The sequence below is a fragment of the Pseudomonas sp. S2_F07 genome, assembly GCF_054668325.1.
On record NZ_CP162758.1, the window covers coordinates 3034398 to 3090263 of the forward strand.

Here is a 55866-nt window from a genome sequence, read left to right on the forward strand (position 1 = left end):
AAGAGAAGGAAGAGGCGAAAGTCTGACGCTCTCTAAACGAGCAACTCCCCCTCCACCGCCGTACGTATGGCTTTACCGCAGAGTTGCTCTACCAGCGCCAGGGCAAATGCCAATGCGGCAGCCGAGCCCTGGGCCGTGATGCAATTGCCGTCGACCACCACCGGTTGATCGACAAAGGTACAACCGGACAGTTGATGGCTGGCTGTGGGCAGGCAGGTCATGCGCCGTTGACGCAATACGCCAAAGGCCTGCAGTGCCACGGCGGGCGCTTCGGCGATGCCGGCGAACAGGCGACCGGCCGCCGCCTGATCCTTGATTAATTGCTGCAGGGGCTGGTGTGCTGCCAGGTGCTGCGAACCCACCGCACCACCGGGTAAGGCAATCAGGTCGAAGGGTTGTGCCAGCAAATCCACCAGCATCGCATCGGACGTCAGGCGAGTGCCCCGGGCGCAGGTGAGCATGCGCCGCCCTTCGATACTGGCCACCACCACTTCTATCTTGGCACGGCGCAGTACGTCGATCAGGGTCACGGTTTGCAGGTCGTCGGTGCCCTCGGCGAGGGCAATCAAGGCTCTAAAGGTCATCAGGTGCTGTCCACGGAATGATCATTTAAGCGTAGTCAGCTTTCCCGCCCCGTGTTCGAGACCTGTGGTTACTTGATGTAAAGCTGCGTCGACATCGTGTTTCCGGGCGCGTTGATCGAGGTATCGCTGAAGGTCAGCGTGCCTTCCTGCTTGCCCGCCAGATCGAGGGCATACAAATAGCCGACGGTTTTTTCCCCGGCGGTGCAACTGGTCAGGTTGCCGTTCTTGAACGCGCAAACCGCTGTCCGTGTGCCGTTCACGTCGAAACCGTCGAGGGCGACATGGGCCTCACGCCCGTAACCCACTTCCAGCACGTACACCATGATGTTCGGGCCATTGTGATCGCAGCGCGTCCGGGTTTGCCCTTCGTCGATGTTCTCGACACCACAGGACGGCGACGCGACCTTGAGCACTTTCAATTGCGTCAGCGGTGGCGCCGAGGCCGCCACGGCCATTTGGACCCCAAGAATCAATGCCATCCATGCACCGGAGGCGGCAACCAGACACTTTTTCATGCAGGACCCATCCCCCCAAAAAAACCAGCGCGCAGTATGGCGCACTTGGCCTTGTCGCAAAACATCGACGACGATCACCGCCAAAGCAGCCATATTCCCAAGCTACTGGTATGATGCGCGGCTTTTTCCGGCCCACAGTAATTTCCAGGCGCGTTCTGCTGCCTGTGCTTTGCTGTTGAGGTCGATACATTCACGGCGCCCGGCGCGCCACGGGGAGCAGACATGCTGGAAAGGCTGTTTCAACTCAAGGCACACAACACAAACGTGCGGACCGAGATTCTGGCGGGCGTCACGACCTTTTTGGCCATGGCCTACATCCTGTTCGTCAACCCGAGCATCCTCGGCGAGACCGGCATGGACAAGGGCGCGGTGTTCGTCGCCACCTGCCTGGCCGCCGCCATCGGCTCGACAACCATGGGCCTGATCGCCAACTACCCGATCGCCCTCGCACCGGGCATGGGCCTTAACGCCTTCTTCACCTACACCGTGGTCCTGCACATGGGTCACACCTGGCAAGTGGCGCTGGGTGCGGTGTTCATCTCGGCGGTGTGCTTCTTCCTGCTGTCGATCTTCCGCATCCGTGAATGGATCATCAACAGCATCCCGCTGCCGCTGCGCTCGGCGATTGCCGCCGGTATCGGTCTGTTCCTGGCGTTGATCGCCCTGCACAACGCCGGCATCGTGGTCAGCAACCCGGCGACCATGGTCGGCCTCGGTGACCTGAAACAACCGGCTCCGATCCTCGCTACCCTCGGTTTTGCCCTGATCGTCGCCCTCGAAGCCCTTGCCGTGCGCGGCGCGGTGCTGATCGGCATTCTGGTGGTGACCATCATTTCCATCGTGATGGGCTTCACCCCGTTCGGCGGCGTGATGTCGATGCCACCGTCCCTGGCCCCGACCTTCCTGCAACTGGACATCAAGGGTGCGCTGGACATAGGTCTGGTCAGCGTGATCTTCGCCTTCCTGTTCGTCGATCTGTTCGACAACTCCGGCACCCTGATCGGTGTAGCCAAGCGCGCCGGCCTGATGGGCAAGGACGGCCATATGCCGAAAATGGGCCGCGCGCTGATCGCTGACAGCACCGCGGCCATGGCCGGTTCCCTGCTGGGCACCTCGACCACCACCAGCTACATCGAATCCGCCGCGGGCGTGAGTGCCGGCGGCCGCACCGGCCTGACCGCCGTCGTGGTGGCGATCCTGTTCCTGCTGGCACTGTTCTTCTCGCCACTGGCCGCCAGCGTTCCGGCCTTCGCCACCGCACCGGCACTGCTGTTCGTCGCCGTGCTGATGACATCCGGCCTGGCCGAAATAGACTGGGACGACATTACCGTCGCCGCGCCGGTGGTGATCACCGCGCTGGCAATGCCGTTCACTTACTCCATCGCCAATGGCATCGCCTTCGGTTTCATTTCCTGGACCGCCATCAAGCTGATGTCCGGTCGCGGCCGTGAGCTGAACCCGGCGCTGGTGATCCTGTCGATTCTGTTCGTGATCAAGCTGGGTTGGTTCAACGCATGACTTTTGATTCCCAGGCCTACGCCGTTCAGCTCGAAGAAAAGGTCACGCGCTTGCGTGACCTGCTGGCCCCGTTCGATGCACCGGAGCCAGCCGTATTCGATTCGCCGCTGAAAAACTTTCGCCTGCGCGCCGAGTTCCGCCTGTGGCGTGAAGCCGGCGAGCGTCACTACGCGATGTTTTCCCAGGAAGACAAACGCACGCCGATCCTGATCGAAGAGTTCCCGATTGCCAGCCTGCGCATCAATCAGTTGATGCCGCAGCTGAAGGCAGCCTGGCAAGCCAGTGCGCCCCTGAGCCACAAGCTGTTCCAGGTGGAGTTCCTGACCACTCTGGCCGGCGACGCGATGATCACCCTGTGCTATCACCGCCCGCTGGACGAGCACTGGCATGCGGCGGCGTCGAAACTCGCGGCCGACTTGAACGTCAGCATCATCGGCCGCTCCAAGGGCAAACGCGAAGTCATCGGTCACGATTACGTGGTCGAGAAGCTGGAAGTCGGCAGCCGCACCTTCAGCTATCGCCAGCCCGAAGGCGCATTCACCCAGCCCAACGGCACGGTGAACCAGAAGATGCTCAACTGGGCATACGACGCGCTTGGCGATCGCAGCGACGATTTGCTGGAGCTGTATTGCGGCAACGGCAACTTCACCCTGCCCCTCGCCACCCGCGTGCGCAAGGTGCTGGCCACCGAAATCAGCAAGACCTCGGTCAACGCGGCGCTGAGCAATCTCAGCGAAAACGCTGTGGATAACGTCACCCTGGTGCGTTTGTCCGCTGAAGAGCTGACCGAAGCCCTGAATGAAGTGCGCCCGTTCCGGCGCCTGCATGGCATCGACCTCAAAAGCTACGAGTTCGGTAGCGTGTTCGTTGACCCGCCCCGTGCCGGCATGGACCCGGACACCTGCGAGCTGACCCGGCGCTTCGACAACATCCTGTACATCTCCTGCAACCCGGAGACCCTGGCGGCCAACATCGCCCAACTGCACGACACCCACCGCATCTCCCGATGCGCAATGTTCGACCAGTTCCCGTGGACCCATCACATGGAATCCGGGGTGATGCTGACCCGGCGTTGATGGCGCCTGCCAGGCACAAAAAAGCCGTCTTCACGACGGCTTTTTTGTGGGCGTTTACAAGACAACATCGACCTTGCGCGGGCGCCCGCCTTTCCTGCCGTTGGCCCGCGCGGCTTCAGACTTTGCTGCGCTGCTCTGACGACCATTGCGCGAAGCGACGACCGAGGCCGCCATGGCCATCAGCGACTTGCTCGCAGAAATCATCCCGGCGATGGATACATGCAGGTCCTTGCCTTCATGGCATAGGGCAGTACCCGCATAGCCGACAGTCAGACTGGCGAAGTCCCCGCCCTCAAAATCATCGAACTCCGGATAGTTGGCCACGGGCAACAATACGCCGCTGCCGTCTTCGAAGCTGACAGCCAGGCAGGGGGGCTGGTAGGTAACCGCTGTCGCCTGCAGGCTATTTTTTCTACGTAATTCGCCACGTTCAATGGCTTTGTCCAGGCTACTTTCCGTTACGGGATTATCGGCCTGAACCTTGGCTTTTATCGTTTTCATAACTCGATCTCCACACCTTCCTGTGTGCCTATCAGGGACAGCAACGTCTTGTTCGATTCGGGTTCGTAGCAAGCCGATCCAATCATGTTGGTGGTACTGACAACCCTTTTCACCACAACGACTTCGTTGCTTTGCCAGTCCCACAATTGATTATCAAGACAGGCCGTTTGTAACTTTCGCCACCAGATGCCCCGGGCGCGCCGCAAATGGGCAGGTTGCTGGAGCGATTGGCGCAATCCCTCAAGCACCGCCAACGGTGGCCGACGCGAAAGCGGAACTACATCCCAGAGCTCGACACCGTTGTGCCAAAAGCAGAACCTGAATCTCGCACTCCACGTACCGGCCTCCACATGCGCATGAGGCGGACAATGCTCGTCTCGCAACATGATCACTACCGACAGTCCTTTGTAATTGCATACCTTCATGCTAACCCATCCGTTAGGTTAATGAATCCGAGGATTCGACATTCTCTGGAAAATCCGACCGTTGGCAATGGCCGTCGAATCACTTCTTCCGTCCTCAGACTAGTGTCCTGCCGTTACCCAGCCCTGCGGAACACCGCGCGCAATGGTAAGAAATCCTTTCATTACGGCGCTGGCACCTGATAAATACTGATCAAGCCCCTTCATCTGATCCCCGGTGTAATCAATCATGCAGCGACAATTCGACGATCTTCAGTTGGGCAGCATTGAGCTGTTTTGCCTGGCCGCCGAGGCCGGCAGTTTTACTGCCGCGGCGCTGGTGGCGGGTGTCACCCCAGCGGCCGTGAGCCGTTCGGTGTCGCGCATGGAGGAACGCCTGGGCGTGCGCCTGTTCGCGCGCACCACCCGCAGCGTGAAGCTGACCGACAGTGGCCGCCGCTATTACGAGGAGTGCCGCCTGGCCCTGGCGCAACTGATCGAGGCCCAGCGCGAGGTGATGGGCCAGCAACAAGTGCCGTCCGGTACCTTGCGCATCAGTATTCCGACCACCTACGCGCATCATCGAATCCTGCCTTTGCTGCCCGAATTTCGGGCGCGTTATCCGGCGGTGAAGGTCGAATCGCACATCAGCAATCGCAACATCGATTTCGTCGGCGAAGGCTACGACATGGCAATTCGCGTGCGAGCCATCCCGGATTCCGGCCTGATTGCCCGACAGCTGGAAGATGCCGCCCTGGTGATGATCGCCAGCCCTGATTACCTGAAACGGGCCGGCACTCCACAAACCCTCGACGACCTCGAACACCACGAGTGCATTCAATACGAATTGCCCAGCAGCGGTCGGCGCATTGCCTGGTTGTTCAACGATGAGGGCGTGCCCCGGGAGATTCTGGCCGAGGGCAGCCTCAGTTGCTCTGACGATGTATTGGGTGGCGTCACCTTGGCCAAACACGGGGCGGGGTTGTTTCAGACCTATCGTTTTATCGTGGAAAAGGAACTGGCCGACGGCTCGCTGGTGGAGGTACTCAAGCCCTATGGCGGGCGTTCGCGGCCGTTTACCTTGCTGTACCCGCAAAGTCGCCATGTACCGCTGCGCTTGAGGGCGTTCATTGATTTTCTGGTGGAGCATTTGCCGCGCTGAACAGCGAAAGTGTCCGATCACCGCCCACAACCCGCCCGCGTGCCCTCACTCCAATTGACCAAATTAACTAGTTAGTACAATTTATCTCCACAGGCCGAAATTCTCGGCCGATTCCAAAAATAATAAGTGGAGAGATTGCGATGTCCCCTATCGTTCTGGTGCTCAACGGCCCGAACCTGAACCTGCTCGGCACCCGTGAACCGGCGACTTACGGCCACGAAACCCTGGCAGACGTTTCGGCCCTGTGCGCACGTAGCGCCGAAGAGTTCGGCCTGGCAGTGGAGTTTCGCCAGACCAACCATGAAGGCGAATTGCTCGACTGGATTCACGCCGCCCGCGGTCGCTGTGCCGGCATCATCATCAATCCTGCCGCGTGGACCCACACCTCGGTCGCCATCCGCGACGCCCTGGTCGCCAGCGAACTGCCGGTGATCGAAGTCCACCTGTCCAACGTGCACGCCCGCGAGCCCTTCCGCCACCACTCGTTCGTATCCGCCATTGCAACGGCGGTGATGGCCGGTTTTGGCAGTCATGGCTATCGCCTGGCGCTGGAACACTTCAGTCATCGTTTGAAGGGGTGATCGCCGTGACTCAGAACCACGTGATACTCGCCGGGCTGATTGGCGCCGGCATCCAGGCTTCTCGCACACCAGCCATGCACGAGCATGAAGGCGATGCCCAAGGGCTGCGCTACCTCTATCGCCTGATTGATCTTGATCAGTTGAAGCTCGACAGCAACGCCCTGCCCGACCTGTTGATGGCTGCCGAGCGCATGAACTACACCGGGCTGAACATCACCTTTCCATGCAAGCAGGCGATCATCCCGCTGCTCGACGAACTCTCGCCGGAGGCCCGCGGCATCGGTGCGGTCAACACAGTGGTGCTCAAGGATGGCAAACGCATCGGCCACAACACCGACTGCCTGGGCTTTGCCGAGGGTTTTCGCCGGGGTTTGAAAGGCGTTGCCGTTGAACGTGTCGTACAGATGGGCGCCGGCGGCGCAGGTGCGGCGGTGGCCCACGCGTTGTTGATCGAAGGCGTACAACAACTGAGCATTTTTGACGTGGACATCCGCCGCGCCCAGGATCTGGCTGACAATCTCAATCAGCATTTCGGCGTCGCTCGAGCGGTGGCCGGGTATGACCTGGCCAACGCCATGGCCCAGGCTGATGGCCTGGTGAACACCACGCCGATGGGCATGAAAAAGCTGCCGGGCATGCCAGTGCCGGTAGAGTTGCTGCGAGCCGAACTGTGGGTAGCGGAGATCGTCTACTTCCCGCTGGAAACCGAACTGCTGCGCAACGCCCGCGCCCTTGGTTGCCGGACGCTGGACGGCGGCAACATGGCGGTGTTTCAGGCAGTGAAGGCGTTCGAGTTGTTCAGCGGCGTGGTGCCGGATGCCCAGCGGATGCTTGAGCATTTCCAGAGCATGAATGACTGAAAATCAAAAGATCGCAGCCTTCGGCAGCTCCTACAGATCAATGCGATTGACGTAGGAGCTGCCGAAGGCTGCGATCTTTTCAAGCCTGCAAATAACGCAACACCGACTCGCAAATCATCTCCCGATGACGCTGCTTGATGTGTTCGTCCGGCAGGTCGATCTGAAAAATCTCACCAAAGGTGTGGCGGTTCGAGACGCGATAGAAGCAGAACGAACTGATCAACAGATGCACATCCAGCGGATCAAGACCGGTACGGAACACCCCCTGCTCGGCGCCGCGACGCAGAATCTCGCCCAGTGAGTCGAGGATGGTGTTGTTCATCGCCTTGATCGCATCGGAGCGCTTCACATACTCGGCGTTGTGAATGTTCTCGATGCTGACGATGCGCACGAAATCGACGTTGCAATCATGGTGATCGAAGGTGAACTCCACCAGCCGCCGAATGGCTTCGACCGGCGCCAGTTCTGCCAGGTGCAGGCGATTTTCAGTGTTGCGAATATCGCCGTAGAGTTTCTCCAGCACCTCGACGTAGAGCTGCTCCTTACTGCCGAAGTAGTAATAGATCATGCGCTTGGAGGTGTGGATGCGCTCGGCGATGGCATCGACACGAGCCCCGGAAAGCCCCTGCTGGACGAATTCGACAATCGCCTCCTGCAGGATGTTTTCGCGGGTCTTTTCCGGGTTGTTCTTGCGACTCTTGCGCGGCTCGGCACCAGGTTCTACGGAGGCTGCGGGGAGTTCTGAAGTCATTGTCATTGCGGGCTCACGGCCATCACTGCACAGGCTGGCGATTATGGGCCGCGCGGCACGGTGAAGGAAGCCGCGCGGCCCACGTTTAATCCCGCGTTTACGAATTACCTACAACTTCGCCTGGCGCAATGCGCCGCTACGGGATTTGGCCATGGCCGCCAGGCGCACCGCGACGTTGGCCGCGCCGTAGCCGGCATAACCGTTTTTACGCTGGATGATCTCGAAGAAGAAGCGCCCTTCGAACGGCTCGGTGTACACATGAAACAGCTCACCGCCCTGGGCGTCGCGGTCGTACAACACATTGTAGTAGGCCAGTTCGCTGAGGAACTCGTCGTCGAAATCGAACCGCGCCGCCAGATCATCGTAGTAGTTGAGCGGGATATCCAGCAGCGGCACGCCTGCCTCTTTTGCACGGCTGACCTGGGCAAAGATGTCATCACAATCAAACGCGATGTGATGCACGCCAGAGCCGCGATAACTCGACAGCGCGTGTGAGATTGCGGTGTTGCGGTTCTCGGAAATGTTCAGTGGCAGACGGATCGAACTGTCCCGGCTGCGTAAGGCACGGCTCTTCACCAGACCATAAGGATCCGGCAGCACGACTTCATCGTCGGCCTCGAAATCCAGCAGGCTCTTATAGAACAGCACCCAGCTGTCGAGGCTGTCGGCCGGCAGCGCCATGGCCATGTGGTCGATGCGCTTGAGGCCACCACTGACCGGCGCATCCGCCAGCAGATTGAAGTCTGTGCCGTAGACGTCGGCATCCTGGTCCACCAGATAGATCAGGCTGCCATCCGGCGCACGCACCGCCGCCAGTTCCAGTTCATTGGGGCCGACCAGCCCGCGATAGGGCTGGCCCTTGTAGGCCACGGCACGGGCCAGCGCGCTGGCACTGTCCTTGACCCGCACGGCGGTGGCGCACAACGAAGGGCCGTGGGCCTCGAAGAAACTGTGACCGAACGAGTAAGGCTCGGAGTTGAGGATCAGGTTGATATCGCCCTGACGCATCAAGCTAACGCTCTTGGAACGATGCTGTCCGGCCTTGACGAAACCCAGTCGCTCCAGCCAATGGGAGAGCTTGGCGCCGAGGCTTTCGTCCACGGCAAACTCCAGGAACTCAATGCCGTTGTACTCGCTGGCCTTGGGCGTTTCGAACAGAATCCCGGCGTTGGCCGCGGGCTTGGCTTCCCGGGCCAGGCGCTCGCGGGTTTTCTCTTCCAGGTACAGCAACGAACGCAAGCCGTCGGCGGCGTTGGCCCGTGGTGGTGCGGCGCGGAAACCGTCGTTGAAGATTTCCAGCGACAGCGGTCCGGTGTAGCCGCTCTTGATGATCGGCGCGAGGAACCCCGGCAAATCGAATTCACCCTGGCCCGGGAAGCAGCGAAAATGCCGGCTCCACTCCAGCACGTCCATGGCCAGGATCGGCGCGTCAGCCATTTGCACGAAGAAAATCTTGTCGCCGGGAATCTCGGCGATAGCACTTGGATCGCCCTTGAGCGACAGGGTGTGAAAGCTGTCCAGCAACACGCCGAGGCTTGGGTGATCAGCCTGACGCACGATGCTCCACACCTGTTGCCAGGTGTTCACATGCCGGCCCCAGGCCAGCGCTTCGTAACCGATGCGCAGGCCACGTGCCCCGGCGTGCTCAGCCAGCAGTCGCAAGTCATCGACCAGAATCTGCTCATCACCGATGGACTCGGCCGAGGCGTTGCTGCACACCAGCACCAGGTCAGTGCCCAGCTCCTGCATCAGGTCGAACTTGCGCTCGGCGCGTTCCAGGTTGCGCGACAGGCGATCGCGGCGGCAACCTTCGAAATCGCGGAACGGTTGAAACAGGGTGATGGCGATCCCGAGATCGGCGCACATCTGTTTAATTTCCCGCGGACTACCGTCGTAGTAGAGAAGGTCGTTCTCGAAAATCTCGACGCCGTCGAAACCGGCGGCGGCAATGGCTTCGAGTTTTTCCGGCAGGGTACCGCTCAAGGATACGGTGGCAATGGAACGCTGCATGTTTTCGGCTCCCGGTGGAGGCAATCTTGTTAGGGGCGTTGCACGCTTGTGTAGGAGCTGCCGAAGGCTGCGATCTTTTGATGTTGATCGAGGAAAAGATCGCAGCCTTCGGCAGCTCCTACGTGGGTAGCGTTTGTCTTGCGAGAATTATTGGGCCGACAGACTTACACAGCAATTTAAAGTGTACTACCCAGTTAGTTTTGTGTTCGATTATCGAACAAAATGGTGATTGGCGAATTGACGATTTTTTGTCCACTGCCCAACATCGTCCTCACATTAAGTCCGGACACGCAGCACCGGCCGCGATGTCCAAAACACCAAATAACAAATTCAAAAAACGGGTGGTACACATGATTCCTTCCCAAAGCTCACGCATGGCTCCGGCCATGAACACCACTGCCGGTGGCATCGGCGACAAAATCCGCGGCGCCATGGCGGTCGGCAAAACCCGTTGGGGCATGCTGGCATTGGTGTTTTTCGCCACCACCCTGAACTACATCGACCGCGCCGCCCTGGGCGTGATGCAGCCTATCCTGGCCAAGGAAATGAGCTGGACGGCGATGGACTACGCCAACATCAACTTCTGGTTCCAGGTCGGTTACGCCATCGGCTTCGTGCTGCAAGGCCGCCTGATCGACCGGGTTGGCGTCAAGCGTGTGTTCTTCTGCGCGGTACTGCTCTGGAGCCTGGCAACCGGCGCCCACGGCCTGGCCACTTCGGCGGTCGGCTTCATGGTTTGCCGATTCATCCTCGGCCTGACCGAAGCGGCCAACTACCCGGCCTGCGTGAAAACCACGCGCCTGTGGTTCCCGGCCGGCGAGCGCGCCGTGGCCACCGGCATTTTCAACGCCGGCACCAACGTCGGTGCGATGTTCACCCCGATGCTGCTGCCGCTGATCCTGCACGTCTGGGGCTGGCAGGCCGCGTTCCTGTGCATGTCGGCACTGGGCGGGATCTGGTTGCTGTTCTGGGGCCTGAAGTACTTCAACCCGGAAGATCACCCAAGCGTCAAACAGTCGGAGCTGGACTACATCCAGAACGAAGTCGAACCGGAACAAACCCGCGTACCGTTCTCGAAAATCCTGCGCATGCGTGGTACTTGGGCCTTCGCCCTCGCCTACTCGATCACCGCGCCGGTGTTCTGGTTCTACCTGTATTGGCTGCCGCCGTTCCTCAACCAGCAATACAACCTGGGCATCAACGTCACCCAGATGGGTATCCCGCTGATCATCATCTACCTCACTGCCGACTTCGGTAGCGTTGGCGGCGGCATTCTCTCTTCGTTCCTGATCGGTCGCGGCGTCAACCCGATCAAGGCGCGACTGATGTCCATGTTCCTGTTCGCCTGCTGCATCATCGGCGTGATCATGGCGGCCGGTTCCAGCAACCTGTGGGTCGCGGTGGCCGCCATCTCCCTGGCCATCGGCGCGCACCAGGCCTGGACCGCGAACATCTGGAGCCTGGTGATGGACTACACGCCCAAGCACATGATGAGTACGGTGTTCGGCTTCGGCGGCATGTGTGCGGCGATTGGCGGGATGTTCATGACCCAACTGGTCGGCCACATCCTGACCATCACCAACAACAACTACACCGTGCTGTTCACCATGATTCCAGCGATGTACTTCATTGCGCTGACCTGGATGTACTTCATGGCACCGCGCAAGATTCCGAAAGTAGAAGACTGATGTTCCCTCGGCGCAGGCCCGATCTCGGGTCTGCGCTTTTTTTTGCCTGCGTTTTGCCGCCGCTTAGCGGCGGCTTTGCTGCCAGGCCGCCGCCAACCCGCTGCAGCAGATCACGGCAATGCCGAGCACGGTGGTCAGTGTCGGTGTATGGGAAAACAGCAGCCAGCCCAAGAGGCCGGCGAAGATGATCTGGCAATAGCTGAACGGCGCCAGCAGTGCCGGTGCCGCGAGACGGAAAGCCTGGGTCAGGAACAGGTGAGCCGTCATCCCGCAGGCCCCAAGCGCCAGCATCATCGCGCCATGCACCAGGTTCGGCGTCTGCCAGAAGAACGGCACCAGCGCACTCATCACCAGCGTGTTGCACAGGCCTGCGAAAAAGTTGCTGGTGGTCGGGCTGTCGATCTCGCTGAGCTTGCGCGTCAGCAGTTGATAGAAGCAGAAAAACAGCGCCGAGCAGAACGGCAGCAACACCGCCGGGGTAAACAGATCGCCCCCGGGGTGAACGATGATCAGCACCCCGCTGAAACCGAAAATCACCGCCAGCCATTGTCCCCGCGTCACCCGCTCGCCAAGCAGCGGTACCGACAGCGCGGTGACCAATACCGGAGCCAGGAAGTTGACCGACGTGGCCTCGGCCAACGGGATGTACATCAGCCCCGTGGTGAAAAACAGACTGGTGCCCAACAGGCACAGCGCCCGGATCACCTGCAGTAATGGCCGTTTGGTACGCAGCACCCGCAGCCCGGACTGCGGCAGGAAAATCCCGGCCATCAACAAGGTGTGAACCACGTAGCGCGCCCAGACCACCATGACGATGGGATAGAAACCGGAGAGGTATTTGGAAAAGGCGTCGTGGCTGGAAAACAGGAAGGTTGCGACAACGATCAGCAGGATCCCTTTGAAGGGCTGATTGACGCCGGAAAGCGGGGTGCTGACGGTCATGGGGTTTCCTTACTTGAAATCAAAAGCATCACGGGCAAACCACGCGTCCATCCAGTCAGCATAGAACCTGTGGGAGCGTGGCTTGCCCGCGATAGGTGCGCAGCACCGATTAGAGCTGCGCCAACAATTCCCGGGTTTTATCCAGCGCCATCTGCGCCCGGTCCAATCCACTCACGCCCTGCTCCAGCAACTGCACGGTGGGAATCTCCAGACTCAACGGAATGTCAGCCGGCAAGCTCCCCAACAACCCCCGCAGATCACAATCGCCATCGCCGGGAAAACGCCGTTCGTTACGCGCCTGACGCAAGATCTCCGCCATATCGGCCGGCCGTGGTCCTGCGACGTCACACAACTGTGCATACCGTAACCGTGAGGGAGCAACTTTGACCAGATCTTCCAGCCGCGATCCCGAACGATCGAAGTGGAAGGCGTCCACCAGCACGGCGCCGTTTTCACGCCCGGCGTTTTCCACGATACGCGTGGCTTGTTGAAGATTGCGCGCATCGGTCCAAGGCATGAACTCCAGGTGCGGGTGCAGTCCATAGGCTGCCGCCAGATCACAGAGCTCGGCAAAATGCTGCGTCAGCCGCTGTTCGTCAGGATCGTTTCCGGCCACCAGCAACTCACTGGCGCCGAACTCGGCACCCACCGCGAGGATTCTTTCGAAATCGGCGACGACGGTTTCCGGCTTGAGCCGTAGGATTTCGACGTCCAGCACCCGAATACCAGTATCGCGCAGACGCGCCAGGGTCTGGCGCCGCAATTCGTGGTCGGCCACCAGGGCAAAATGGTGCTCCTCAGGGGTCGCCGGTACCAGACGCAAGCCGACATGGCTGTAACCGGCCCGCGCGGCGACCTCGACCATGTCGGGCGGTGACAACTCCAGCACGGTCAGGCTGGCCAGGGAGAAGATACGTTCGCTCATGCTCAACCCTCGATCAACGATGGCGCACAGGCACGCCCGGTTTCGGCGGCTTCGCGGATGGCTTCGATCAGCGCCAACGTACGCGCGGCATCGGCGGCACTCACCAGTGGCTCGACCTCCCGGCGCGCAACGCGCACGAAGTGCTGCAACTGCAAACGCAGGGCTTCATCGGCACTGAAGCTTTCCTGGGTTGCCAGCAACGGTTGATGCCAGCCGCCGTCGACTTCGTTGTAGTGCCAGCGTTTAAGCTGCGGAATGCTCAGCGCCCCACCCGTTCCGGCCAGCAAGTAGCACGGTTGATCAGGATGACGCGGATACACCGGGTTCTCCCCCGAATCCAGCTCCCAGCTCCAGGGCGAAGCCACCGCATCGGAGCCGGTCAGGCTGCCCAGTGCACCGCTGTCGAATTGCAGCAACACCGCCGCGCAATCCTCATTGGCAAACCCGCGAATGGCATTGCTGGTGATGGCCTGAACCTGACGCACTTCACCGCACAAATGCCGCAGCAGATCGAGGTCGTGGATCAGGTTGGTCAACAACATCCCCGCACCGGCCTCGCGGCGCCAGGGTGTTTCAAAATAGCTGTCGGGCTTGCGCAACTGCCAGAGCGCTGTGACCGTGGTCAACCGACCCAGTGCGCCGCTGTGGACAAGTTCGTGGGCGCGGACGATCAGCGGATTGTGCCGGCGGTGATGTCCGACCAGTACCGGAACACCACTGGCCTTCGAGGCAGCCACCAGTTCCCTGGCTTCATCCAGGTGCACGCCCACCGGTTTTTCCAGCAATACCGGCACGCCGGCCGCGAGGCAATCGAGGGCCGTGCTGACGTGCTGCGTGTTCGGATTGGCGACGACGGCAGCGTCTGGCTTCGCCTGCTCCAGCATCTGACGATGATCGGCGAAACAGGCTACGCCCCATTGCGCCGCAAGACTGGCCGCCTGCGGTCCGGGATCCGCCACGGCGCACAACGTCGCTTCAGTCAGGGATTGCAGATGCTGGTAGTGCTGCTGGCCCATGTTGCCAGCACCGATCAGGGCGATGCGAAGTGGCGAATTCAAGATACGGTCCTCTTGTGAGTGTTATTGGAGCGATGAATTCCAATAATTTAGAACCTGGTTCCAGATTCTTACACAGACCTGTCCTGAAAGTGTTCGAACAGCGCACAGCTTCTCAAGCTGAACACTGTTCAAAATGTGGGAGCGGGCTTGCTCGCGAATGCGGTGTGTCAGTCGCCATCCAGATCGCATGACCCACTGCATTCGCGAGCAAGTCGGATCGCCGCACCGCCGCTCCCACAGTCGATTTGCGCAGGCCTTAGCTGAACAACTCCGACGCCAGACTCGCCGCCGACAACTCCTCGGTGTAAGCCAGCAACAACGGCGCCAGCTCATGCAGCCGCGCTCCCGGCATCCGCGCGCTCGGCCCGGCGATGCTGAGCACCCCGATCACCCGCCCATCGGCGGGATGGCGCACCACTGCCGCAATCGCCGAAGTGCCCACCGCCGAACTCTCCTCGACCCAGGCATAGCCCTGCTCCCGCGCCAGACGCAGGCGTTCGAGCAATTCGATGTTCGAGCGCGGCGCGTTCGGCCCCACATGTTCCGGCACCTGCGCGCCCTGCCGCTCCACCAGCGACAAGGCTTCGGCATCGCTCATGCACGCCAGCCACGCATGCCCCGAGGCGGTGTAGAACAACGGCGCGTCACGCCCCATGTCCGGGTCGTAACGCAGACCGGAGCGCGCGCCCTGGGATTTGGCGATCCAGGTCTGACGCTCGCCGTCGATCACGCCCAGGCGCACCAGTTCGCCGGTTTCCTGCGCCAGGCGGTCAAGCACCGGCTGCACAATGTCGGCACCGCTGCTCGACAGGTAACGGAAGCCCATCGCCACCAGTTTGGTCGAAAGGTGATAACGCAAATTATCCGGATTCTGCCGCACATAACCGAGGCGGATCAGCTCGGCCAGCAGGCGATGGGTCGCGCTCTTGGGGATGTCCAGTTGCTCCGCCAGGGTCTGCATCGGCAGGCCACGGGGATCGCTGGTGAGGCTTTCGAGCACACTGAAAACACGTTCGATCTGACTGCCAGCCATGGTCGCCTCCACGCAAAATTTGCTCGATTCTAGAAGACAACCACACGAATGCGAAATCTGGAACTGAGCGTTCGATAACCGCCCGCTTTACACCCTCCAGACTTGTTCGACCTCACCCGATTCTTATATTTTCTGGAACCAGATTCCAAAACAATAAAACACCGGAGCTCAAACAATGCCTGCCGAAGCGCACTTTCTTCCCGACATCGACTGCGATGTGCTGATTGTTGGCTCCGGTGCGGCGGGACTGTCGACGGCCGTGACCGCCGCGTGGCATGGGCTGAAAGTCATAGTGGTGGAAAAAGACCCGGTGTTCGGCGGTGCCACGGCCTGGTCCGGTGGCTGGGCCTGGGTCCCTTGCAACCCGCTGGCCCGGCGCGCGGGCATTGTCGAAGACGTTGAACTGCCGCGCACTTACCTGAAACACGAACTGGGCGAGCGCTTTGATCCGGCGATGATCGACGCTTTCCTGGAAGCCGGCCCCCGGATGGTGTCGTTCTTCGAGCAGCACACCTCGCTGCAGTTCGCCGACGGCAACGCCATCGCCGACATTCATGGCGACACGCCCGGGGCCGGCACCGGAGGACGCTCGGTGATCGCCGCCCCTTACGACGCACGAAAAGTCGGCGCGCTACTCAAGCGCCTGCGCAAAACCATGCGGGAAACATCGTTCATGGGCATGCCGATCATGGCGGGGGCGGACCTCACGGCATTCCTCAACCTGACCCGTTCGCTGTCGGCGGCCTGGCACGTTACGCGGCGTTTCAGCCGGCACCTGTTCGATCTCGCCATGCATGGCCGGGCGATGCAGCTGGTCAACGGCGTGGCCTTGGTGGCACGCCTGGCGAAATCCGCCGATGACCTCGGCGTGTTGCTCTGGGAATCAGCGCCCGTGAGCCGATTGCTGCGCGAGAATGATCAGGTACGAGGTGCAGTGGTCATCACCGCCAAAGGCTCGGTGCGCATCCATGCACGCAAGGCCGTGGTGCTCGCCGCGGGTGGTTTCGCCAATGACATCCAACGCCGCAAGGCACTGTTCCCCCGCACACCGACCGGGCATGAACATCTGGCCTTGCCGCCCCTCGGCGTTTGCGGCGATGGCCTGCGCCTGGGCGAAAGTGCCGGTGCCCGGGTCAATAGCGACATGGCGTCCGCCGTCGCCTGGGCGCCGGTTTCGCAAGTGCCGCACAGCGACGGCAGCACGGGACACTTCCCGCACATCATCGAGCGTGGCAAACCCGGCATCATCGGTGTGCTGAGCAACGGCCAGCGCTTCGTCAATGAAGCCAACGGCTACTACGACTACGTCACGGCCATGGTCGCCGCCGCCCCGCCGGGTGAAGAGGTGGCGTCGTGGCTGATCTGCACCCATGGCTTTCAGCGTCGATATGGCCTGGGCATCTCTCGGCCATTTCCGGTGCCGCTGTCATCCTTCATCCGCAGCGGCTATCTGAAAACCGGCAACACCCTTGAGGAATTGGCTGCAGCCTGCGGCATCGACCCGGTTGGCTTGCGCAGCACCGTGTCGGACTACAACCGCCACGCGCGCAACGGTGAGGACCCGCAGTTCGGTCGTGGTTCCACGCCTTACAACCGCAAGCAGGGTGACGCACTGCAACGACCCAACCCATGCGTCGCGCCGATCGAACAAGGCCCCTTCTATGCCGTGAAAGTCCAGACGGGCTGCTTCGGCACCTTCGCCGGGCTCAAGGTCAACCAACATGCCCAGGTCCTGGATAGCGCGGCACAACCCATCGCCGGCCTGTACGCGGCGGGCGGCGACATGGCCAGCATCATGGGCGGTCACTACCCCGCTGGCGGCATCAATCTCGGCCCGGCGCTGACGTTCGGCTACATCGCCGCGCGCCACATCGCAGGCGTCACGGCTTATGAAAAGGAGATCGACCATGCAGCACATCGTTAACGCACAGGGTTTGAACATGCCGAAACTCGGCCTCGGCACCTGGCCAATGCTCGGCGAGGAATGCACCCGTGCCGTGGAGCAGGCTCTGGCTCTGGGTTACCGGCACATCGACACGGCAGCGGCCTACAACAACGAAGACGCTGTCGGTCAGGCGCTGACGAACAGTCCGACACCCCGCGAGCAGATCCACGTCACGACCAAAGTCTGGTGGGACCAACTGCAACCCGACGCCATGCGCCACTCCATGGACCGCAGCCTCAAAGCCCTGCGCAGCGAATACGTCGACCTGTTCATGCTCCATTGGCCATCCACCGATTGGGATTTGCCGCGCACCATAGAAACCCTGGTGTCGTTCAGGGAGCAAGGCCTGGCGCGCAACATTGGCGTGGCGAATTTTCCACTGCACTTGCTACGCAAAGTCGTCGAAGAACTGGGGGCTCCGCTGTCGGCGATCCAGGTCGAGTACCACGTGCTGCTCGGACAAAACGCCCTGCTCAACTACGCCCGTCAACAGGATCTTGCGCTGACAGCCTACACGCCACTGGCGCGCAACAAGGTATCCGACATTCCGGCCATCCAGCAGATCGCCGCGAAACACGGCGTACTGCCGACCCAGGTCGCGCTCAAATGGCTGCTCGATCAACCCAACGTGGCCGCGATCCCCAAGGCCAGCAGCGAGTCCAATCAATTGGCCAATCTCGCGGCGATGGATGTGCGACTGGATGATGAAGACCGTGCCTTGATCGCCAGCCTGTCCAAACGCGAGCGTCAGGTCAGCCCCGACTTTGCGCCGGTATGGGATGCGTTCGACGAATAATCCGCAAGACCGGCGATCGCCCTTACGATAAAAAACCATCGTCCTACGGAATTCGATGGGTTATCCGTGTTCAATACAAGCCTGAAACCTTCTCGGCAGCCCTTCACGGGTAGCCGGGAATTGACCTGTGCGCGGAAAAAAGACGGACGGCCGGACTGGCGCCCCTCCCACTTGGCAGCAACACTCATCGCACAGAGCTTTACCCGGAACAGAAGAGGATTCGCACATGCTATGGAAAAAAGGCCGACGCAGCGACAACGTGGTCGACGCCCGGGGCGATGATGTTGGTGGCGGTGGCGGCGGCATGCGTTTTGGCGGTGGCAAGGGCCTGAGCCTGACGGCGATCCTCTTGATTGTCGGCATCGGCTGGATCACCGGCCAGGATCCGTTGCAAATCCTCGGACAACTGACCGGGCAAATGGAGCAGCAATCGGCGCCCGCCACCAACCAGAGTCGCCAGGCACCGCCGGCCAATGATGAGAGCGCTGAGTTCGTGCGCTCGATCCTCGGCGACACCGAAGACACCTGGGGCGCGATATTCCAGCAGGCCGGCCGCCAATATAAGGACCCGACCCTGGTGTTGTTCAGCAACCGCGTGAATTCGGCCTGCGGTCTGGCCACCTCGGCGACCGGCCCCTTCTATTGCCCGGCCGACCAGAAGGTCTACCTGGACATGGCGTTCTTCCAGGAAATGTCCCAACGCTTTTCCGCTGCGGGCGACTTCGCCCAGGCCTACGTGATCGCTCACGAAGTCGGACACCACGTGCAGACCTTGCTCGGGGTGTCCGCGAAAATTCAGGCCGCACGCCAGCAAGGCCGGCAGATGGAGGGTGACGGTGGTTTGCTGGTTCGCCAGGAACTTCAGGCCGATTGCCTGGCCGGCGTCTGGGCCAACAATGCGCAGAAGCGCCTGAACTGGCTGGAACCAGGCGACATCGAAGAAGCACTGAACGCCGCGAACGCCATCGGTGACGATCGTTTGCAGCAGCAGGGTCAGGGCCGTGTAGTCCCGGACTCGTTCACCCACGGTACGTCAGCGCAACGGGTGCGCTGGTTCAAAACCGGTTTCGCCCAAGGCCAGGTTGGCCAGTGCGATACCTTTGCGGCGAAAAATCTGTAAATGAAGAAGTGGTTGTTGGTTGTTCTGTTTACTTGCGCAACGTCCCAGGCCGCCGAGCCTGGGGTCAAGGAACTCAGCTCAGGGCGCCTGCTGTTGAAGTCAGGTGAAATCGCGGTGGGCATCAGCCCCGCTCCGGCAAAAATCGAACGGGTGCTGATCATCCTCCATGGTCGCTTGCGCAACGCGCAAACCTACCTGCAGAGCGGTGAGCACGCCGCCGAACTGGCCGGGCAAAGCGCAACGACCCTGGTGATCGCCCCGCAATTCCTCAATGAAACTGACGTTGCGGTCCATCCGGTGGCCGACACCGTTTTGCGCTGGCAAGGCAATGAATGGATGGCCGGCGGCGAATCCACGGCACCGTTTCGGCTGAGCTCCTACGCGGCGCTCGACGAAATCATCGCCCGCTTGGGCGACCATCAGCAGTTTCCGGATGTGAAGCAAATCGTCATCGCCGGGCACTCCGGTGGCGCGCAGGTGGTTCAGCGCTATGCGTTGCTCGGCCACGCGCAATCCGAGCTCGATGCGGCCGGCGTGCAGGTGCGCTACGTGATCGCCAATCCGTCCTCCTACGCTTATTTCGATGAGCGTCGACCGGTAGCGTTCAGCCACGCCGGTTGCCCGAATTTCAATCGCTGGAAGTACGGGCTGGCGGATTTACCGGCCTACGCCGAAGGACAAACCGCCGCGCAGTTGCAGGAAAGTTACCTCAAGCGTGAAGTCGTTTACCTGCTGGGGCAGCAGGACATCGATCCGAACCATCCGGCGCTGGACAAGAGTTGTGAGGCCAAAGCGCAAGGGCCGTCTCGATTGGCCCGCGGGCGTTACTACTTCGATTATCTGAAGCGGTTGCAACCGCAAGGGTTGAAGCAGCAACTGATTGAAGTGCCCGGGGTCGGACATGATGGGGATGGGATGTTTACATCGCCGGAGGGGCAGAAGGCGTTGTTTGGGCAATGACTCTTGTAGTGCCTGGGCCTGTCTCTTCGCGAGCAAGCCCGCTCCCACATTGGATCTGCGTGAACACGACATCGTGAACAACACAGAATCATTGTGGGAGCGGGCTTGCTCGCGAAAGCGGTTGACCAGGCAACGAAGCACTCAAGCCAACAGCATCTGCCGCAACTCGACACAATCCGCCGCATGCCAATCAGTCAATTCCGGCCATGGATTATCCGGCAGATTCACCAATACAGTCCGCGCTCCCGCCGCCCGCCCACAATCGAGATCGAAGCGGTAGTCGCCAACCATCACCATCTCGCTCGCCGGTACATTCCAAGCTTCGGCCAGTTTCAGCAACCCGCCCGGATGCGGCTTGGGCGGCGCATCATCGCGGCCCAATACATCCTCCAGCGCAAAGCAGTCGGCCAGGCCAATGGCCTCCAGCGTGACATGTGCCAGCTCCCGGGCATTGCGCGTGAGAATGCCCAGGCGATAACCGCGCCCGGCCAGTTCGCGCACCAGTTCCACCGCACCCGGTGCCGGTTGCGAACCGAGGGCCAGGTCCCGCTCATGCTCCAGCAGCCACGCATGTTTGGCTGCGGCTTCATCGGCCGGCAGTGCGGCGAGGTGGGTCAGGATGTCGTGTTCGGCAGGGATCGCCAATGCCACGCGAATCGCCGCGAAGTCGTGCACGGCCACGGTCAGGGTGCCGTCCATGTCGAACACCCAGTGACGCACGTCGGCCAGGCTCATGCCCAATCCTTGCGATGACGGATCAAGCCTTCCTGGGTGACCGAGGCCACCAATTGTCCGGCACGGTTGAACACGCTGCCACGGGAGAATCCACGGGAGTTGCCGGCCCATGGACTATCCATTGCGTAAAGCAACCAGTCATCGGCACGCAGATCCTGGTGGAACCACAACGCGTGATCGAGGCTGGCCACCTGCATGTCCTTGTTCCAGACCGTTTTGCCATGGGGCTGCATCGAGGTGACCAGCAGACCGAAGTCCGAGGCATAGGCCAGCAGGTATTTATGCAGCGCCGGCGAATCGGCCAACGCCCCGTCGGCGCGGAACCAGACGTACTTGACCGGATCGGAGGGCAGCGGGTTGTAGGGATCTTTCTCGGTCACCGGGCGAAATTCGATCGGCTTCGGGCACAGCAATTTTTCGCGCATTTTCTCGGGGATCAGGTGCGCGCGCTGCTGGGTGATCTCCAGCTCCGATGGCAGGTTTTCCGGACCGACCACTTGCGGCATTTCGGACTGGTGCTGGAAGCCTTCTTCGTCGTACTGGAACGACGCACTACAGGTGAAGATCGGGTGGCCCTTCTGGATCGCCGTCACCCTGCGCGTGCTGAAACTGCCACCGTCACGCACCCGGTCAACCTGATACACCACCGGCAACCCGGCATCGCCCGGTCGCAGGAAATAGCCGTGCATCGAATGCACATGGCGCGCCTCTTCCACCGTCTGACTGGCCGCCGACAGCGACTGACCGAGTACCTGACCACCGAACAGCTGACGAAAGCCCAGATCCTGGCTACGGCCACGGAACAGGTTTTCTTCGATCGGTTCCAGGGTCAGCAGGTCGACCAGATCATCCAACACTTGGCTCATTCAGATGCTCCTCACGCAAAACATTGCCGCGCAGCCTTGGCTGCAACGCTCGATTCAGTTTCTGGACTCTACCCATGGGGCCATTGTAAACGTCCGTGCCAGGTTATCCATGCAAGGTTTGCAGCCATTGCTCCCGGCTGATGCGATACAGCACATGCCGACGCAACGGATGATCGACGTCGAGTCGCGGGTGATCGAAGTCATTTTCCGGATCATGGTGCATGCCGATGGCCTGCATGACTTTCTCTGACGGCAGGTTGGTTTGCGTAGTGAAGGCCACGACCTCTTTCAGCGGCAAGCGGTCGAACCCGCAGCGCAGAGCGGTCCACGCCGCTTCACTGGCGTAACCCAACCCCCAGTGCTCGCGGGCCAGGCGCCAGCCGATTTCCGTGGCCGGGGTAAAGGGTGCATCGAAACCGACTACGCCAAGCCCGGTAAACCCGATGAACTGGCCAGAGTCCTTGCGCTGCAAAGCCCAGAGACCATAACCGTGCTCGGCGAAATGACCACGGATTCGCCCGATCAATGATGCGCTTTCCAGTCGGCTCAAGGTTGCCGGGAAATAGCGCATCACCTGCGGATCGGCACACATCGCCGCAAAGTCAGGTAAATCTTCATCGCGCCACTGGCGCAACAGCAGCCGGGCGCTTTCAAGTTCCAGTATTGGCTCCATTGCTCCCCGCCCTCCGTTTGCATGCCGCAAGTCTACAACGCTGGTAGGATTCTTCTCTCATTCCTGAATGAAATCATCATGCCGCTCCCGCTGATTTATCACGAAGACTACAGCCCCGAGTTTCCGGCGGATCACCGCTTCCCCATGGACAAGTTCCGCCTGTTGCGCGATCACCTGGTGGACAGCGGCCTGACCCGCGATGCCGACCTGTTGCGCCCGGAGCTGTGTCCCGCAGAGATTCTCGCCCTCGCCCATGACCCTTCATACATCGAGCGCTACATGAGTGGCGAATTATCCCGCGAAGACCAGCGCCGCCTCGGCCTGCCCTGGAACGAAGCCCTGGCCCGGCGTACGGTGCGGGCGGTGGGCGGCTCGTTGCTGGCAGCCGAGCAGGCGCTGGAGCATGGTCTGGCCTGCCACCTGGCGGGCGGCACCCACCATGCGCACTACGACTACCCGGCCGGGTTCTGCATCTTCAATGACCTGGCGGTGATCAGCCATTACCTGCTGGAAAGTGGTCGGGTGAATCGGGTGCTGATCTTCGATTGCGATGTGCATCAGGGCGACGGGACCGCGCGAATACTGCACAACACTCCGGAAGCGGTGACCGTTTCCCTGCACTGCGAGAAGAACTTTCCCACACGCAAGGCCGAAAGTGACTGGGACATTCCGCTGCCCAACGGCATGGGCGATGTCGACTACCTGAAGGTGGTGGACGATGCACTCAACTACCTGTTGCCGCTCTACCAGCCGGACCTGGTGCTGTATGACGCCGGAGTCGATGTGCACAAGGACGACGCCCTGGGTTATCTGAAGCTGACAGACGAAGGCGTCGCCGCCCGCGATGAAAGCGTGATGCGCCATTGCCTGGGCCGCGACATTCCGCTGGTCGGGGTGATCGGCGGCGGCTACAGCAAGGACCGCCAGGCCCTGGCCCGCCGTCACGGCATCCTCCATCACAGCGCGCAGCGCGTCTGGCAGTCATCAGGTTGTCACTGAGTTGTGGATGCTTTACCCACAATGCCTGTGGAACTGCCTGTGGATAACCTGAGTGAAAGGGCCTGTAGCCCATGCTGCGTATAGGCTACAGAACGGTGGTTGTTTTTTAACCAGCCCTCCAATACACCGATCATCCCTGTGGGAGCGAGCTTGCTCGCTCCCACAGGGATTCGGGCTGGTAGAATGCCCGGCTTATCCCGCCAGACCGCAGCGCATCCCATGACCCAATCCTCGTCACCCCTTCCCCCTCACGTCGCCATCATCGGCGGCGGCCCCGCCGGTCTGATGGCGGCCGAAGTGTTGAGCCAGGCCGGGATCAAGGTCGACCTGTACGACGGCATGCCCTCGGTCGGACGAAAATTCCTGCTGGCCGGCGTCGGCGGCATGAACATCACGCACTCCGAAGCCTACCCGGCGTTTCTCTCGCGCTACGCCGAACGCGCCCCGCAGATTGCCCCGCTGCTGCGTGGCTTCGGCGCCGAAGCGCTGTGCCAGTGGATTCATGACCTGGGCATCGAGACCTTCGTCGGCAGTTCCGGCCGGGTATTCCCCACCGACATGAAGGCCGCGCCACTACTGCGCGCCTGGCTCAAGCGCCTGCGCGACAGCGGCGTAGTTATCCACACCCGCCACCGCTGGCTCGGCTGGGACGAGCGTGGCGGATTGCGCATCGACAGCCCGGAAGGCGAAAAAACCGTGCAAGCCGATGCCACCCTGCTCGCCCTCGGTGGCGGCAGTTGGTCGCGCCTGGGTTCGGACGGCGCATGGATGCTGGCACTGGAGCAACTGGGTGTAGGACTGGCGCCATTGCAACCGAGCAATTGCGGCTTCGAGGTGCAGGCCTGGAGCGAATTGATGGTCAGCAAATTCGCCGGTGCGCCGCTGAAAAACATCGCCATCGGCCTTAACGATGACGTGCCGCGACTTGGCGAATGTGTGATTACCGCCACCGGAATCGAAGGCAGTCTGATCTACGCCCTGTCGGCACCGATCCGCGAGGCAATCAACCGGCACGGCTCGGCAACCATTCATCTGGACCTGTTGCCCGGCCGGCCTGTGGATAAAGTTCAAGCGGCGTTGAGCAAGCCGCGGGGATCGCGTTCCATGGCCAAGCACTTGCACAGTCAGTTGGGCATCGATGGCGTAAAAGCGGCGCTATTGCGTGAACTGGCCAGCGCCGATTGCTTTGCCGACATGGCCTTGCTGGCCAAATCGATCAAGGCATTGCCACTGACGCTGGTGAAAACCCGACCACTGGATGAGGCCATCAGCAGTGCTGGCGGTGTGTTGTTCGAGTCGATGGATGAGCGATTGATGCTCAAGCAACTGCCTGGCGTGTTTTGCGCCGGGGAAATGCTCGATTGGGAAGCGCCGACCGGCGGCTATCTGCTGACCGCGTGTTTCGCCAGCGGGCGAGCGGCGGGGTTGGGGATGGTGGAATGGTTGCAGCGCAAGGGCTGAAGACCGAGGCGCGCCCTTCGCGAGCAAGCCCGCTCCCACAGGGGATTTGTGAACAACACAGATCCAGTGTGGGAGCGGGCTTGCTCGCGAAGGCGGCCTAACAGACGCAGAGGTAAATCAAGGCTTACGCTTGCGGGGCCCGGTATTGAACACCGGCACTTTGCGCACAGGCTTGATCGAAGGTTCCGCCGGCGCAACCTCTCCGCTATCAACCCACCGCCCCAGATTGCGTTTACCACCGCCACCACCGGAAGCCTTGGGCTTCTTCGGTTTTTTCGGCTTTTTGACGACCTGGCCACTGGCATCGGTGTCCGGCACGCGGTGTTCAGGTTCGAAGTCCGGCTCGTTCTGCCGCTTCAAGGTCTGGCGGGTCAGCATCTCGATGGCCGACAGCAGATTCACTTCATCGGCGCAGACCAGGGAAATCGCCTCGCCGGTCGAGCCCGCGCGGCCGGTACGACCGATACGGTGGATGTAGTCCTCAGCGACAATCGGCAAATCGAAGTTGACCACCAACGGCAGGTCTTCGATGTCCAGGCCACGGGCCGCCACGTCGGTAGCGACCAGGATCTGCACTTCACTGGCCTTGAAACGATCCAGTGCGCGCTGACGAGTCGCCTGGGGTTTGTCGCCGTGGATGCCGTCTGCGTTGATGCCCAGGCCCTGGAGTTTATCCACCAGCGCATCCACGCCGTTGCGGGTCTTGGCGAACACCAGCACCTGCTTCCACTTGCCCTTGCGCATCAGGTGCACGAACAGTTCCGGCTTGCGCTTCTTGTCCACCGTCACGATCCATTGCTTGACCGTATTGGCCGCAACGTTGCGCGGGCTGACCTCGATGGTCAGCGGATCGTTGAGCATTTGCCCGGCCAGCAGGCGGATGTCGTCGGAGAAGGTCGCGGAGAACAGCAGCGTCTGACGTTTCTTTGGAAGAGCGCGGTAAATGTTCGCCAACTCCTCGGAAAAGCCCAGGTCGAGCATGCGGTCGGCTTCGTCCAGCACCAGGGTCTGCAGCTGGTTGAACTTCAGTGCGTTCTGGCGGAACAGGTCGAGCAAGCGGCCCGGGGTCGCCACCAACAGGTCAACACCGCTGCGCAGTTTCATCATCTGTGGGTTGATGCTGACGCCGCCGTATACCGCGTAGGTGCGCAGCGGCAGGTTTTCGGCGTACTGGCGCACGGCTTCGTGAACCTGCTCGGCCAGCTCGCGGGTCGGTACCAGGATCAGCGCGCGAACCGAGTTGGCGGTGACTTTCGGCCCTTCCATGGCCAGCAGTTGCAACAGCGGCAGGGCGAAACCGGCGGTCTTGCCGGTGCCGGTCTGGGCGGCGGCCATCAGATCGCGACCGGCCAGCACTGCCGGAATGGCTTGCGCCTGAACCGGCGTCGGTGTCTGGTAGCCGAGCGTCTCGAGGGAGCGCAGCAAGGGTTCGATCAGGCCAAGGGTGGCGAAAGTCATGGGAGTACCGTAGGAAAATTCAGCGCGGGTTGTTCAAAACAAGTGTGCAAAACAAGATGCAATGCCGCGCAGTTTACCCTAATTCACACGGGATTCTGTCGGTACTGCCGTCACCACCACTGGCCGTTCTGGCGTGCGGCGCCATTGTGGCAAGCCGATCAACACCACGGCACTGATGATCACCGCCATCGCCAGGGCTTCTTCGATGCCGATGGTCTCGCCAACGAACACGATCCCCAGCAACACCGCCACCGCCGGGTTGACGTAGGCATAACTGGTGGCCGCCGCCGGACGCACATGCTTCAACAGATACATGTAGGCGTTGAAGGCGATGATCGAACCGAACACGGTCAGATACGCCAACGCGGCCCAGCCTTCGATCGGCGGCACCTTTTCCAGCTGCTCACCACTGACTGCGCTGGCAATCAGCAACACCACACCGCCCACCAGCATTTCCACAGCACTGGCCATCGCGCCCTGAGGCAATGGCAAATGTTTGCTCCACACCGAGCCAAAGGCCCAGGTCGCCGCCGCAAAAATCAGCAACGCCGCACCCAGCGGGCTCGATTGCAGGTTGGAACCGAGGTTGAGCATGCCGATGCCGATCAGCCCGAGCACAATCCCGGCCCATTCGAGACGGGTATTACGTGCGCCCCAGAAATATCCGCAGAGCAAGGTAAACAGCGGCACCGTCGCCACTGCCAGTGCCGCGACACCGGAAGCAACGCCGGTGTGTTCGGCCACGCTCACCGCGCCGTTGCCGCACGCCAGCAACAAGATCCCGATGATCCCGGCAGCTTTCCACTGCGCCCAGGTCGGTGCCGGCGCCCCGCGCCAGCGCAGGAAGGCATACATCAAGGTCCCGGCGATGACGAAACGGATGCCGGCGAGCAGCAGTGGCGGCCAATACTCCACGCCGATGCGGATCACCAGGTAAGTCGAGCCCCAAATCACATACAAGGCGAAGAAGGCAGCGATCAAGGGTAAGGGAAAGCGACGAAGGCCGGACATGGGGGCAGCTCACAGGCAAGGACAAGTGAACGGCTATTCTAGAAAGGCCAGCGTCGGAAAATAAGTTACAAAACCTGTTTAAAGCGCCAGTACACTTTTCAAAACACGGAGTTCAGCGCTATAAACCGTATTTTCGAAAGCTGGCCATTTTCAGGAGTCACCCCGATGGATAAGTACGACCGCATGCTGCTCAGCGCCCTGCTGGAAAACGGTCGCGCGTCCTACGCGGACCTGGCGCGCAAGGTCAACCTGTCTGCCCCGGCCGTGGCCGAGCGCGTGGCCAAGCTCGAAGCCAGCGGCGTGATCACCGGTTATCAGGCGAAGGTCGACATGGCCAAGCTCGGCCTGCCGATCCAGTGCGTGATCGAACTGCGCCTGAACCAGCACGGTAACCAGAAAGCCTACGACGACCTGATCAAAATCCCGCAATTGACCGAATGCCATCGGGTGACCGGCGACCCGTGCGTGATCATGCAAGCGGCGGTGGGCTCAATGCCGGAGCTGGAAGAACTGATCAACCGGATCGCCACGTTTGGCTTCAGCAAGACGTCGATCGTGTTGTCGAGTGCGATAGAGAAGCGGGTGCCATTGGGGCACATCGAAGGCAATGGCAAATAGCTTTCTTTGGGACCGTAGGAGCTGCCGAGTGAAACGAGGCTGCGATCTTTTGACTTTGATTTTAAAGATCAAGATCAAGAGATCGCAGCCTCGTTTCACTCGGCAGCTCCTACAGGGGTTATGCGGTGTTTTCGGGATCAGCGATAACGCTTTAGGTGCTCGCCCACTTTCGCCGCCGGCACTTTCTGCAACTTGCACAGCAAATCATGGGACAGCTCGCGCAAGCCATGCTTGTGCCGCAGTTCGTCCGCCAGGTGCGCCGTCAGGTTGGCCGCCATCTCGGCATCGGCCATCGCCCGGTGGGCCTTGCCGGTGTGGGGCAAGTTGGCGAACGTGGTGAGGGTGCCGAGTTTGTGGTTCGGCGCGGCGGGCATCAGGCGTCGGGCCAATAGCAGCGAGCAGGCAAAGTTCTGCAAGCGCGTGCGTTTGATTCGTCCGAGCTCGAAGTCCCAGAACTTCTGGTCGAACGCGGCGTTGTGCGCCAGCAATGGCGTGGTACCGACGAATTCATTCACTTCATTCATCACCTGCTCCGCCGACGGCGCGGTGCGCAGCATGGCGTTGCTGATGCCGGTGAGTTGTTCGATGAAGGCCGGGACGCGTACGCCGGCGTTCATCAGGCTTTGGTAACGCTCGACGATGCGCCCCTGTTCAAGGATCACCACGGCGATTTCCGTAGCCCGGCAGCTGCTGCTCGGGGAGATCCCGGTGGTTTCAAAGTCGATGACTGCTATGCGTTCCAAACCTGTTTCAACTCCGTAAAAATCAATTCTTGAGCAGCAACGCGCCTTCGATCGGCACGTAGCGGCTGGCGGCGCGGATCAGCGAGTTGGCGGTCAGGCCCGGCACGCCGTAGGCCACCGCTTGCACCCCGTGTTTGCTGATGATGCGTTCCAGCAGCATGTCGAAATCGCCATCACCGGAGGCCAGGACGATTTCGTCGACATGGTCGGCGGCATCCATGATGTCGAGGGTGATGCCCACGTCCCAGTCGCCCTTGGCCGAACCATCGCTGCGCTGGATGTACGGCTTGAGCTTCACGGTGAAACCGAGGTTGCGCAGGATCTGCTGGAACTGCTGCTGTTTGCTGTCGCCACGGTCGATGGCGTAGGCGTAGGCTTCGACGATCTCGCCCTGTTTGCTGATGTCAGCCCACAGTGCGGCGTAATTGAAGTGGCAACCATAGGCCTGACGCACGGTGTAGTAGAGGTTCTGGACATCGGCGAACACTGCGATTTTTTTCACCGGCTTTCCTCGAGGCTGAATCAGGCACCAGGCCCGAAAAGTCGCCCAGTATGCCAGCCCGAAGGATTGTTCCGCGAATAATCAGCTATGTGGCGAGGGAGCAAGCTCCCTCGCCACAGGTCAGACGAAGGAATCGTCGTCGCCGCCGAAGAACGATGAGCTGTCATCGCTGTAGTCGGCGTCGCTGAATCCGCCCTGATCGTTGCTCCTGGAATCGTTACCGGCCATGCGCTGATCATCGCCCCAGCCATTGTTGCCCTGGTCGTTGACCTGGGCCGGCTCTTCCTTGATGACTTCGACGACTTCCGGTTGCTGATTGTGATGGAACAGGCTGCTGATGCCTTGTGCCAGCATCACTCCACCCGCCACGCCGGCGGCGGTTTTCAGCGCGCCACCGAGGAAACTGCTGCCGGCCGCTGCCGGAGCCTGTTGCTGGGGTGCATAGCCCTGTTGTGGAATGTTCTGCTGTGGCGGCTGCGAACCGAACGACGAGCGTCCCGGCTCACGCCAGCCACCGTTCGACGGCGGTGCGTTCTGGGTTGATGCGGGCTGTGGCTCGCGGGAGTTGCCGCCAAAGATGCTCGACAAAAAGCCACCGCCACTCGGCGCAGGAGCCGGGGTCGCCTGGGCCTTGGCCTGTTGCAGTTCGGCCTGCAATTGCTGGACTTGCCGGGTCAGTTGTTTGTTCTGCTCATCGAGGCTCTTGATCGCCGCCTCTTGCACCAGAATCGCCTGGGTCATGAAATAACCTGCCGCGGGCTGGCGCGTCAGGTGTTCCTTGATCCGCGCCTCGGCCTGGGCGTCGCGCGGGGCTGAGTCCGTTTCGGCCTGTTGCAGCCGGGAAAACAGTCCATCGATCAGGGTTTGTTCTTCGCTGTTCATGGCGACCTCGTAGATTGCCGGGGAAATCGTTGCCTTTATCCAATGAGGATAAGGTGCTCGACCTTAATGGAGGCTGAAACAAGATGTTTCAATGTCCTTTACCGAACGTTTACGTTTGCTTCCCCCTGCGCTTGATCGGTTAAAGTGGGCCACTGCTTCCAACCTGCGATACCAACTGATGAATCCGTTAGATGTGCTGCGTGACTCCCTGTATTTCTTCAAGCGCAATCTGGGCCAGATCGTGCAACTGTGCCTGCCGCTGGTGATGCTTGAGGCACTGCTGCAACAAGTGGTCGACCATTCCACCGAGCCGGACAGTTTCCCCGGCATCAGCGTGATTGTCGGCTTGCTGGTGTATCCGCTGTACACCGCCGCGCTGATTCTGTTTCTCGACGCCCGCAGCCGAGGCGAATCGCCGAGCAACCGCGAGCTGCTGTCCAGGTCCGCCTACCTGTGGCCGCGCTTCGCCCTGCTGACGGCGCTCAATACCGTGCTGATTCTGCTGGGCCTGTCGCTGTACTTCCTGCCCGGTATCTACTTGATGGTGACCCTGGCGTTTGGCGAATACCTGCTGGTGTTGCGCGGCCTGGCGCCGCTGGCGGCCATGAAGGAAAGCCTGCGCATGACCCAAGGGCATTTCTTGCGCATCCTGCTGTGCATTCTGTGTGTGATGGGGCCGTTGTGGCTGCTCAAGGGCGTGACGCTGGCGGCGTACCCGGAACCGCAGAACCCGGTGATCTCACTATTGATCGACAGTGCCCACAGCTTCCTGCAACTGTTTACCAGCGTGGTGCTGTTCCGGTTGTTCATGCTGATCAACCCGTTGCCTGAGAGAAATGACAACTCGCTCTGACCTTGGGCGCGACCATCGCTCTCGGGTATGCTCGGGAACAACTCTGTAACGCTATTAAGCCGAGCCATGACCCGTCTACTGCGCTACACCCTGCTGGGCCTGCTGATCATGACCGTCCTGATCAGCGCGATGATCTACAGCCTGACCTGGCGCCCCGACGCCAAAGAAGTGTTGCCAGTCAGTTGCAGTACCCAGGCCCCTTCCCTGGTCCCCGGGCAGGCGTTGAAGGTGATGACCTGGAACGTCCAGTACCTGGCCGGCAAGCGCTACGTATTCTGGAATGACCTGGCCGCCGGTGCCGACGAACGTCCCACAGCGGAAGATATGGCCTTCAGCCTCGACGAAGTGGCGCGGGTGATTCGCGACGAACAACCGGACATCGTGCTGTTGCAGGAACTGGACGACGGCGCCAAGGCCAGCGATTACCAGCAGCAGTTCAAACTGCTGCAGGAACGGCTTGCCGACTTGTATCCCTGTGGCGCCAGCGCGTTCGACTGGAAGGCCGACTTCGTACCGAACCCGCACATCTTCGGCAGTGTCGGCCGGCAACTGGCGACCCTGAGCCGTTACCGGATCGAACATGCCGAACGCCTGCAACTGCCCATCGCCTCGGGCAATCCGCTCAGCCGCCAATTCAAACCCAAAGACGCCTTGCTGGTGAGCTACTTGCCGTTGATTGATGGCGGGCAAATAGCGGTGCTCAATACCCATTTGGACCGCGCCAATCGAGCCGACAACACCTTGCAAAACCAGGTGAACGCCGTGGCCGGGGCCCTCGATAAACTCGAAAGCCGTGGCACGCCGTGGCTGATCGGTGGGGATTTCAACCTGTTGCCGCTGGGCCAGTATCGACGCCTGTCCGACGCACAACGCGCGCCCTACTCCGCCGACAGCCCGCTGCACCTGCTGTGGGACAAGTACCCGATGATCCCGAGCAACAACGAAGCCAGTGGTATCGACCGCGAACGCTGGCTGACCCATTACCCGAACGATCCCGGGCTGAACGGCCCGGACCGGACCGTCGACTACCTGTTCTACAGCCCGCGGATCAAACGGGTGGAGGCGATGGTGCGGCAGGATGATACGTTGCGCATCTCCGATCACCTGCCGGTGATTGCGCGGTTTTTGTTGCCGGTTGCGCCCTGATACCGAGGCAACACAATACCTGTGGGAGCGGGCTTGCTCGCGAAGAGGCCAGTACATCCGAGATCAATGTTGTCTGATACACCGCTTTCGCGAGCAAGCCCGCTCCCACAGGGTCTGTGTATGCTCGACTTAATGCACCTCCTCCAGATCATCATGCAGCAGCCCGAAGATCTCGCGCTTCATCTCGATGAACGAGCGCTCCATGACCATATCGAGGTTGCGTGGACGTTCGATCGGCACATCCAGAGTCTGCTTGATCCGCCCTGGCCTGGCGCCCATCACATACACCCGGTCACCCAGCAGAATCGCCTCGTCGATGTCGTGGGTCACGAACAACACGGTCTTTTTGCTGTTGCCCCACACCCGCAGCAATAACTGCTGCATTTGCAGGCGCGTCTGGCTGTCGAGGGCGCCGAAGGGTTCGTCCATCAGCAGGATCTGCGGATCATTGGCCAGCGCGCGGGCAATGGCGACGCGCTGCATCATGCCGCCGGACAACTGCTTGGCGTAGTTGTCGGCAAAGCCGCTCAAGCCCACTTCATTGACGTAGTAGTCGACGATGTCCTTGCGTTGCGCCGCCGGCATGCCGCGGCGCTTGAGGCCGAACTCGACGTTCTGCCGCACCGTCAGCCACGGGAACAGCGTGTAGCTCTGGAACACCATGCCACGGTCCGCACCGGGGCCTTCCACCTGTTGGCCGCCGACGTAGATCTCGCCCGAGGTCGGTTCGGCCAGGCCGGCGGTGAGGTACAGCAGGCTCGACTTACCGCAACCCGAAGGTCCGACCAGTACCGCAAATTGCTGGTCCGGCACCTCGAACGACACTTCCTCCAAGGCGGTAAAGGTACCGCCATCGGGTTTCTTGTAACTCAGGCTGACCTTGTCCACCTTCAGCCGAGGCGCGTTCACTGGGGCAGCATGAGGCGCGGTAAAACGATGAGTGGCGGCGGTTACTGAGCCCATGCGGTGATCCTCAGGCGTAGGAAACGGAACAGTTGATCGGTGACCAGGCCCAGCAGGCCGATGATCGCGATGGCGAGGAAAATCACATCCACCTGGAAGCCACGCATGGCCTTGAGGCTCAGGTAACCCAGGCCACTGGAAGCGGCGACCAGTTCAGCCACTACCAGGTAAGTCCAGGCCCAGCCCATGGTCACGCGCAAGGTGTCGAGCACACCTGGCAGGGAAGCCGGAGCGATCACATGCAGCACTGCATCGCGGCGATTGGAACCGAGGGTGTAGGAGGCGTTGATCAGGTCCTTGGAGATGCCTTTGGACACGTCCGCGATCATCACCAGTTGCTGGAAGAACACGCCGAAGATGATCACCGACACCCGCTGCTCCAGACCGATGCCGATCCACAGGATGAACAGCGGCACGAAGGAGGTCACCGGCAGATAGCGAATGAAGTTCACCAGTGGCTCAAGAAAGGCCTGGACGATGCGGAAGCTGCCCATCAACAGTCCCAGCGGCACCGCCACCAGGGACGACACGATGAAACCGACCATCACCACTTCAACGCTGGCCCACACATGTTGGCCAAGGGTGCCGTCGCGGCCTAACCGCACGGCGGCCTCGACCACCGCGCCCGGCGTCGGCAGGAACATGCCCGGCACCACGCCACCGTAGGACAAGCCGGCCCAAAGACCGACCAGCAGCACCCAGGCCAGGCCGCTCGCGCTCCAGATCACCGAGACCGGCAAACCGGTCTTGGGCGTAATGCAACGGCTCAGCCATGAATTGCGCTTGAACATGCAGCCTCCTAGAGCGGGGTGACGAAACGGTTGTCGATCAGGTCGTCATTGCTGACGTTGTAGGGCTTGCCCTGCAGCTCGCTGGCGGTCTCGTTGGCCAGTTTGATCAGCGGTGCGCTGTCACCCGGCTTGCCCGGCGAGCCCAGCAGTTTTTCGCTCATGGCCTGATCGTAGAAACGCACGCCTTGCGCTGCGGCTTCCAGCTCCTTCGGATCGGCCAGGTAACCGCCGACACCCTTGGCCATGATTTTGTAGGCTTCCTGCGGATGATCCTTGGTGTACTGCACGGCTTTGTACAAACCGGCCACCAGGGCCTTGACGTCTTCCGGCTGTTTTTCGATCACGCTGCAATTCAGTGCGACCACATCGACGATCACCCCCGGTGTGCTGCTGCTGTCGATCAGCACCTTGCCCTGCTGCTTGTCGCGAACCATCGACAGGTGCGGCTCCCAGGTCACGGCGGCGGGTACGCGACCGGCGATGAACGCGGTGGCGGCGTCGTCGGCCGTCATGTTCTGCACGGTGATGTCGCTCATGCTCATGCCGTGTTTTTTCAGCAGATAGGACAGCCAGAACTGCGAGGTCGAACCTTCGTTGACCGCAACGGCCTTGCCCTTGAGTTCCTGCAGGCTCTTGATGTCCTTGCCTACCAGCACGCCGTCGCCACCATGGCTGTCGTCCAGCGCGGCCACGGCCTTGAAGCAGAATTGCGGACGGTACTTGAGCACCTCGTCGATGGTCGACGCCGAGCCGGACAACTCACCGGATGCTTGTGCGGCCATGTACATCGCCGCTTCCTCGACCACCGGCAATTCGACGGTCAAACCGTTTTCCTTGAAGTAGCCAAGGTCCTGGGCCAGGTACAGGGTGCCGTAGCCGACCCAGGTGGTATGACCGATGGACAGAGTGCCGGCCTGGACGCTGGTGGCAACCGTCGCGGCGATGGCGGTGACCGCCAGCGGATAAGTGAAGCGGGTGAGCAAGGACTTGGTCATGGAGCACTCCCAAAGCTGTTGATTTAGTTTTGTCATGGGCAGTACGGCGAGCCCTGAATCGGCTGCGACCTGTGGTCTCTGGATGGACCCTTCGGCGGGCAGCATTCGGCGGGCTGGCGAGATCGATGTTGGCCCATGGGAGGGCTTAGGAAAACGAGGAAATATGTGGATGCGAGTGATGAAAAAACTGGTTAGCTCGCACCGCGAAAGGGCGCTGTGGGCGGGGATGCCCGAGGTGGGTGCAAAGCTTGAGAACAGCAAAAGATCGCAGCCTTCGGCAGCTCCTACATTGGAATGCGATCCCCTGTAGGAGCTGCCAAAGGCTGCGATCTTTTATGTCTGTCGCAATCGCGAGCAGGCTCGCTCCTACAGGGGTCTATGTCGCCCTCGTTTCCGATGATCGACACAAATCCAATGTAGGAGCGAGCCTGCTCGCGATAAGGTCCGCAGGACCTTCCAGCAAGATCAGAGCCGGCCGTATTCCTGCGCCGTACGATCCACAGCTTTCAAGGTCTTGGCGATCAGCTCATCAATCTCCTCACGACTGGCAATCAACGCCGGCGCCATGATCATCCGGCCCAAGGTCGAGCGAATGATCACCCCCTCCTCGAAACCGATCGTGCGGCAACGCCAGGCAATATCGTTCTCGTTGGCAAAACGCTTGCGAGTGGATTTGTCTTCGGCCAGTTGCAACGCCGCGACCATGCCGGTGCCCTGGATGTCACCCACCAACGGGTGCTTGCCGAACACTTCCCGCAGGCACTGTTGCAGGTACGGGCCGATGTCGTCCTTGACCCGCGTCACCACGCCTTCGTCACGCAATGCCTTGAGGTTGGCAATCGCCACCGCCGCCGCCACCGGGTGCCCGGAATAGGTCAGGCCGTGGGCGAACACACCGCCCTGCTCCACCAGCACCGAAGCCATTTTCTTCGACAGGATCAAACCGCCCATGGGGATGTAGCCCGAGGTCAGGCCCTTGGCGATGGACAGGGTGTCCGGCTCGAAACCGAAGTACTCGTGGGCGAACCATTCGCCGGTGCGACCGAAGCCGCCGATCACTTCATCGGCGCACAGCAGCACGTCGTACTTGCGGCAGATGCGCTGGATTTCCGGCCAGTAGCTTTCTGGCGGGAAGATCATGCCGCCGGCGCCCTGGAACGGTTCGGCGATAAAGCCCGCGACCTTGTCCGCACCCAGTTCGAGGATCTTCGCTTCCAGTTGCTGGGCCGCGCGCAGACCGAATTCCGCCGGTGTCAGGTTGCCTTCGTGGGCGAAGAAGTACGGCTCGTCGATGTGCTCGATGTCCGGAATCATGCCGCCCATTTCGTGCATGAATTTCATGCCGCCCAGCGCCGTCGCGGCCAGGGTCGAACCGTGGTAACCGTTCCAGCGGCCGATCATGATTTTCTTCTCGGGCTTGCCGAGCACCTGCCAGTAACGACGCACCGTGCGGATCAACACCTCGTTGGCCTCGGAGCCGGAGTTGGTGTAGATCGCGTGGCTGTAGTGAGCCGGCAGCAGGCTGAACAGCAGCTCGGACAGCTCGATCACCTGCGGGTGGGTGGTGTGGAAAAACATGTTGTAGTACGGCAGTTGCTCCAGCTGCTGGCTCGCAGCAAAGGCCAGGTCCTTGCGCCCGTAACCGAGGTTGGTGCACCACAGCCCGGACATGCCGTCGAGGTAACGCCGGCCATCGTTGTCCCACAGGTGCAGGCGTTCGCCACGGACCATCACCCGTGGCCCCTCGTCGTTGAGGGCTTTTTGATCGACGAATGCATGGATGTGGTGCGCAGCGTCGGCGGCCTGGTAGTCGCGGGTGTCACGTGGTGTGGTCATCGCCAGTTCTCCGTTTTGTTATCAGCGCAATTGAAACCAGGTGGTCTTCAACTGGGTGTATTTATCGAATGAATGCAGGGACAGGTCGCGGCCGAAACCCGACTGCTTGCCGCCGCCAAAAGGCACGGTCACGTCCAGCGCATCGACGCTGTTGACCGACACCGTACCGGCCCGCAATTGTCGCGCCACACGGTGGGCGCGGTTGAGGTCGTCGGTCCACAGCGAAGCCGCCAGACCGTAGACGCTGTCGTTGGCCAGTTGCAAGGCGTGGGCCTCATCGTCGAATGCCGTAATCGCCAGCACCGGGCCGAACACTTCATCGCGAAACAGCGGCATGTCCGGGGTCACACCGGTGAAAATCGTCGGCTGGATGAAGTTGTCCGAGCCGTTGAAGATCGACTGCCGACCGCCACAAACCTTAGTCGCGCCTTGCTGTTCGGCCTGCTGGATGAACTTCATGATCCGCGCGGTCTGCCGGCTGTCGACGATGGCCCCGGCGGCGCTCGACGGGTCCAGAGGATCGCCCGGCAACCAGCGTTCAGCCTGGGCCTTGAGGCACTCGACGAACTCGTCATGAATCGAGCGCTGCACCAGCAACCGCGAGTTGGCCGAGCAGACTTCGCCCTGATTGAAGAAGATGCCGAACGCGGCTTTTTCCGCGGCCAGATCCAGGTCCTGACAATCGGCAAACACCAGGTTCGCACTCTTGCCGCCGCACTCCAGCCACACCTGCTTGAGGTTCGACTGGGCCGAGTACTGCATGAAATATTTGCCGACTTCGGTGGAGCCGGTGAACACCAGGCAATCGACGTCCGGGTGCAGGCCGAGGGCTTTGCCGGCCTGCTCGCCGAGGCCCGGCAGTACGTTGAGGACGCCTGCCGGAATCCCCGCCTCCAGCGCCAGCTCAGCCAGGCGCAGGGCGGAAAACGGCGACTGCTCGGCCGGTTTGAGGATTACCGAGTTACCGGCGGCCAGGGCCGGGGCGAGTTTCCACGCCGCCATGTCCAGAGGGAAATTCCACGGCACCACGGCAGCCACCACGCCGAGGGCTTCGCGAGTAATGGTTGCCAGCACGTTCTGCGCGCTGGGGGCGATCTGGTCGTAGAGTTTGTCGAGGCTTTCGGCGTACCAGCGGAACACGCCTGCGGCACCCGGCACGTCGATGTTGTAGGCATCGGTGACGGGCTTGCCCATGTTCAGCGAATCGAGCAGCGCCAATTCTTCACGGTTTTCCAGGATCAAGTCGGCCAGGCGCAACAGTACTTGCTTGCGTTCGGTCGGCGAGCGCGCAGCCCAGGTGCCAGCCTCGAAGACCTGCCGCGCATTGTGCACCGCCGCGTTCACATCTTCTTCACCACAGGCGGCAACGTTGGCCAGGCATTGCCCGGTGGCGGGGTTGATCGCGGCGAAGGTCTGCCCCGACTGCGCCGCGCGGCGCTGGCCGCCGATCACGGCCTGGTCGGGAAACCGCAGGGAAGCGGCCTTGCGTTGCCAATACTCAAGCTCGAACACGTTCAGATGCTCCAGAGGACATTCTTGTGTATTGGATAGTCGCTCAGGCCCGAGCGGTGGAAAACCAGTAAAAATGTGTTCGCAGGCCAAGAAAAAACTACGTAGCCAATCTCCCTTCTGGCGCAGCATGTGGTTATTGTTCAAACACAACAAATCGCTACCCGAGCGGATAGGGTGGCGCGCAAATTGCCAGGATGCCTGATCCGTTCTCCCCCGAGGTTTGCTGTGGCTGCCTACAATCTGCGTCAACTGAAATACTTCATCACCACCGTCGAGTGCGGCAGCGTCGCCGAGGCCTCGCGCAAGCTGTACATCGCCCAGCCTTCGATCTCCACGGCCATCAAAGGGCTGGAAGACAGTTTCGGCGTGCAACTGCTGATCCGCCATCATGCACAGGGCGTGTCATTGACCCCCAGCGGTGCACGCTTCTACCGCAAGGCACAGGAACTGCTGCGCATGGCCAAGGAGTTCGAGCAGAACGCCCTGGCCGACAACGACGTGGTCTCCGGACAGATTGATATCGGCTGTTTCGAAACCGTCGCGCCGCTGTACCTGCCGCAATTGATCGCAGGATTTTCGGCGTTGTACCCGGGGGTAGAAATCCGCATCCGCGATGGCGAGCAACAAGAGCTGGTGCAGGGCCTGACCTCCGGCGCTTTCGATCTGGCGATCCTTTACGAGCACGATCTGGACGGCACCATCGAAACCGAACCGCTGATGCCGGCGCAACGACCTTACGCGCTGCTGCCGGCGGATCACCGCTTTGCCCAGCAGGCGCAGGTGTCGCTACGGGATTTGTGCCTGGAGCCTATGATTCTTCTGGACGTGCAGCCGAGCCGCACCTACTTCGTCAGCCTGTTCGAGGAGCTGGGCCTGACCCCACGCATCGCCTTCAGCTCGCCATCGATCGAGATGGTGCGGGGCATGGTTGGCCAGGGATTCGGGTTCTCGATCCTGGTGACCAAGCCGCATTCGGAGTGCACCTACGACGGACAGAAAGTAGTGTGCGTGGACATCGCCGAAAACGTCACCGGATCCGGGCTGGTGGCCGCATGGCTCAAGCGTGGGCAACTGACCAAGCCGGCGCAGTTGTTCGCCGACTACTGCCGCGAACAACTGACCGCCAAATCCGAAAGCTCAAGGCCGTCCGTGTAGGAGCTGCGATTACTTGCGCGGTTTTATCCGTGCAGTCGCCTCCGCCACCAGCGGATCATCCGGCCAGTAATGCTTGGGATAACGCCCCTTCAAATCCTTCTTCACCTCGGCATAGGTGCTGCGCCAGAAGTTGGCCAGGTCCTGAGTCACCTGCACCGGTCGCCTTGCCGGGGACAACAGATGCAGCTTGACCACTTGCCGGCCGCCGGCGATGCGCGGGGTTTCGGCCAGACCGAATAACTCCTGCAATCGCACCGCCAGAATCGGCGGCTGTTCGCTGTAGTCCAGACGAATCGACGACCCCGAGGGCACGCTCAAATGATGCGGTGCCAGCTCGTCCAGCCGTTGCGGCAGCGGCCACGGCAGCAGGTTGTGGACGATGCTCGACAAGTCCAGGTTGGCGAAGTGACTGAGCCGAGAAACCTTGCCCAGATACGGCATCAGCCAGTGTTCCAGATTCTTGAGCAATGCCGCGTCGCTGACATCCGGCCACTCGCTCTCGCCCTTGGCGGCGAGGTCCAGTTGCCGCAACAAGGCGACCCGCGCCTGCCACTGACGCAGTTCCGGGGTCCACGGCAACAGCTCCAGGCCTTTGCGCCGCACCAGGTTCACCAGCGCCTGGCTACGGGCGGTTTCGTCGAGGCCGGTCAGTGGCTCGCGGCTGAGGATCAGTTCGCCAACCTTGCGCTGACGCTCGGCCCGCAGCACGCCCTCGCGCTCATCCCAATCCAGTTGATCGACGCAGCGCACCTGCTCGGCCAGCACTGAATCGAAGAGCGCCGGATCGAAGTCCGTCGCCAGGTAAATCCGCTCCTCACGCTGGCCCTGGCGACTGCCCAGATCGGCGATCACCAGCCACGCTTGCTTCATCAGGCTGTCGGCTTCGGCGAACAGTGCCGCACGACCGTTGGCCAAACGGTATTCCGCGCCACCGGCACGCCGTTGTTGGGCGACCCGGTCGGGATAGGCCAGCGCCAGCAAGGCGCCGAGCCAGCGTGGATGGTCGGGATCGCTGACCGGCTCCGAGGCTTTGCCGCGCAGGTAACCACGATATTGCCGCGCCAGTTGCCGTGCGCGCTGCACGCCCCCTGGGCACCGCGTGCAGCGCGTTCTTCGCCAGACAGCAATACCAGTCGGCTGTGCAAGTCCGCCCCGGCACCGCGCAAGATATCGCGCTCGCCGAGCAGTGCCGCGACGTCGCAGGCCATGTCCGCCAGCCCCAGCGCCTGGCCACGCAACAGTAAATGCGCGATGCGCGGATGCGCCGGCAGTTCGGCCATGGCCTGACCATGGCGGGTCAGCGCTTCTCCTTCCAGCGCCCCCAGGCGTTCGAGCAGGTCCTGAGCCTGTGCATAAGCGGCGGCCGGCGGCACGTCGAGCCACACCAGTTGCCCGGGCGTCACGCCCCAACGACCAAGCTGCAAGGCCAGCCCGGCGAGGTCCGCCGAGAGTATTTCCGCACTGCCATAGGCCGCCAGTTGCTCGTGCTGGTCCTGGGACCACAAGCGATAACACACGCCCGGTTCCAGTCGCCCGGCCCGGCCAGCGCGCTGGGTGGCGCTGGCCTTGGAAATGCGCTGGGTGTCGAGACGGGTCATGCCGCTGCCGGGGTCGAAACGCGGCACCCGCGCCAGCCCGGCATCGATCACGACCCTCACGCCATTGATGGTCAAACTGGTCTCGGCGATGTTGGTGGCCAGCACCACTTTGCGCTTGCCCGCCGGTGCCGGATCGATGGCTGCCCGTTGCGCCGCGAGGTCCAGTTCACCGTGCAACGGGCACAGTAGGACCTGAGTGTTTTCGCCCAAGGCATCGGCCAGTTGCTGATGCACGCGGCGGATTTCTGCTTGCCCCGGCAGGAACACCAGCACACTGCCGGTCTCGTCGTCCAAGGCTTCGAGGATGGTCTGCACCAGACGCGGCTCGATGAATTCACCGGCCTGGAATGGCCGCCCCCAGCGCATCGCCACCGGGTACATGCGCCCTTCGCTGCGCAGGATCGGCGCGTCGTCGAGCAACCCGGCCAAGCGTTCGCCTTCGAGCGTGGCAGACATCAAGAGGATTTTCAGCGGCTGATCGTCACGGAACAGTTCGCGGCCATTGAGGCTCAGGGCCAGCGCCAGATCAGCGTCGAGACTGCGTTCGTGAAATTCATCGAAGATCAGCAGACCCACGCCTTCGAGCGCCGGGTCATCCTGCAAACGCCGGGTGAGGATGCCTTCGGTGACCACTTCGATACGGGTGTTGGGGCCGACCTTGCTGTCGAGCCGAATGCGATAACCCACGGTTTCGCCGACCTTCTCCCCCAGCTCACTGGCCAGCCGTTCAGCCGCTGCGCGCGCGGCCAACCGGCGGGGTTCGAGCATCAGGATGGTCTGACCGGCCAGCCACGACTCGTTGAGCAAGGCCAAAGGCACGCGGGTGGTTTTACCGGCGCCGGGCGGCGCTTCGAGCACGGCTTCGTGGCGTGTAGCGAGGGCTTCACGCAGGGCGGGTAAAACTTCATCGATCGGCAAAGAAATCATGCTGGCTCCAAAACAGAGCGGCGAGTATAACGGCGAACTGTTTGGCGTAGTCTGGGCTCTAACCAGTAACGTTCTTGGCGTTCTACTCAGGAGATTTCATATGCGTGCTCCCTTTCGCCTGATTGGCGGTGTTCTGGTCGCAACCTTGCTGACTCAAGTGACCGCCTGCGGGTCGATCTTCTACCCGGATCGACGTGGCCAGATCGAAGGCAAGATCGACCCGGCCATCGCCGCGCTCGACGCCGTGGGCCTGTTGTTCTACATCATCCCCGGCCTGATTGCGTTTGCCGTGGACTTCGCCACCGGCGCGATTTACTTCGAGCCAGGCAAGACCGCCCAGGTCGACCCGCAAAAACTCAAGGACGCTATCGGTCCCGACGGCAAGGTCGATAATCGCAAGTTGCAGACTATTCTGGAAAGCGAACTGGGCCGCAGCTTCCCGCTGGACGATCCACGCCTGATCCAGAGTAAAGGCAGCTCTCAACAACTGGCGATGTTCGGCCTGCAACCCGCCGCGTAATCCCTACGCACGAAAGGACTCTTCAAGGAACGATGGCCCCTATGACCTCCAGCTCCGAACACGCCCGCCTGCTGCGGCTGGCGACCCGTGCCTCGGTGGCGGTGGCGTGCATCCTGATCGTCGCCAAAGCCATCGCCTGGTGGCTGAGCGGCTCAGTGAGCATGCTCGCCGGGCTCACCGACTCGACACTCGACGGTGTCACGTCATTGCTCAACCTGCTGGCGGTGCATTACGCCCTGCGCCCCGCCGACAACGATCATCGCTACGGACACGGCAAGGCCGAGTCATTGGCGGGCATGGCCCAGGCGCTGTTCATTGGCGGCAGTGCGGTACTGATCGCGTTGCAGGCCTATGATCGACTCAAACATCCCGAACCGGTCGGCGCGCCGTGGATCAGTATCGGCGTGATTGTCTTCTCCCTCGTCCTGACCTTAGCCTTGCTGTCGCTGCAACATCGGGTGATCAAGGCCACGGGCTCCAACGCCGTGCGGGCCGACTCGCTGCACTACCGTTCGGACCTGTTGCTCAACGGCAGCATTCTGATCGCACTGGTGTTCGCCGGGTTTGGACTGCACCAGGTCGACCCCTGGTTCGGTCTGGGCATCGCTGCCTACATTCTCTGGAGCGCAGTGCAGATCGCCCGGGAAAGCTTTGCGGTGTTGATGGATGAAGAACTGCCGCCGGAGGTCAGCCAGCACATGCTGGAACTGGCGTGCAGCGTGCCCGGCGTGTTGGGGGCCCATGACCTGCGCACACGGATCTCCGGCAACCAGTGGTTCGTGCAGTTGCATCTGGAGCTGCCGGGGGAACTGACGCTGTCAGTGGCCCACGGCATCAGCGATCAGGCTGCCGCGGCGATTCACACCGTCTACCCGCGGGCCGAAGTGCTGGTGCACGCCGACCCGCAGGAAGTGGTAAAAGCTGCCCGGGATCAGTAAGTCACCTGATAACCGCGACTGCTCAGGCAGTCACCCTGGGCCTGTCGGTAGGCTTGCACCACCGACGGGTCTGGCCGGTAGGTGGCGGTTCGTGGATCGAAACCACTCTGCTGCACCGCATATTGATAACACTCGTAACCATCCCGGCTGACCTGTTCCGGCGACTGACCGTTGGCTGGATAGGCCTCCACGTCATAACCACTGTTGCCGGCTGGAGGTTGCGATTGGCCAACCGGCGGTTCGACCACGACGTAGTCCTGAGTGCTTTGCTGATAGGCGTAATAGGAACCTGCCGCCAGGAACAGCAGCGCCCCGCCGATCCACACCTGCTGGGCGTAATCGGGCAGGTACCTGACACGAATCCCCCGCGGTGGTTCCACCACCACGTAACGCGGGCCCAGCGGACGATACCAGTAGCCACCGGAATAGTAGTAATCCATGCCACGGTAAGGCACGCGGTAGTCGCGCTCGGGGAAGCGGTCGATCACATGGCCGGGACGATACTTGGGACCAGGCCCCCAGCCGTTGCCGCGCCCACTCGGACGCCCCTCCCAATGCGTGTCATTGGACGGCGCGCCTATGTAGCCATTCCAGTGCTTGTTGTAATCGTTGCGACGCGGTTGATTCTGGTCGTAACCGTGCGGCGGCTCCCGGGTCTGGCCCACGGTGTCGGGGCGTGGCTGGATCGGCATGTCAGTGGCCGGCATCTGCGGCGGAGGCGGCGGCGAGCGCACCCGGCTGTTGTAGTCCGGTGCTGGGCGGCTCTGCCTCTGGTCATTGTCCTGACGTTGATCCTGGCCGCTGTGCTCGTACTGGCGATTGTCGTTGTTCTGCGCACGGGGCAGATTCTGCTGCTGGCCGTTTTGCGGATGTGGCTGGTTGCCGCCACCATGGCCCTGGTTATCGCCCTGATGCCCACCCTGGCCGTGCTGCCCGCCATCATGGCCACGATTTTGCTGCTCATCAGCCATCGTTTGCGCAGAGACACTGACACACAACAAACCAACACCGGCCAAACGCCAGATGCGCGATTTCATGCTGTTCCTCATTGCGGGTAAGGGCCTGTACATAAGACTGGGAAAGCAGTGGCCGGTTCTGCGACAGGTTATCAGTCACGCAACTTATTTATTGAGGCCTGCTCTTTAATTCACGGCAGCAAATTCCACGCAAGAAAAAGGGGAGACCCGTCGGCCTCCCCTTAGAGAACTTCGTCCTGGCTCGACACTTGTGGCGTCGGCTCACCTCACGCCGTCTTCTGGACAGTGTGTAGCTCGGGGGCCGGCACATCCCCGGTGGGGGTGGCGACCGCGGCGGGCCTGATTCGGCGAGCCGCACTGGACTGTTTGTCCGAGCAGTGATTCTGGTGATAAGAATAGGCCGGGAGCGCCGGCAGAGGATTGCGAAGATTGCTGAATTAAACATCACTTGCGCAATTTTTAACCCCGGATACATAATCCTCCGCAATAGTTACGACAAAGGACCGTTTGATGAGCAAGCTCGACCGTTACGACCTGAGTATTCTGGCGGAATTGCAGCGCGACGCACGCATCTCCAACCAGGAGCTGGCCGAGCGCATCGGCCTGTCGCCTTCGCCGTGCTCGCGGCGGGTCAAGCAACTGGAAGACGACGGCTACATTTCCCGCCAGGTCGCCCTGCTCGACCGCAAGATGCTCGGCCTGAGCCTGACCGCTTACGTGCTGATCGGCATGGACCGTCACACGCCGGAGCGTTTCGAGAATTTCGAAGCGGCCATCCGCACCCTGCCCCAAGTGCTCGAATGCAGCCTGGTGACCGGGATGGATGCCGACTATCAACTCAAGGTCGTGGTGCCGGACATGGATCACTACCAGAAATTGTTGCTGGGGCATCTGACACGGATTGAAGGCGTGACCAGCGTGCGATCGAGTTTTGTGCTGAATCAGGTTTTGAACAGCACCGAACTGCCTTTGACTCATCTGCGTAGCTGAGTAGCACTTCTGTAGGCGCCTGTAGGAGCTGTCGAGTGAAACGAGGCTGCGATCCTTTGATCTTTTCTTAGCAGCAAAATCAAAAGATCGCAGCCTTCGGCAGCTCCTACAAGAGCAGGTCGGTTGTCAGACCGGGCGACGAATGACTGCGACACACCGACGCAGGTCAATACAGCGCGAACCCGCGCAGGCGTATACTCCCCGCGCCCTTTTAGCCACGCCCGCGCTGGAGATATTCGATGGATCCTGCCGTATTCGAAGAATGGATGATGACCGGACTGGTCAGCATCCTGATCATTTTCATGGGTTTCATCGTCTGGGATCTGGCGAAGAAGTCCAAGGCCGGGCGCTTCGGCTCGTTCATTTTGTTCTTCGTGCTGGGCCTGGGCGTGGCGGCGTTCGTGATCAAGAGCGTGGTGATCGGCCTGATCGAATCCGGCACGTTATAAGCGCGCCGGCACTTCCTTCCACTGGCCCTGATCGAGCCCCTCGATCGTCCAGTCGCCGATCCTGACCCGCACCAGACGCAAGGTCGGCAACCCGACCGCAGCGGTCATGCGCCGCACCTGTCGGTTGCGCCCTTCGCGAATCACCAACTCCAGCCAGCTGGTCGGCACGCTTTTACGAAAACGCACCGGCGGATTGCGCGGCCACAGCTCGGGCTCGTCCAGTTGCCGCGCCTCGGCGGGCAAGGTCATGCCATCATTCAATTCGACGCCGTCACGCAAGCGCTGCAACTGCTCGGCGCTCGGCTCGCCCTCGACCTGTACCCAATAGGTCTTGGCCAGCTTGTGTTTCGGGTCGGCGATCCGCGCCTGAAGCTGGCCGTCGTTGGTCAGCAGCAACAAGCCTTCGCTGTCGCGGTCCAGCCGTCCGGCCGGATAGATTCCCGGTACATCAATGTAATCCTTGAGGGTCGCGCGCCCTTCGCCGTCGCTGAATTGCGTCAGCACATCGAAAGGTTTGTTAAACAGGATCAGCTTCGGCTCGGCCGGTGGTGCCTTGGCGACACGGCGCGGGGCTGAAGGAGAGGGTTTCGCGCCAGGGCGGCGGGAAGGTGGACGAGATGGACGCGACATGGGCAAAACAACATCTAACGGTCAGGGCTGCTAATGCTAGTAGCCCGACCGTTAAATGACCATCGACAAATCAGCGGAACGGCGGCTCGTCGAAGCTGCGCAGTTTGCGCGAATGCAGCGAGTTGAGTTCGGTGCGCAACAGATCCACCGCCTCGATACCGATCTTCAGGTGCTGGCTGACCGCGCGCTCATAGAAGGCGTTGGCCGAGCCCGGCAGCTTGATTTCGCTGTGCAGCGGCTTGTCCGAAACGCACAGCAACGTGCCGTATGGCACCCGCAAACGATAACCCTGCGCGGCAATCGTGCCGCTTTCCATGTCCACCGCCACGGCGCGGGACAGGTTGATCAGCGGCCGTTCCTGCGCCCAGCGCAGCTCCCAGTTACGGTCGTCATAGGTCAGCACGGTGCCGGTACGCAGGCGCTTCTTCAGTTCGTCGCCCTTCTCGCCGGTGACGTTGGCCGCCGCCTGCTGAAGCGCGAGTTGCACTTCGGCCAACGCCGGAATCGGAATGTTCGGCGGCACCACCCGGTCGAGAATGCCGTCGCGACGCATGTAGGCGTGGGCCAGCACGTAATCGCCAATGGTCTGCGACTGACGCAGGCCGCCGCAGTGACCGATCATCAGCCAGCAATGCGGACGCAATACAGCCAGGTGGTCGGTGATGTTCTTGGCGTTGGACGGGCCGACACCGATGTTGACCAGGGTCACGCCGTGGCCATCGCTGGCGATCAGGTGATAGGCCGGCATCTGGTAGCGGTGCCAGACCACCCCGGCGGCAATCGCCGAGGCTTCGCCGTGGTCCATGCTTTTTTCAATGATCACGTTGCCCGGCAGCACCATGCGCACGAAACGCGGATCGCTGCGTAGTTGCTCCAGGCCATGGACGATGAACTGGTCGACGTAGCGGTGATAGTTGGTCAGCAAAATCCACGGCTGCACGTGCCGCCAGTCGCTGCCGGTGTAATGCACCAGTCGGCGCAGGGAGAAATCCACCCGCGCGGCATCGAACAGCGCCAGGGGTAGCGGATCGGTGTTTTCCCAATCGTACAGACCATCGGCAATGCCATCGGTCGCCGCCGACAGGTCAGTGCTCGGGAACACCCGCGCCAGCACGGGGGCAGTGACACCGGAACCCGCCAGCTCATCGCCCTGCTCGACCACATACGGATACGGAATGTTCTGCTGGCTGACACCGACTTCCACAGTCACGGTGAAGTCGTGCATCAACGGAACGAGCTGCTCCAGCAGGTATTTACGAAAAGCCGAGGGATGGGTGACGGTGACGCTGTAGGTGCCAGGCAACTGAACCTTGGCGTAGGCACGGGTGGTCTGCGGGACTTCGCCCTGGCAGTGGTAGGTCAGGCGCAATTCGGGATAGCGGAACATCGAGCGCTGTTCGGCATCGGGCTCGACGCGATCCTTGAGGTAACGCTTGAGCGCCTGGCTCAACGCGGTGGTTGCACGATTGTGCAAGTGTGCGAGCCGGTCCACGGCTTGCTCGGCGGTTTGAACGACAATAAAAGCTTCGGTCACGATCAGCATCCTGTGTTCTGACTTGCAGACCTTCATCTTGCCTGCATCGTCGCTTCACGGGAACAGCCAAAAAAAATCGCAGCCTGCGGCAGCTCCTACAAGGGCTCGTCGTGCACCCGTAGGAGCTGCCGCAGGCTGCGATCTTCTGACCGATCAGAAGCCTTGTGGAGTCGAACGAGCGACAATCGCTTCCACCTCCAGCCCGCGTGGCAATGCGCCGTACACCCGGCCGCCACCATTCAGTCGACTGGCAATAAACGCATCACTGACCACCGCATTCCCGGCTTCCAGCAACAACTTCGCCTGCAGCCCCAGGGCAATGTCCTCAGTCAGTTGCCGGGCACGGTACTGAATGTCGCTGGTGTCCTTGAAGGCCGCCTGCAATTGATTGATGTGTGCGGCCAGGCGCTTGTCGCCATGGCCATCGCCCAACTCGCTGAACAGTGCATCGAGCACACCCGGTTCTTTCGACAGGGCACGCAGCACGTCGAGGCACTGCACGTTGCCCGAACCTTCCCAAGTCGAATTCACCGGTGCCTCACGGTAGAGGCGCGGCAGGATACTGTCTTCGACATAACCCGCACCGCCCATGCATTCGGCCGCTTCGTTGATCATCGCCGGCGCCCGCTTGCAGATCCAGTACTTGCCCACCGCCGTCACCAGCCGGGCGAATTTGGCTTCCTGCGAATCGTCCAGATGATCCAGCGCCCGGCCCATGCGCAGGCTCAAGGCCAGGGCGGCTTCGCTTTCCAGCGCCAGATCCGCCAGCACGTTCTGCATCAATGGCTGTTCGCTGAGCAGCTTGCCGCCAACCGAACGATGAGCGCAGTGATGGCTGGCCTGGGTCAGCGCCTGGCGCATCAGTGAACTGGAGCCGACCATGCAATCGAAGCGGGTCATGGCCACCATCTCGATGATCGTCGGAACGCCACGGCCCTCTTCACCGACCATCCACGCCAGTGCGCCACGGAACTCCACTTCGCTGGAGGCGTTGGAACAATTGCCGAGCTTGTTCTTCAGGCGCTGGATATAGAACTGATTGCGCGTGTCGTCCGGACGATGGCGCGGCAACAGGAAACAGGTCAGGCCCTTGTCGGTCTGCGCCAGAGTCAGGAAGGCGTCGCACATCGGCGCCGAGCAAAACCATTTGTGCCCAACCAGTTCATAGGCCTGGCCCGGACCGCTGGCACCCACCGGATACGCCTTGGTGGTATTGGCCCGCACATCGGTGCCGCCCTGCTTCTCGGTCATGGCCATGCCGATGGTGACCCCGGCCTTGTGGGCCATGGCGACATTACGCGGGTCGTATTCGGTGGCGAGGATTTTCGGCAGCCACTTTTGCGCCAGGTCCGGTTGCAGGCGCATGGCCGGAACGCTGGCGAAGGTCATGGTCAACGGGCAGCCGCTGCCGGCCTCGGCCTGGCTGTGCAGGTAAGTCATGGAAGCGCGGGCCACGTGGGCGCCGGACTGCGGATGAGCCCAGGGCAGCGAGGTCAAGCCATGTTCAACCGCCGTACGCATCAGTTCGTGATAAGCCGGGTGAAACTCCACCAGGTCAATGCGATGACCAAACCGGTCATGGCTGTTGAACACCGGCTTGTTCTGATTGGCCAGGAACCCGGCTTCCATCAACGGGCCACCGGCCAGTGCGCCATAGGCGTCGATCCGCGATTCGGCCCAACCGGCCCCGAACCGCCGCGACCACTCCTGCAACGGCAAGTCGATGCGGTACAGGTTGGCGCCGTCCAGTGACGGTGGCTGGTTGGTGACTTCGTGGGTTTCGGCGAACTGATGCAGGTTCATGACAGGGCTCCTTTGGTCGGCCAACTGACATCAGTTAATCACCGCCCCTCGGCCGATCAAAGTGTCATATCCGCCTAACTTCCGGCGCTTTCGCCCTGCTGCAAACAAAGTACACGGCGGTAGAGCGCGGCCTGCAATTCCTCGAATTTCACCGGCTTGTTCAAGTGATCAATCACCGCGCCGGTCGGGCAGCGCTCACGGTCACCGTTCAGGGCGATCAAGAACAACGGCAGTTCGGCATAACCAGGTAACGCGCGGATCCGGCAGCACACCGACTCACCGCCCAATAGCGGCAACTGACAATCGACCAGCACCGCGTCGAACACTTCGCGCTGCAGGAGATCGAGAGCAGCATCGACGCTGTCGGCCGTACGTACGCGAAAGCCCAGCTTGAGCAACATGCCGCGCATCACCAACTGGCTGATGTCGTTGTCATCCACCAACAGCACGGCACAATCCTGAGGCAAGCGCAGGCGCGGAAAGTCCCGGGTCATCAATGGCGTCACCGGACGCTCGACTACCGGCAGCCCGACTTCCACATCCAGCTGAAACCGGCTGCCGCGTCCTGGCTCGGAGCGGTGTGTCAGGCGTCCACCGAGCAACTCGACCAACTGTCGACAAATCGCCAGGCCAACACCCAGGCCGCCGTATTCACGGGTCATCGAGCCATCGAGCTGGAAGAACCGTTGATACATCGTGGCCTCCCCCAAATCGGTGAAACCAATGCCCGTGTCAATCACCGCAAAGGTCAACGCCAGCCGGTCGGGCTCAACGGTCTTGCCGGTCACCCGCAGGGCCAGGCCGCCGACCTTGGTGAACTTGATGGCGTTATCCAGCAGGCATTCCAGGCACTGCGCGATCTTGACGTTGTCGCCGCGCAAACGATCCGGCACACCTGGCGCGACATCGACCTTGAAGTCCAGCGACTTGCCCGACGCATTGCCCTCGAACTGCGTGCGCAGTGCCTCGACCATGCCACGCAAGCTGAAGGTGTCGGCCGAGACCTTGAGTTTGCCGGCCTGCAATTCGGTGAGGGTGAGGATGCCGTTGACCATGCGCATCATGTCCCGCGCCGATCCAGACGCCGTCTGCTGGTACTGCTCGAGCTCCGGGTCCATTTCGACCGTTTGCATCAGTTCCAGCGAACCGATCACACCGTTCATGGGCGTGCGCAATTCGTGGGTCAGGGTGGCAAGGAACTCGTCCTTGAGTTTGTTACTGCGGGCCAGTTGCTGGTTTAGGACTTCAAGCTTCTGGCTGGCGTCGAACAGGGTCTGAGCCTGCTGCTCGCGCATGGCGTTGATGCGGTCGGCCAGCGCCAGGGACAGCAGCGCCACTTCAATGGCCGAACCGATCTGGCTGGAGTACATGGTCAGGAACACGTTCGGCAGGTAACCCAGCACCATCAGCGTATTGACGATGCCGCCGAGCAAAAACGCCGACCAGGCAATGATGAAATACCGCGCCACCCGCAGGCCGCGCAACCAGGCAAAGATCCCGGCGGCAAAAATCACCACGGTGAACGTCAGCGCCAGGGCCGTGGCCAGGCGTAAGGCCAGGGCGTAGCTGGTCATCAATGACAGGCCGACCACCAGCGCACCGAAGCCAACCAGCGCCAGCAACAGGCGGTCGAGCCAGCGACTGTGGGTTGCCATTTGCAGGAAACTGCGGGCGAACTGACTGCCGAACAGCCCGGCACAGCCGATGAAAAACGGCGTTGCGGCGTTGGCCCACCATGGATTGTCCGGCCAGAAATACTGCACGGCCGCACCGTTTACCGACAGCTGATACAAGCCGAACGAGGCGATATAGAAGATGTAGTAGAGGTAACTGGTGTCGCGCACGCTGAGGTAGATGAACAGGTTGTAGACCAGCATCCCCAGCAACACGCCGTAGATCAGCCCCAGTACATAGAGGCGCACGGGCTGCTCCTCGAGGTAGGCGGTGCTCGACCACAAGGTGACCGGCGCCTGGATCGAGCCTTCGCTTTGCAAGCGCATGAATACGGTTTCGGCCTGATCGGGCTTGAACGTCAGGTCGAACAGATAATTGTTCTGACGAATCTCGCGGCTGTTGAAGGGCAAGGCATCGCCGGTCTGACTGACCAACTGATAGTTGCCGGCCGCATCGGGCAAATAGAGATCGAGGCGATCGAGGGGCGGATAGGCCAGTTCCAGCAGCCAGGTCCTTTGCGCCGCCGGATTGGCCGGACGGTAATGCAGGTCGATTTTCAGCCAGAACACCGAACGCGAGTACCCGGCGTTGAGCGTGTCCTTGTGGTGCGGTTTGAAGTTGCCGGCCGCCGCTTGCGCACGGATATCCGCGATGGTCGCCTGACCACTTGCGTCCTCATAGACCTGCAAGGTTCGGCCCAAGGGGAGGCTTTGAGTGAACTCATCGAACTCGACGGCGTTTGCCAGGAGGGGCAAACACAACAGCAACATCAGCAAATAGCGCATTGAAGCCCCAGCGTGGCCTGTCCGGTTCTGTCAGGAAGCCCCCCATTCCTTTTGAGCAGACGTAAAACCGGCATCACCTGTTATTGGTTTGGATCCACTCTAGCATAGCCGTTGATGGCCATTAAACACCATTGAAATTTTTCCTGAAAAGGCTCTAGGACGGGCATTTCAGCGGCATAACTGAACGATTATCAATGGCAGGAAAATCATCCAGGCAAGGGTGCTGTCCCCTTCGCCACAATGTATCGACCAAACACACCGCCACAACACCCGGAAAACAGGTTTGGTGGTAAGCTCGCGCACCATGAATATCTACAGCTCTCGCCCCGTTGTCCTCTGTCTCTCCGGCCACGACCCAAGTGGTGGCGCCGGCTTGCAGGCAGATATCGAAGCCCTGCTCGCTCAGGGTTGCCATGCGGCTCCGGCCGTCACCGCCCTGACCGTGCAAGACACCGTCAATGTCACGGACTTCCGCGTCCTTGACCGTGAGTGGGTATTGGCCCAGGCCAATGCCGTGCTCAACGACTCCGAAGTCGCGGCGGTCAAACTGGGCATGCTCGGTTCCCTGGAAATGGTCGACACCGTGGTCGAACTGCTTTCGGCGCACCCGCATTTGCCGGTGGTTTGCGATCCGGTGCTGCGCGCCGGCGGCGGCGGACGCCTGGGCAAGGACGAAGTCGGCTACGCCATGCGCGAGCGTCTGCTGCCCTTGTCGATCATTGCGACCCCCAACCTTCCCGAAGCCCGCATCCTCGCCGAACTGCCCGAAGGCACCGCGGACGAGTGCGCTGAAAAACTCTTGCCGTTCGTCAAACACCTGCTGATCACCGGCGGCCACGGCGACGAAACCGAAATCCACAACCGCCTGTATAGCCGCGATGGCCTGCGCGAAACCTATACCTGCCAGCGTTTGCCGGGCAGTTATCACGGTTCCGGTTGCACCCTGGCCAGTGCCTTGGCCGGTCGTCTGGCCCAGGGCGAAAACCTCGCCAGCGCCGTGCAGACCGCGCTTAACTACACGTGGCGCACCCTGCGTGATGCCGAGCAACTGGGCAAAGGCCAGTTCGTGCCGCGCCGTTTGCCGCTGGATTTCTGTTCGTAACTTCTATTCGTATGCGGTGAGGCTTCTCCGATGAAACTACGTGGCCTGTACGCCATTACCGATAGCCATTTGCTGGACGGTAAGTTGCTCAAGTACGTGGAGGCGGCGCTGGAAGGCGGCGTCACCTTGCTGCAATACCGCGACAAGAGCAGCGACGAAGCCCGCCGTCTGCGTGAGGCCGAAGCCTTGCGCGGGCTGTGCGAACGTTACAAGACGCAGTTGATCATCAATGACGACGCCGAGTTGGCGGCACGCCTGAACGTGGGCGTGCACTTGGGCCAGACCGACGGCCCGCTGACCCCGGCCCGTGCACTGCTCGGGCGCCAGGCGATCATCGGCTCGACCTGCCACGCGCAGCTCGAACTGGCCGAACAGGCCGCCGAGGAAGGCGCCAGCTATGTCGCCTTCGGCCGCTTCTTCAATTCGAACACCAAGCCCGGTGCACCGACCTGCAGCCTCGACCTGCTCGACCAGGCCCGCAAACAGCTGCACCTGCCGATCTGCGCGATCGGCGGTATCACCCTGGATAACGCCGCCCCACTGGTGGCCCATGGCGTCGATCTGCTGGCGGTGGTGCATGGCCTGTTCGGCGCCGAGAGCACGGCTGAAGTGACCCGCCGCGCCCGCGCCTTCAACGAATTGTTTTCTATTTAAGCTTTAAATCTGATTTGAGAGCCCGATCATGTCTCGTTCCGAAACCCTGTTTGCCAATGCCCAGAAACACATTCCCGGTGGCGTGAACTCGCCGGTTCGCGCGTTCAAGAGCGTCGGCGGCACGCCGCTGTTCTTCAAGCACGCCGAAGGCGCCTACGTCACCGACGAAGACGACAAGCGCTATGTGGATTACGTCGGTTCCTGGGGTCCGATGATTCTCGGCCACAGCCACCCGGACGTACTGGACGCGGTGCGTAAACAGCTTGAGCACGGTCTGTCCTACGGCGCCCCGACCGAGATGGAAACGCAGATGGCCGACCTGGTCTGCTCCCTCGTGCCGTCGATGGAAATGGTGCGCATGGTCAGCTCCGGCACCGAAGCGACCATGAGCGCCATTCGCCTGGCCCGCGGCTTCACCGGTCGCGACAGCATTATCAAGTTCGAAGGCTGCTACCACGGTCACTCCGACAGCCTGCTGGTCAAGGCCGGCTCCGGCGCACTGACCCAAGGCGTACCGAGCTCGGCCGGTGTACCGGCGGCATTCGCCAAACACACCCTGACCCTGCCATTCAACGACATCGACGCGGTAGAAACCATGCTCGCCGAAGTCGGCCAGGACGTGGCCTGCATCATCGTCGAGCCAGTGGCCGGCAACATGAACTGCGTGCCGCCGGCACCAGGCTTCCTCGAAGGCCTGCGGACCCTGTGCGACAAGCACGGCGTGGTGCTGATTTTCGACGAAGTCATGACCGGCTTCCGTGTCGCCCTCGGCGGTGCCCAGGCGTACTACGGCGTGACGCCAGACCTGACCACCTTCGGCAAGATCATCGGTGGCGGCATGCCGGTCGGCTGCTTTGGCGGCAAGCGCGAAATCATGCAGCGCATCGCCCCGCTGGGCCCGGTCTACCAGGCCGGCACCCTGTCTGGTAACCCGCTGGCGATGGCAGCCGGCCTGACCACCCTGCGCCTGATCAGCCGCCCGGGCTTCCACGCCGAGCTGACCGACTACACCACTCGCCTGCTCGACGGCCTGCAACAGCGCGCCGATGCGGCCGGCATTCCGTTCGTGACCACCCAGGCCGGCGGCATGTTCGGCCTGTACTTCAGCGGTGCCGACGACATCGTCACCTTCGATGACGTCATGGCCAGCGACGCAGCCCTGTTCGGTCGCTTCTTCCACCTGATGCTCGAAGGTGGCGTGTACCTGGCTCCGAGCGCATTCGAAGCCGGTTTCACTTCGATCGCCCACGGCGAAGCTGAACTGAAGCTGACCCTGGACGCCGCCGAGCGCGCCTTCGCGGCCTTGAAGTAACGCTCAAATGCTGACGCTGGCCCTTGCCAGCGTCAGCTTTCGCCGGCATTCCCACGACTTTTCCTGCTCGCCTGCCAATAATCCCCCGCAAAGTGGGCGATAAATTTCCCGCGCAGCAGAAAAACGAGTAAAGACTTTGTAAGGTTGGCCCTGCTTATTTCATAATGCGCGCTTATTGGATCCCCTCGATGGGTCCGCGCGCCCTTCAGAGGTAAGTCGATTCCCATGAACCGCACCGGCCGCACCCTTGCACTGGGCTGCCTGTTGCTTCTTCAGCCCCTGCTCACGCACGCACAAGCAGGCGGCAACTCGTTGTTAATCCCAGCGATGGGTCGCTGCACCCTCAAT

Annotated in this window: 53 protein-coding genes and 1 pseudogene (2 of these 54 running past the window's edge); 25 read left to right on the top strand and 29 right to left on the bottom strand. The window is 61.4% G+C overall.

Features of this window, described 5'->3' with window-relative positions:
- On the top strand, window positions 1-26 hold the 3' end of the coding sequence (locus AB4O40_RS13635) for an MFS transporter (protein ID WP_008050777.1). The gene continues 1225 nt to the left of window position 1, outside the view; 26 of the gene's 1251 nt are visible here — the last part of the coding sequence; its start codon lies beyond the left edge, outside the window; it ends in the stop codon at window positions 24-26.
- Between the two features lie 6 nt (window positions 27-32).
- Here AB4O40_RS13635 and AB4O40_RS13640 read toward each other — a convergent pair whose 3' ends face one another.
- The gene (locus AB4O40_RS13640; protein ID WP_056728754.1) at window positions 33-584 is read right to left on the bottom strand and encodes a DJ-1 family glyoxalase III; all 552 of its coding nucleotides are present in this window, start codon (window positions 582-584) and stop codon (window positions 33-35) included.
- 68 nt (window positions 585-652) lie between these two features.
- The gene (locus AB4O40_RS13645; protein WP_056728990.1) at window positions 653-1099 is read right to left on the bottom strand and encodes a DUF4879 domain-containing protein; all 447 of its coding nucleotides are present in this window, start codon (window positions 1097-1099) and stop codon (window positions 653-655) included.
- Between the two features lie 222 nt (window positions 1100-1321).
- Between AB4O40_RS13645 and AB4O40_RS13650 the strand changes: the two genes are divergently transcribed.
- Window positions 1322-2617, top strand: coding sequence for an NCS2 family permease (locus AB4O40_RS13650; RefSeq protein WP_056728755.1), 1296 nt, complete (start codon window positions 1322-1324; stop codon window positions 2615-2617).
- A complete protein-coding gene (trmA, locus tag AB4O40_RS13655; protein WP_460054171.1) occupies window positions 2614-3693 on the top strand; it encodes a tRNA (uridine(54)-C5)-methyltransferase TrmA in 1080 nt (359 codons plus the stop codon). The genes AB4O40_RS13650 and trmA overlap by 4 nt, the downstream gene beginning before the upstream one ends.
- A 54-nt stretch (window positions 3694-3747) precedes the next feature.
- Here the strand turns inward: trmA and AB4O40_RS13660 are convergent, their stop codons facing one another.
- Both AB4O40_RS13660 and AB4O40_RS13665 read right to left on the bottom strand, forming a co-directional pair.
- A complete protein-coding gene (locus AB4O40_RS13660) occupies window positions 3748-4194 on the bottom strand; it encodes a DUF2442 domain-containing protein (RefSeq protein WP_046041742.1) in 447 nt (148 codons plus the stop codon).
- Window positions 4191-4619, bottom strand: a complete 429-nt coding sequence (locus AB4O40_RS13665) for a hypothetical protein (RefSeq protein WP_046041741.1) — start codon at window positions 4617-4619, stop codon at window positions 4191-4193. The genes AB4O40_RS13660 and AB4O40_RS13665 overlap by 4 nt, the downstream gene beginning before the upstream one ends.
- Window positions 4620-4845: 226 nt before the next feature.
- Here AB4O40_RS13665 and AB4O40_RS13670 point away from each other — a divergent pair, with 226 nt between their 5' ends.
- The 3 genes from AB4O40_RS13670 to AB4O40_RS13680 all read left to right on the top strand — a co-directional run bounded on the left by AB4O40_RS13670 (window position 4846) and on the right by AB4O40_RS13680 (window position 7198).
- Window positions 4846-5757, top strand: coding sequence for a LysR family transcriptional regulator (locus tag AB4O40_RS13670; RefSeq protein ID WP_460054168.1), 912 nt, complete (start codon window positions 4846-4848; stop codon window positions 5755-5757).
- 140 nt (window positions 5758-5897) lie between these two features.
- Entirely contained in the window at window positions 5898-6338 is a 441-nt protein-coding gene (gene aroQ / locus AB4O40_RS13675) for a type II 3-dehydroquinate dehydratase (protein WP_056728761.1), read from the top strand.
- Window positions 6339-6343: 5 nt separating this feature from the next.
- Window positions 6344-7198 carry a shikimate dehydrogenase gene (locus AB4O40_RS13680; protein WP_460054164.1) on the top strand — a complete coding sequence of 285 codons (855 nt, stop codon included), beginning with the start codon at window positions 6344-6346 and terminating at the stop codon, window positions 7196-7198.
- A 79-nt stretch (window positions 7199-7277) separates the two neighbouring features.
- On the opposite strand, the gene AB4O40_RS13685 is transcribed toward AB4O40_RS13680, so the two are convergent.
- Both AB4O40_RS13685 and quiC read right to left on the bottom strand, forming a co-directional pair.
- On the bottom strand, window positions 7278-7955 hold the full coding sequence (locus AB4O40_RS13685; RefSeq protein WP_460054162.1) for a TetR family transcriptional regulator: 678 nt from the start codon (window positions 7953-7955) through the stop codon (window positions 7278-7280).
- Window positions 7956-8057: 102 nt separating this feature from the next.
- A complete protein-coding gene (gene quiC, locus AB4O40_RS13690) occupies window positions 8058-9959 on the bottom strand; it encodes a 3-dehydroshikimate dehydratase QuiC (protein WP_460054159.1) in 1902 nt (633 codons plus the stop codon).
- 350 nt (window positions 9960-10309) lie between these two features.
- On the opposite strand from quiC, the gene AB4O40_RS13695 reads away from it, so the two are divergent.
- Window positions 10310-11647: an MFS transporter gene (locus AB4O40_RS13695; protein ID WP_056728768.1), complete on the top strand. Its 1338-nt coding sequence runs from the start codon at window positions 10310-10312 to the stop codon at window positions 11645-11647.
- A 63-nt stretch (window positions 11648-11710) separates the two neighbouring features.
- Here the strand turns inward: AB4O40_RS13695 and AB4O40_RS13700 are convergent, their stop codons facing one another.
- From AB4O40_RS13700 to AB4O40_RS13715, 4 genes are all read right to left on the bottom strand, one after another.
- On the bottom strand, window positions 11711-12589 hold the full coding sequence (locus AB4O40_RS13700; RefSeq protein WP_008052441.1) for a DMT family transporter: 879 nt from the start codon (window positions 12587-12589) through the stop codon (window positions 11711-11713).
- Window positions 12590-12698: 109 nt separating this feature from the next.
- On the bottom strand, window positions 12699-13514 hold the full coding sequence (locus AB4O40_RS13705; RefSeq protein ID WP_056728770.1) for a sugar phosphate isomerase/epimerase family protein: 816 nt from the start codon (window positions 13512-13514) through the stop codon (window positions 12699-12701).
- Window positions 13515-13516: 2 nt separating this feature from the next.
- Window positions 13517-14572, bottom strand: coding sequence for a Gfo/Idh/MocA family protein (locus AB4O40_RS13710; RefSeq protein ID WP_460054155.1), 1056 nt, complete (start codon window positions 14570-14572; stop codon window positions 13517-13519).
- A gap of 256 nt (window positions 14573-14828) precedes the next feature.
- Window positions 14829-15605, bottom strand: coding sequence for an IclR family transcriptional regulator (locus AB4O40_RS13715; protein WP_056728773.1), 777 nt, complete (start codon window positions 15603-15605; stop codon window positions 14829-14831).
- Between the two features lie 175 nt (window positions 15606-15780).
- Between AB4O40_RS13715 and AB4O40_RS13720 the strand changes: the two genes are divergently transcribed.
- The 4 genes from AB4O40_RS13720 to AB4O40_RS13735 all read left to right on the top strand — a co-directional run bounded on the left by AB4O40_RS13720 (window position 15781) and on the right by AB4O40_RS13735 (window position 20426).
- Window positions 15781-17529: an FAD-dependent oxidoreductase gene (locus AB4O40_RS13720; protein ID WP_460054152.1), complete on the top strand. Its 1749-nt coding sequence runs from the start codon at window positions 15781-15783 to the stop codon at window positions 17527-17529.
- Window positions 17513-18346, top strand: a complete 834-nt coding sequence (locus AB4O40_RS13725) for an aldo/keto reductase (protein ID WP_056728776.1) — start codon at window positions 17513-17515, stop codon at window positions 18344-18346. Before AB4O40_RS13720 ends, AB4O40_RS13725 begins: the two co-directional genes overlap by 17 nt.
- A gap of 226 nt (window positions 18347-18572) precedes the next feature.
- Complete coding sequence (gene ypfJ / locus AB4O40_RS13730; RefSeq protein WP_056728778.1) at window positions 18573-19466, top strand: KPN_02809 family neutral zinc metallopeptidase; 894 nt, start codon at window positions 18573-18575, stop codon at window positions 19464-19466.
- Window positions 19467-20426 (top strand): alpha/beta hydrolase, encoded by a 960-nt coding sequence (locus AB4O40_RS13735; protein ID WP_056728780.1) that lies wholly within the window; start codon window positions 19467-19469, stop codon window positions 20424-20426.
- 141 nt (window positions 20427-20567) lie between these two features.
- On the opposite strand, the gene AB4O40_RS13740 is transcribed toward AB4O40_RS13735, so the two are convergent.
- From AB4O40_RS13740 to AB4O40_RS13750, 3 genes are all read right to left on the bottom strand, one after another.
- A complete protein-coding gene (locus AB4O40_RS13740; protein ID WP_150755010.1) occupies window positions 20568-21161 on the bottom strand; it encodes an HAD family hydrolase in 594 nt (197 codons plus the stop codon).
- Complete coding sequence (gene tesB, locus AB4O40_RS13745; protein WP_056728784.1) at window positions 21158-22027, bottom strand: acyl-CoA thioesterase II; 870 nt, start codon at window positions 22025-22027, stop codon at window positions 21158-21160. The genes AB4O40_RS13740 and tesB overlap by 4 nt, the downstream gene beginning before the upstream one ends.
- Window positions 22028-22130: 103 nt before the next feature.
- Window positions 22131-22700, bottom strand: a complete 570-nt coding sequence (locus tag AB4O40_RS13750; protein ID WP_056728786.1) for a GNAT family N-acetyltransferase — start codon at window positions 22698-22700, stop codon at window positions 22131-22133.
- A gap of 78 nt (window positions 22701-22778) precedes the next feature.
- Here AB4O40_RS13750 and AB4O40_RS13755 point away from each other — a divergent pair, with 78 nt between their 5' ends.
- Complete coding sequence (locus tag AB4O40_RS13755) at window positions 22779-23699, top strand: histone deacetylase family protein (RefSeq protein ID WP_056728788.1); 921 nt, start codon at window positions 22779-22781, stop codon at window positions 23697-23699.
- Between the two features lie 219 nt (window positions 23700-23918).
- Complete coding sequence (locus AB4O40_RS13760) at window positions 23919-25160, top strand: TIGR03862 family flavoprotein (RefSeq protein WP_056728789.1); 1242 nt, start codon at window positions 23919-23921, stop codon at window positions 25158-25160.
- Between the two features lie 117 nt (window positions 25161-25277).
- On the opposite strand, the gene AB4O40_RS13765 is transcribed toward AB4O40_RS13760, so the two are convergent.
- Both AB4O40_RS13765 and yedA read right to left on the bottom strand, forming a co-directional pair.
- Window positions 25278-26618, bottom strand: a complete 1341-nt coding sequence (locus AB4O40_RS13765) for a DEAD/DEAH box helicase (protein WP_150726987.1) — start codon at window positions 26616-26618, stop codon at window positions 25278-25280.
- A gap of 78 nt (window positions 26619-26696) precedes the next feature.
- Complete coding sequence (yedA, locus tag AB4O40_RS13770) at window positions 26697-27629, bottom strand: drug/metabolite exporter YedA (RefSeq protein WP_223542006.1); 933 nt, start codon at window positions 27627-27629, stop codon at window positions 26697-26699.
- Window positions 27630-27794: 165 nt separating this feature from the next.
- Between yedA and AB4O40_RS13775 the strand changes: the two genes are divergently transcribed.
- On the top strand, window positions 27795-28247 hold the full coding sequence (locus tag AB4O40_RS13775) for an Lrp/AsnC family transcriptional regulator (RefSeq protein ID WP_007990688.1): 453 nt from the start codon (window positions 27795-27797) through the stop codon (window positions 28245-28247).
- A gap of 137 nt (window positions 28248-28384) precedes the next feature.
- On the opposite strand, the gene AB4O40_RS13780 is transcribed toward AB4O40_RS13775, so the two are convergent.
- The 3 genes from AB4O40_RS13780 to AB4O40_RS13790 form a co-directional block, all read right to left on the bottom strand.
- A complete protein-coding gene (locus AB4O40_RS13780) occupies window positions 28385-28990 on the bottom strand; it encodes a 3'-5' exonuclease (RefSeq protein ID WP_056728794.1) in 606 nt (201 codons plus the stop codon).
- Between the two features lie 22 nt (window positions 28991-29012).
- Window positions 29013-29492 carry a LabA-like NYN domain-containing protein gene (locus AB4O40_RS13785; RefSeq protein ID WP_007990686.1) on the bottom strand — a complete coding sequence of 160 codons (480 nt, stop codon included), beginning with the start codon at window positions 29490-29492 and terminating at the stop codon, window positions 29013-29015.
- A gap of 120 nt (window positions 29493-29612) precedes the next feature.
- Window positions 29613-30374: a DUF2076 domain-containing protein gene (locus AB4O40_RS13790; protein WP_460054142.1), complete on the bottom strand. Its 762-nt coding sequence runs from the start codon at window positions 30372-30374 to the stop codon at window positions 29613-29615.
- Between the two features lie 178 nt (window positions 30375-30552).
- Between AB4O40_RS13790 and AB4O40_RS13795 the strand changes: the two genes are divergently transcribed.
- On the top strand, window positions 30553-31227 hold the full coding sequence (locus tag AB4O40_RS13795) for a YciC family protein (protein WP_056728798.1): 675 nt from the start codon (window positions 30553-30555) through the stop codon (window positions 31225-31227).
- A gap of 66 nt (window positions 31228-31293) precedes the next feature.
- Window positions 31294-32373 (top strand): endonuclease/exonuclease/phosphatase family protein, encoded by a 1080-nt coding sequence (locus AB4O40_RS13800; RefSeq protein WP_460054140.1) that lies wholly within the window; start codon window positions 31294-31296, stop codon window positions 32371-32373.
- A 129-nt stretch (window positions 32374-32502) separates the two neighbouring features.
- On the opposite strand, the gene AB4O40_RS13805 is transcribed toward AB4O40_RS13800, so the two are convergent.
- From AB4O40_RS13805 to AB4O40_RS13825, 5 genes are all read right to left on the bottom strand, one after another.
- Entirely contained in the window at window positions 32503-33336 is an 834-nt protein-coding gene (locus AB4O40_RS13805) for an ABC transporter ATP-binding protein (RefSeq protein ID WP_056728802.1), read from the bottom strand.
- The gene (locus tag AB4O40_RS13810) at window positions 33324-34127 is read right to left on the bottom strand and encodes an ABC transporter permease (protein WP_007990681.1); all 804 of its coding nucleotides are present in this window, start codon (window positions 34125-34127) and stop codon (window positions 33324-33326) included. Before AB4O40_RS13810 ends, AB4O40_RS13805 begins: the two co-directional genes overlap by 13 nt.
- A gap of 8 nt (window positions 34128-34135) precedes the next feature.
- Window positions 34136-35122: an ABC transporter substrate-binding protein gene (locus tag AB4O40_RS13815; RefSeq protein WP_414918709.1), complete on the bottom strand. Its 987-nt coding sequence runs from the start codon at window positions 35120-35122 to the stop codon at window positions 34136-34138.
- A 465-nt stretch (window positions 35123-35587) separates the two neighbouring features.
- The gene (locus tag AB4O40_RS13820; protein ID WP_056728808.1) at window positions 35588-36958 is read right to left on the bottom strand and encodes an aspartate aminotransferase family protein; all 1371 of its coding nucleotides are present in this window, start codon (window positions 36956-36958) and stop codon (window positions 35588-35590) included.
- A 21-nt stretch (window positions 36959-36979) separates the two neighbouring features.
- Window positions 36980-38470 carry an aldehyde dehydrogenase gene (locus tag AB4O40_RS13825; protein ID WP_460054136.1) on the bottom strand — a complete coding sequence of 497 codons (1491 nt, stop codon included), beginning with the start codon at window positions 38468-38470 and terminating at the stop codon, window positions 36980-36982.
- 225 nt (window positions 38471-38695) lie between these two features.
- Between AB4O40_RS13825 and AB4O40_RS13830 the strand changes: the two genes are divergently transcribed.
- Window positions 38696-39625, top strand: a complete 930-nt coding sequence (locus tag AB4O40_RS13830) for a LysR family transcriptional regulator (protein WP_460054132.1) — start codon at window positions 38696-38698, stop codon at window positions 39623-39625.
- Between the two features lie 9 nt (window positions 39626-39634).
- Here the strand turns inward: AB4O40_RS13830 and hrpB are convergent.
- Window positions 39635-42150, bottom strand: a pseudogene (gene hrpB / locus AB4O40_RS13835) (ATP-dependent helicase HrpB).
- A 100-nt stretch (window positions 42151-42250) separates the two neighbouring features.
- Between hrpB and AB4O40_RS13840 the strand changes: the two are divergent.
- On the top strand, window positions 42251-42670 hold the full coding sequence (locus AB4O40_RS13840) for a hypothetical protein (protein WP_056728815.1): 420 nt from the start codon (window positions 42251-42253) through the stop codon (window positions 42668-42670).
- Between the two features lie 41 nt (window positions 42671-42711).
- Window positions 42712-43608 (top strand): cation diffusion facilitator family transporter, encoded by an 897-nt coding sequence (locus AB4O40_RS13845; protein ID WP_460054127.1) that lies wholly within the window; start codon window positions 42712-42714, stop codon window positions 43606-43608.
- Here the strand turns inward: AB4O40_RS13845 and AB4O40_RS13850 are convergent.
- Window positions 43602-44645, bottom strand: coding sequence for a DUF6515 family protein (locus tag AB4O40_RS13850; protein ID WP_460054125.1), 1044 nt, complete (start codon window positions 44643-44645; stop codon window positions 43602-43604). The two genes, AB4O40_RS13845 and AB4O40_RS13850, sit on opposite strands and share 7 nt — an antisense overlap.
- Window positions 44646-45095: 450 nt before the next feature.
- Between AB4O40_RS13850 and AB4O40_RS13855 the strand changes: the two genes are divergently transcribed.
- Together AB4O40_RS13855 and AB4O40_RS13860 are read left to right on the top strand one after the other, a co-directional pair.
- A complete protein-coding gene (locus AB4O40_RS13855) occupies window positions 45096-45575 on the top strand; it encodes an Lrp/AsnC family transcriptional regulator (protein ID WP_007937367.1) in 480 nt (159 codons plus the stop codon).
- A gap of 239 nt (window positions 45576-45814) precedes the next feature.
- Window positions 45815-46024 carry a DUF2788 domain-containing protein gene (locus AB4O40_RS13860; RefSeq protein WP_007937369.1) on the top strand — a complete coding sequence of 70 codons (210 nt, stop codon included), beginning with the start codon at window positions 45815-45817 and terminating at the stop codon, window positions 46022-46024.
- On the opposite strand, the gene AB4O40_RS13865 is transcribed toward AB4O40_RS13860, so the two are convergent.
- The 4 genes from AB4O40_RS13865 to AB4O40_RS13880 all read right to left on the bottom strand — a co-directional run bounded on the left by AB4O40_RS13865 (window position 46019) and on the right by AB4O40_RS13880 (window position 52450).
- Window positions 46019-46654 (bottom strand): pseudouridine synthase, encoded by a 636-nt coding sequence (locus tag AB4O40_RS13865; RefSeq protein ID WP_056728822.1) that lies wholly within the window; start codon window positions 46652-46654, stop codon window positions 46019-46021. The genes AB4O40_RS13860 and AB4O40_RS13865 overlap by 6 nt on opposite strands.
- 70 nt (window positions 46655-46724) lie before the next feature.
- Window positions 46725-48224: an AMP nucleosidase gene (gene amn, locus AB4O40_RS13870; protein ID WP_177336502.1), complete on the bottom strand. Its 1500-nt coding sequence runs from the start codon at window positions 48222-48224 to the stop codon at window positions 46725-46727.
- Window positions 48225-48341: 117 nt separating this feature from the next.
- Window positions 48342-49991 carry an acyl-CoA dehydrogenase family protein gene (locus tag AB4O40_RS13875; protein ID WP_460054119.1) on the bottom strand — a complete coding sequence of 550 codons (1650 nt, stop codon included), beginning with the start codon at window positions 49989-49991 and terminating at the stop codon, window positions 48342-48344.
- Window positions 49992-50065: 74 nt separating this feature from the next.
- Window positions 50066-52450 carry a 7TM diverse intracellular signaling domain-containing protein gene (locus AB4O40_RS13880; protein ID WP_460054117.1) on the bottom strand — a complete coding sequence of 795 codons (2385 nt, stop codon included), beginning with the start codon at window positions 52448-52450 and terminating at the stop codon, window positions 50066-50068.
- Between the two features lie 304 nt (window positions 52451-52754).
- Here AB4O40_RS13880 and AB4O40_RS13885 point away from each other — a divergent pair, with 304 nt between their 5' ends.
- The 4 genes from AB4O40_RS13885 to AB4O40_RS13900 all read left to right on the top strand — a co-directional run.
- On the top strand, window positions 52755-53552 hold the full coding sequence (locus tag AB4O40_RS13885) for a hydroxymethylpyrimidine/phosphomethylpyrimidine kinase (RefSeq protein WP_008052407.1): 798 nt from the start codon (window positions 52755-52757) through the stop codon (window positions 53550-53552).
- Window positions 53553-53582: 30 nt separating this feature from the next.
- Window positions 53583-54206 (top strand): thiamine phosphate synthase, encoded by a 624-nt coding sequence (gene thiE / locus AB4O40_RS13890; RefSeq protein WP_460054114.1) that lies wholly within the window; start codon window positions 53583-53585, stop codon window positions 54204-54206.
- 28 nt (window positions 54207-54234) lie between these two features.
- Window positions 54235-55518, top strand: coding sequence for a glutamate-1-semialdehyde 2,1-aminomutase (gene hemL, locus AB4O40_RS13895; protein ID WP_056728829.1), 1284 nt, complete (start codon window positions 54235-54237; stop codon window positions 55516-55518).
- A gap of 225 nt (window positions 55519-55743) precedes the next feature.
- Window positions 55744-55866, top strand: the start of a protein-coding gene (locus AB4O40_RS13900; protein ID WP_056728831.1) for a tetratricopeptide repeat protein. Its footprint extends 432 nt past the window's final position; the window shows 123 of its 555 coding nt (coding positions 1-123); it begins with the start codon at window positions 55744-55746; the stop codon falls past the right edge of the window.

What these genes read in the sequence shown, in the direction of transcription:
- AB4O40_RS13640 (WP_056728754.1), bottom strand. Translation starts at nt 584, where the DNA reads ATGACCTTTAGAGCCTTGATTGCCCTCGCCGAGGGCACCGACGACCTG.
- AB4O40_RS13645 (WP_056728990.1), bottom strand. Translation starts at nt 1,099, where the DNA reads ATGAAAAAGTGTCTGGTTGCCGCCTCCGGTGCATGGATGGCATTGATT.
- AB4O40_RS13650 (WP_056728755.1), top strand. Translation starts at nt 1,322, where the DNA reads ATGCTGGAAAGGCTGTTTCAACTCAAGGCACACAACACAAACGTGCGG.
- trmA (WP_460054171.1), top strand. Translation starts at nt 2,614, where the DNA reads ATGACTTTTGATTCCCAGGCCTACGCCGTTCAGCTCGAAGAAAAGGTC.
- AB4O40_RS13660 (WP_046041742.1), bottom strand. Translation starts at nt 4,194, where the DNA reads ATGAAAACGATAAAAGCCAAGGTTCAGGCCGATAATCCCGTAACGGAA.
- AB4O40_RS13665 (WP_046041741.1), bottom strand. Translation starts at nt 4,619, where the DNA reads ATGAAGGTATGCAATTACAAAGGACTGTCGGTAGTGATCATGTTGCGA.
- AB4O40_RS13670 (WP_460054168.1), top strand. Translation starts at nt 4,846, where the DNA reads ATGCAGCGACAATTCGACGATCTTCAGTTGGGCAGCATTGAGCTGTTT.
- aroQ (WP_056728761.1), top strand. Translation starts at nt 5,898, where the DNA reads ATGTCCCCTATCGTTCTGGTGCTCAACGGCCCGAACCTGAACCTGCTC.
- AB4O40_RS13685 (WP_460054162.1), bottom strand. Translation starts at nt 7,955, where the DNA reads ATGACAATGACTTCAGAACTCCCCGCAGCCTCCGTAGAACCTGGTGCC.
- quiC (WP_460054159.1), bottom strand. Translation starts at nt 9,959, where the DNA reads ATGCAGCGTTCCATTGCCACCGTATCCTTGAGCGGTACCCTGCCGGAA.
- AB4O40_RS13695 (WP_056728768.1), top strand. Translation starts at nt 10,310, where the DNA reads ATGATTCCTTCCCAAAGCTCACGCATGGCTCCGGCCATGAACACCACT.
- AB4O40_RS13700 (WP_008052441.1), bottom strand. Translation starts at nt 12,589, where the DNA reads ATGACCGTCAGCACCCCGCTTTCCGGCGTCAATCAGCCCTTCAAAGGG.
- AB4O40_RS13705 (WP_056728770.1), bottom strand. Translation starts at nt 13,514, where the DNA reads ATGAGCGAACGTATCTTCTCCCTGGCCAGCCTGACCGTGCTGGAGTTG.
- AB4O40_RS13715 (WP_056728773.1), bottom strand. Translation starts at nt 15,605, where the DNA reads ATGGCTGGCAGTCAGATCGAACGTGTTTTCAGTGTGCTCGAAAGCCTC.
- AB4O40_RS13720 (WP_460054152.1), top strand. Translation starts at nt 15,781, where the DNA reads ATGCCTGCCGAAGCGCACTTTCTTCCCGACATCGACTGCGATGTGCTG.
- AB4O40_RS13725 (WP_056728776.1), top strand. Translation starts at nt 17,513, where the DNA reads ATGCAGCACATCGTTAACGCACAGGGTTTGAACATGCCGAAACTCGGC.
- ypfJ (WP_056728778.1), top strand. Translation starts at nt 18,573, where the DNA reads ATGCTATGGAAAAAAGGCCGACGCAGCGACAACGTGGTCGACGCCCGG.
- AB4O40_RS13735 (WP_056728780.1), top strand. Translation starts at nt 19,467, where the DNA reads ATGAAGAAGTGGTTGTTGGTTGTTCTGTTTACTTGCGCAACGTCCCAG.
- AB4O40_RS13740 (WP_150755010.1), bottom strand. Translation starts at nt 21,161, where the DNA reads ATGAGCCTGGCCGACGTGCGTCACTGGGTGTTCGACATGGACGGCACC.
- tesB (WP_056728784.1), bottom strand. Translation starts at nt 22,027, where the DNA reads ATGAGCCAAGTGTTGGATGATCTGGTCGACCTGCTGACCCTGGAACCG.
- AB4O40_RS13750 (WP_056728786.1), bottom strand. Translation starts at nt 22,700, where the DNA reads ATGGAGCCAATACTGGAACTTGAAAGCGCCCGGCTGCTGTTGCGCCAG.
- AB4O40_RS13755 (WP_056728788.1), top strand. Translation starts at nt 22,779, where the DNA reads ATGCCGCTCCCGCTGATTTATCACGAAGACTACAGCCCCGAGTTTCCG.
- AB4O40_RS13760 (WP_056728789.1), top strand. Translation starts at nt 23,919, where the DNA reads ATGACCCAATCCTCGTCACCCCTTCCCCCTCACGTCGCCATCATCGGC.
- AB4O40_RS13765 (WP_150726987.1), bottom strand. Translation starts at nt 26,618, where the DNA reads ATGACTTTCGCCACCCTTGGCCTGATCGAACCCTTGCTGCGCTCCCTC.
- yedA (WP_223542006.1), bottom strand. Translation starts at nt 27,629, where the DNA reads ATGTCCGGCCTTCGTCGCTTTCCCTTACCCTTGATCGCTGCCTTCTTC.
- AB4O40_RS13775 (WP_007990688.1), top strand. Translation starts at nt 27,795, where the DNA reads ATGGATAAGTACGACCGCATGCTGCTCAGCGCCCTGCTGGAAAACGGT.
- AB4O40_RS13790 (WP_460054142.1), bottom strand. Translation starts at nt 30,374, where the DNA reads ATGAACAGCGAAGAACAAACCCTGATCGATGGACTGTTTTCCCGGCTG.
- AB4O40_RS13795 (WP_056728798.1), top strand. Translation starts at nt 30,553, where the DNA reads ATGAATCCGTTAGATGTGCTGCGTGACTCCCTGTATTTCTTCAAGCGC.
- AB4O40_RS13800 (WP_460054140.1), top strand. Translation starts at nt 31,294, where the DNA reads ATGACCCGTCTACTGCGCTACACCCTGCTGGGCCTGCTGATCATGACC.
- AB4O40_RS13805 (WP_056728802.1), bottom strand. Translation starts at nt 33,336, where the DNA reads ATGGGCTCAGTAACCGCCGCCACTCATCGTTTTACCGCGCCTCATGCT.
- AB4O40_RS13810 (WP_007990681.1), bottom strand. Translation starts at nt 34,127, where the DNA reads ATGTTCAAGCGCAATTCATGGCTGAGCCGTTGCATTACGCCCAAGACC.
- AB4O40_RS13815 (WP_414918709.1), bottom strand. Translation starts at nt 35,122, where the DNA reads ATGACCAAGTCCTTGCTCACCCGCTTCACTTATCCGCTGGCGGTCACC.
- AB4O40_RS13820 (WP_056728808.1), bottom strand. Translation starts at nt 36,958, where the DNA reads ATGACCACACCACGTGACACCCGCGACTACCAGGCCGCCGACGCTGCG.
- AB4O40_RS13840 (WP_056728815.1), top strand. Translation starts at nt 42,251, where the DNA reads ATGCGTGCTCCCTTTCGCCTGATTGGCGGTGTTCTGGTCGCAACCTTG.
- AB4O40_RS13845 (WP_460054127.1), top strand. Translation starts at nt 42,712, where the DNA reads ATGACCTCCAGCTCCGAACACGCCCGCCTGCTGCGGCTGGCGACCCGT.
- AB4O40_RS13850 (WP_460054125.1), bottom strand. Translation starts at nt 44,645, where the DNA reads ATGAAATCGCGCATCTGGCGTTTGGCCGGTGTTGGTTTGTTGTGTGTC.
- AB4O40_RS13855 (WP_007937367.1), top strand. Translation starts at nt 45,096, where the DNA reads ATGAGCAAGCTCGACCGTTACGACCTGAGTATTCTGGCGGAATTGCAG.
- AB4O40_RS13860 (WP_007937369.1), top strand. Translation starts at nt 45,815, where the DNA reads ATGGATCCTGCCGTATTCGAAGAATGGATGATGACCGGACTGGTCAGC.
- AB4O40_RS13865 (WP_056728822.1), bottom strand. Translation starts at nt 46,654, where the DNA reads ATGTCGCGTCCATCTCGTCCACCTTCCCGCCGCCCTGGCGCGAAACCC.
- amn (WP_177336502.1), bottom strand. Translation starts at nt 48,224, where the DNA reads ATGAAGGTCTGCAAGTCAGAACACAGGATGCTGATCGTGACCGAAGCT.
- AB4O40_RS13875 (WP_460054119.1), bottom strand. Translation starts at nt 49,991, where the DNA reads ATGAACCTGCATCAGTTCGCCGAAACCCACGAAGTCACCAACCAGCCA.
- AB4O40_RS13880 (WP_460054117.1), bottom strand. Translation starts at nt 52,450, where the DNA reads ATGCGCTATTTGCTGATGTTGCTGTTGTGTTTGCCCCTCCTGGCAAAC.
- AB4O40_RS13885 (WP_008052407.1), top strand. Translation starts at nt 52,755, where the DNA reads ATGAATATCTACAGCTCTCGCCCCGTTGTCCTCTGTCTCTCCGGCCAC.
- thiE (WP_460054114.1), top strand. Translation starts at nt 53,583, where the DNA reads ATGAAACTACGTGGCCTGTACGCCATTACCGATAGCCATTTGCTGGAC.
- hemL (WP_056728829.1), top strand. Translation starts at nt 54,235, where the DNA reads ATGTCTCGTTCCGAAACCCTGTTTGCCAATGCCCAGAAACACATTCCC.